This is a genomic window from Treponema sp. OMZ 790, from assembly GCF_024181285.1.
Classification (GTDB): domain Bacteria; phylum Spirochaetota; class Spirochaetia; order Treponematales; family Treponemataceae; genus Treponema_B.
Window position 1 is genome coordinate 2,420,831 of the sequence record NZ_CP051201.1, and the last position, 57,671, is coordinate 2,478,501.

The window sequence follows — 57,671 nt, forward strand, 5'->3', positions numbered from 1 at the left end:
ATATTCAATCCAAGGCTCCGAGTTTTCAGCCTTAGCTCTTTCTTCTTCTGCCTTCTCAATGTATAGGCCGTTAAAGAGCTCTTTTTTTCCTAAAAAATAGGCCTCAAGAGTAGAAAGAAAAAGACTTTTTCCGAAGCGGCGGGGACGGCTTAAAAAGTAGACCTTACTGAAATTTGCAAGCCGAAACACATATTCCGTTTTATCCGCATATAAAAAATTCTTTTTGCGTAAATCTTCAAAACTTTGAACACCTATAGGCAGTTTTCTGTAAAGATTCAATCTTAAACCTCCTCAACCTGGATTTCATAATTAGAAGTCTCTAAAAACATCAGTTTTTAGAAACTTACCTTAACCTTTGCGATGTTTTTAATAAGTGGACTTATTAAAAACTCGTCGGTTATATCTAAAAATCTAACAAGATTTTTAGATATAACTAATTATATAACAAAAACACCTTATGTACAAGCCGAGGCAAAATTGAAATTGGATATCCTAGTTTGAGAGGTAAGAGATTATTAGATGGGTGTTTTTTTATTGAAAAGTATGATATAATAGGAGTAATCAGGAGGTTTGTATGTCTGATATTGCTTATTCCTATTTTAATCAGTTGGATAATCTTGAATTGCCGGATTTAGAAATTCTCGCTGAAAAAATAAACACATTAATTTTTTATAAAAAAAAGACTAATGACTCATCAATTGAAAACGGTTTATCTTTTTTTAATAGTATAAAAGGCACTGTAAAACGAGAAATAGATATCGAAAAAGTGGGAGATATTTATGGAATATGAAGGTAGAATTTGCAGGCCTCCTATGGAAAGGTCTTCTTTTATGCTTCCGGTAATGGTCGGCTGCTCATATAATAAGTGTAAGTTTTGTAATTTATTCCGCAGTATAAAGTATAGGGAACTGCCTCTTTCGCAAATTGAAGAGGAGCTTATACGCGTAAAAAATTTAAACGGGAACCTTTCTAAAATTTTTTTAGGGGACGGAAGCGCTTTTAATTTAAAAACGGAACATCTTTTAAAAATATTAAATTTAATTCATAAATATTTTCCCGATTGTAATTGCATAAACATGGATGCAACAATCACAGGCATTTTGCAAAAAAACGATGCCGAATTGGCAAGATTATATACTCACGGAATTAGAACTCTTTATATCGGAATAGAAAGCGGCTTGGAAGATGTGCTTTTATTTATGAATAAGGATCACACAAGGGCCGAGGCCGAAAGGACAATCTCTAAAATACAAGAACACGGCTATTCTTTCGGGGCACACATTATGACGGGCATAGCAGGAAAAGACAGAAGCATAGAAAATGCCGAGGCGACGGCAGAGTTTTTAAATAGAACGAAGCCCATCCGTGTTGTAAATTTTTCGATGTTTCTCCACAAAGAAGTTCCGCTTTACAAAGATATAAGGGCGGGAAAATATCAGGCTGCAAGCGAGACGGAAAATCTTATAGAAGAAAAAAGATTAATCGAGCTTTTAGGCAATGAGGTCTGCCCTATTTTTTATGACGGCTTCCATGACTATCGGGAGTTTAGGGTAAGAGGCTCTCTTCCTAAGGATAGAGAAAAGATGCTTAAACACATCCAAGCCAAAATCGAAAGCTACAAGCCTATGCAAAACGATTACGCCTTTGTAAACGGGGAATGTACGCCCTCTCTCGAGAAATCGGACGGCACAGGCAAGGTATGGAAAACCGCCTAAACAGATCAATCCGTAACAGAGCGGAGCCATTTACCTGAACGGATTCTCCAAAGGCCTAAAAGAGCCTTAAAGGGTTCTTCACTAAAAAGGCAAATATAAATTCCCCATGCCGGAATAGAAGTGTAAACCGATAAGGAATAGGCCAAGGGAATAGAAACACACCACATAACTGCCGTGTCGCAGATTATTCCGAATCGTGTATCTCCGCCTGCTCTCAGAATACCGACAAGCATGCACATATTAAAGGCTTTTAAGGGATAACAGCAGGCTAAAATTATAAAGAGCTTCATTACGGTCTCTAAGACTATTTTTTCTACATTAAAGAAAATGGGAGTTAAATAAGAAATCGGAATTAACATAGCTCCGACAAAAATTGCAACAAAGGGAACAAAGATTGAAACCTTTACCGCATAAGTTTTTGCCTCATCATAATTTTTCTCTCCGATTTTTTTGCCTATCAAAACGCTGACTCCGTTTCCGAAGCCTATAAAGATAACCCATGTCAACATCGAAACGGTGTTTGTGATATTATAGGAGGCATAGGCAAAGGTTCCGATTCCTGCAAATATCTTATGGTGAAAGGTGATACCCAAAGACCATAAGGACTCGTTTATTAAAACAGGCATAACTATCGTAAAATATTGCCTTATAAATTTAAGGTCAAAGTCAAAATGATTTTTGAGCTTTCCGAGTATGGGATATTTCTTTTTCTTTGTTACCGAAAAAAGAATCAAAAGCTCTGCAGCCCGGGAGGCGACTGTTGCAACAGCGGCTCCCTTAACTCCGAGGGCAGGAAAACCGAACAAGCCGAAAATCAAAACGGCGTTTAAGATTAAGTTTACAAAAAGAGAAACGAGGGTTGCCGCAACTGCGACCCTTACCTTTTCGATAGAGCGCAGAGTAATCATAAAAATAAAGTTCACGGCAAAGGGCAAAAAACAAAAGGCAGAAATACTCAGGTAGTCCACGCCCTTTTCGATTACCGCTGCATCCTTTGAGTAGAGGGATAAAATTTCTTTCGGGAAAATAGTGCAGGCCAAGGTAAAGAGGGTACTGAAAAAAACTGCAACAATGAGGGAGATTGCAAATGTTTTTTGTAAGCCGTTAAAATCTTTTTTGCCCCAAAACTGTGCAGTAAAAACCATACCGCCCGAACCTATTCCGTATAAAATCAAATTCAATAAAAAGAATAATTGATTGCCGAGGCCTACCGCCGCAAGTTCGACAGTTCCGAGCCGGCCTATCATTATGGTGTCTAAAATATTTACAAAGGAGCTTATAAAGTTTTGCAATATTATGGGCACGGCAATTATAAATAAATTTTTTAAAAAAGATTTATCGGAAAATACCGATTTTAAATTTACAGCCGGTTTTAAATTCGTAGTCATAAGTGTTAAAACTCCCCCGTATTAAAAATCTAAAATTTCTTTTCGATGTCTTATTCCTAAAAGGGATAAGTTTTCTTCAAGGCCGATACTTTGATCATAATTATCTTTTAGGTCAATCAAAAACCTGTTCATCGAAAAGTGCTGGTAAAGATAGATTTGCGGATTTTTTGTATTCTTATATAGATTCTTTATTTCGTCTGCGTAAGATTGAAATAAGCCGCGGGGTTTAAGCTCGCTATAGCCTACAAGCCATATAGGACAGTCCAATTTTTTTTGAAGCTCAGCCGTTTTTTGAGCCGTAAAAATCTGAGTCTCTTCATAAAATTTTTTAAAAGAACCGACCCCGTCTTTTTTTAAAAGAAAATCTAGCTGTTTTGTCTTGGCAGTATGAATGGGCGTTTTGTTTAGGATAATAACATTCTTCCTAAAATCGATTCCGAACGAGAGATTTTTTTTAAAGAAATTATCCGCAATCTTTCCTGCAAGACCGACAAGGTACTTTTGGTTTTTATGCAGCTGCTCATTTTTCCCCGGATTATCGCCTATGACGATGAGCTTAATTTCATCATCTTGACCGATTAAATCCCAAGCGTGATTATACACTATCGGAGTTTCCACAGGATAGGGAGGAGTCTTAGCCGCTAATGCCGCCTCTTCTTGAAGCTTGGCCAAACCCTCCTTAAAAAATAAAGCATTTTCTTTTTTAAAAGATTGGGCGGCACAGTTTTCTAAAAAAGGTTCTTTATATTTATATCCCAAAATATCAAGGTAATGAATACATTCGGCTTTATACCCGCTTTTAAATTTACAAAAAGCATTCCACTTATCTTTTTCCATCGGTGGGATATTATATCAGATTATAGAGGGGTTTGAAAAGGGGAGCCTCACTCCTCCGCAACCGAAACCGTGACGCCCTCATGTTTAAACTTATCTAAAATTATTTTGCCGCCGAGGAGAAAGGCGGAAGGGGCGGAGACATTGTAAACTCCGACTGTCTTTTTTACAAAGTCTGACTTTTCAAAATTATCTTCGATTTTTTCTATTTGGCTTTCAGAAAAAAAGACCGGGCTTATGTTTAGTTCTTTTGCAAAATCAAGCAAGCCTTTTTCGTTTTGTTTTAATTCTATCGAGGCTATGGCCTTAACTGCCCTTAAATCCTTGTTTATTGAATCAAGAGTCCGCCTTACCGTCTCGGCAAGGGTTTCTTTATTCACTCCTTTTTTTAAGCCTATCCCAAGGTTTAAATTTTTCGGCACCAAGTGTACCATTGGCAAAGAATCGCTTAAAGCAGATACCGTTTCTCTTTTTTTATTTGAAACGATGATAAGGCCTTCAAGGCTTTTTTCTTCTTTTAAGGCTTTTAGATTTGAGTTAAAATCTTCCTCTTGCAAAATAAAAAGATTGGGGTAATTTATAGGAGGTGCCTTATCTTCGGAATAAAAACCGATATTTTTTCCGTCTACCATGAGGGCTGTGATTATTTTTGCATCTTCCATGGACAAGATGGCGTAGTTATTTTTTTGAGCAAACAAGTCTACGGCTTCTATGTTGCGGCCGTCGGAAGCTGTTGTAATCACACTCACAGCCCCTATCGTACTTGCAATTTTTTCGGTAAGCGCATTGGCTCCGCCCAAATGCCCCGACAACAATGAAATTACAAAGCGTCCCATATCATCGATTACAAGCACGGCAGGGTCTTGGCTTTTATCCTGAATATAATCCCTTATCATTCGGACGGCAATACCGGTAGAAGAAATAAAAATAAGGGCATCCCTGTTTTTAAAATCATCGGGAATAAGGGACCAGATTCCGCCGGCTGTTTTTGCATTATAAAAATGCTCGATTTCGGAATTCAAGCGGGATAATTTTTCTCCCAAGAGCTTTCCTTTTTCGGTAAACGAATAGACCGCTATTTTTTTCATTCTTCTGCTTTTCTGAATTCGTGAGAAAATTTGGGATTGTAAAGCCGGGACCTTTCATAAGACCCGGCAATAAAATTCCCCACCAAGATTTGAGCCGTTTTGTTTACTCCGACCTTCTTCACTTTTTGAGCGATATCGCCGAGGGTTCCGGTTATTATTTCTTGATCTTCCCAAGTGGCCTTGTAAATTACCGCAGCCGGGGTAGCCTCATCCTTATAGCCCTTGAGAAGTTCCGCAACTACATTTTCTATATTTTGCACCGATAAAAAAATCGCCATCGAAGCCTTGTGGGCAGCAAGGTCTGCCAGCTTTTCATCTTGAGGAACAGGGGTGCGGCCTTCCATGCGGGTAAGGATAATTGTCTGGCTTACATCGGGAAGGGTAAACTCTTTTTTGATTGCCGCCGCCGCTGCCGTACAAGAACTCACGCCCGGAATAACCTCATAATCTATTCCGAGCTTATCAAGTTCATCCATCTGCTCCCTGACGGCCCCGTAAATTGAGGGGTCTCCGGTGTGAAGCCTCACAATTTGAGCATTGCGGTTTTCTTCCATAACTTTGATAACTTCTTCAAGGGTCATTGAAGCCGAGTTATAGGTTTTGCAATTATGCTTTGCAAACATCAAATGAGCTTTTGAAACCAAAGAGCCTGCATAAATGATAACATCGGCCGTTTCAATCAGCCTGCGTCCTTTTATCGTAATTAAATCCGGATCCCCCGGACCCGCTCCTACAAAATAAACCATAAGTATTCCTTATAAAATAAACCTTCCTTTTATTGTTTTTAATCGAGAGTATTCTACTATTCTTTAAAGGTTTGTGTCAAGGCAAAATATATTATGGCATCTCTAAAAAGCTGAAGTTTTTAGAGGTTTCCATTAGAAGTTTACTGTATTGTCGGCAATTTCTTTGAGACGCTTATCATGTGAGGTAAAAATAACCGTTTTGGTTTTTAAAATTTTTATAAGTTCTTCTAGTGATTCGCTGTCCAAATTATTTGTAGGCTCATCTAAAATTAAAATACCTTTTGAGTTTAACAAGCTCCGTACAATATCCGTTTTTTTTATTTCTCCGCCTGAAAAATTAGTGTCATCTTTTTCGGCAAAAGTCCTTTCCGCAGGTTTTTCAAGTGAAAATGTTTTAAGCATTTTATTTATTTCGTTTTCAGGGATTTCATTACCCAATGTGATGTTTTCTTTTATACCTGTATTAAATAAAAGTGAGGTCTGCGGAACATAACCCAGGGCTTCTTTTACCGGATTTGAAAATATGATTTCTCCTGCCTGAGGTTTAAGTTCACCTGCAAGGATTTTTAAGAAAATACTTTTACCTGTTCCGTTTACTCCCTCAATTAAAAGTTTATTATCTTTTTTTATTTTAATATCAGGGAATGAAAATTTTCTGCCGTTGATTGTGTAAACAAGATTTTTAGTTTCAAGATTTTCATAACCTGTTTTAGGCATATTTGAATTATCAAAATTTAAAAAGAAATTTACACGCCCCTTTATAATCTTCATAAACGGAATTATCTGTACCCATTCAATAAGTAATTCTATTATTTGTCCGATAGGGTAAATTAAAAAAAGTGAAGCAGCCAGATTTTCAATGGTGACGGATTTAAACAAAAAAGAAAAACTTATAACAATTAACACTTGTATTGAATATTTACAAAGTCCTAAAATTGCTTTTGAAAGCGAGAGATTTATAATATTTTTTTCGGCATGTTTATTTATATAAGAGCTGTAATTCTTATTATATAATTCTAAAATATTTTCTTTAAGTGAAAATAAAATAAGGGGAATTTTATTGTTTACAATATTTTCTTCAAATGCAATACGGTCATTATTGTAAGCTGCAGAATGGGAGTAGTAAATTCCTTCCAAATGTGAATATAATTTATTAAATAAAATAGGGATTGCCGATACGCAAAACACTGTGAGTAAAAAAATTATATTGGTGCTTTGAATAAAAAGTATGGCAATTAATACGGTTACGACAATCGGTGTAACAATGAGAGTACGCAGTTTTAGCCTATATTCGATTAAATCCGATTCAAAAAGCTGTAAAATGCTTCCGCTTCCCGAATTATGTACCTGGCTTATGTCTTTTTGCAAAATCGATTTTAAATTAACACCATCGTGTAAAACGGACTTTTTTAAAAACACCTTTGCACTTAAAAAAGCTGCAAATGGGGAAATAAGAGAAAGCAATAAAATTATAAGCAGGGCTTGTAAAATAATGCCGTCGGCAGAAGTTTTATTATAAATATGAGATACGATAATTCCAACCTGTGCCGAAAAATAAACAGGTAAAAAAAGTGAAATAATTTGTGAGGCGCTTTCCAATAAAAAACTAGACCAAAATATTTTTACCGTTTTTAAATTCATTTATTTTCTCCTATATTTAATATTTTTGAAAAACAGAATTCAATATCTTTATCGTGTGAAATAACCATAAGGGTATTTTTATATTCCGTTAAATCTTTTTTTAATGCCGAAATTCCTTGCGCGTCCAAATCATTTGTAGGCTCATCCAGTATAACCATCTTGTTTAACATAAATGCCAAAGGAAGTAAAAGCTTTTTCTTTTCACCGCCTGAAAGGTCTTTAATTTTTGTGTGCTTATGTTTTTCAAATTCAAAATCGTAGACTTTAAATTTTTCTTTAAGAGCCTTAATATCGATATTATTTTTTTCGGCAACAGTATTTATAAAGTCTTCAGCCGTTAAAGAGAGTACAGGAAAGTCTTGAGGAAGGTAAATGCAGTTTTTTATAAAACAATTTTCGGAGACCTCTGCGCTGTTTTTAATTCCGGATTCTGTTTCAATTTCTATTATGCCTTCATATTCGATTCCGCAAAAAAGACATTTTATTAAAGATGTTTTACCGATTCCGTTTTCACCCTTGATTAAAACCTTATCATTTTTATTTATACAAAAAGAAACAGGTTTAAGTTTTTCTTTTAAATAAGAAGGAAGAACATCTTTATATTCTATTTTTGTAAATTCTGCATTTGATGATTTTATGTCTGTGTTTTTATTTACAAGATTTTGAAAACGTTTTAAGCTTACGGTAAAACTATTTTTTGCTCCTATGATTGAAAACATCATTACTGTCCGTGAAAAAAAGACGGGTAAAATTGCGGCCGTGCTTATTGCTTCTTGTACCGTTATGATTTCTTTTGTTTTAAAATATGCAATTAAAAGATAGCTTAAAAGCGTAATAATTACTTCCGAAAAGCTGTGTAAAAAATCTTCAAGTTTTGCAAAGAGTTCAGCCTTGTTTCCGAGTTTACAAAATTCGTCCGTTATTTTATAAAAGCGTTTAAAAAACCAAGAATGTACCCGGTATAAATTTATCATTGCATTAAGATTAAAGGCTTCGATAAAATAATTGCTTAATCTTTTTTCAACCTCTCTCGTATCCCAATAAGTTTGCATAAAATATTTACGCAGTACTAAATCAGGAACGATACATAAAAAAGAAATTACCAAAATACAAAAAGCCAAATAAAGATTGGAACTAAAAAGAAAAAATAAAACGGCCCCATATAATATAAGATTGGAAATAAAAATCGGCTTTTCTGTTCCGTAAAACGAAGCAATTATTCTGCTGTCTTTGTTTAAAACGGAATTTACATTTTCGTAAGTATTTTTATTGTTTAAAAATAAGCATGAATCAAGCACCTCATTGCGTAAGTCTTGCATTTTTTCTAAGGTTACCAGCATACGCAGTTTGCGTGCATAAAAGCTGCAAAGGAAGAAAAAAAACGCTGCAGCTAAAAACAAATAAATATAAGGAAGCGGTTTATGCAGCGAGGTAAGCAAAGCTGCAATTATTCTTAGTAAGGCATATTCTAAAATAACAGCAAGAGAGGTAAATATAAAATTAGCCGGAGAATGAAGTGCAGGGCTTTTCATTTTTGTAGAGTTATACATAAATTAATGCTTTGTCAACCCCATAGCCGATCTTCCCAAAAATAAAAATAGAACCAAAGCTGAAATGCTGTAAATGGAATTCCCCGTAAAAAGCATTTTCCAGCCCGTATTAAAAGGTATTAAAAAGACCGGTGCTATCCCGACTCCTATATATGAAATTAAACCTACAATCGAAAAGCCGATACTTCTCTCTTCTTCATTTTCAAAACTACCGATAGCGACATAAAACATCTTGAAGAGACTGCCGTAACCTAAACCGTATATAAAAGCAAAAAAATATAGCAAAAAGGTTCCGCCTAAAAGCACAAGAGAAATTTGACCTGCTATAATAAAAAACAATGCAAAAAGCACCATATTAAACTTGTAGTTTATTTGTTTAAAAAACTGAACCAAAATATATCCTGACCAAAAAAAGAGATAGTATATTCCGATTGATAAATTTACCGATTTAAAATATATAGGCAAATAAGATATTATTGAGCCGTATGATATTGATGAAAATAATAGAACAATAAACGAAATTTGAAATATTTTATTCGACAAAACCTTTTTCAAATTATAAAGCATTTTAGAAGCCGAATCTTCACCGCCGTTTACTTTTTGCCGATTTAAGGATAACGAAATTATTGTCATTATAGCGGCAAATACGGACCAAGATACAAAAAGAAAATAAGGATTAGTATTATAAACATTTTCACCTATGATGGGTGAAAACACGGAAGCTACGGCGACGATAGCATTATATATGCCCAAATTAGAAGTACGCTTATTTTCATTTTCGCTGAGCAATACTAAAATTGCGGGAGGAACTAAACCGATAGATATGCCGAATAAAACTGTTCCGATAAACATCCAAGTCATGCTGCCGCTTTCAATTACCAAAATAAGACAGCCTGCAGTGAACAGTATACCTCCCAATATAATTTCAGTCCTCGCCTTTAAAAAATTCCCGATTGAAAAAACACGCGTAAACAGGAGAGAGCTTATAAATGTCATCATAATAATATTTATATCCCCTGTTTTTTTGTTGATATTAAATACTATTAAAGATAACAAAGCCGTCAACATCGAAAAAATAAAATTTATAAAAAACGAAACAGTGAATAATTTTTTCTCGTTCATAAAAAAGATCATCCTTATTTGAGTATAGTAAATATAAGCCGTTCTGTCAATCAATTTATATCAGGGGGGAAGAGTACTTAAGTTCATTGATTTTGAAGGAGATTTTAGAATTTGCTTATATCGGAACATCAGGATAGACGGCACCAATCCTGTCACCAATGGCACCAATCCTGTCACCAATGGCACCAATCCTGTCACCAATGGCACCAATCATGAACCTAACGAAATTTTATACGAAAAAGTATTAGATTCGTTAAAAACAAACCCAAAAATTACTCAACAAGAAATAAGTAAACTGGTCAATACCTCGCTTCGTACCGTTAAGCGTATTTTAGCCCGTTTGCAAGAAGAAAATATTGTAAAACGAGAAGGGTCATCAAGATCGGGCTCTTGGCTTGTGATTGAATAAACGAGATAAATAGTTTCAGACACCTATTTTTAAAAATTTACATGCGGTTTAAAAATGCTTGACATAATTTTTATCACCGCTTATAATCTTTTTATAAATTTAACTACAGCAATTTTTATCTGTAAACTTATGAATGAAATTATAAAGAATTTAAAAAAACATTCACCCCGGTCAGTTTTGGAATTTGGATTCGGAAGCGGATATTTAACGAGGCTTATCCGAAAAGCCTATCCAAATACTTTTAATACTTTTTTTACAGGTATAGATAAAAATCCGAATTTTATTAAAGATAACATCATCACTTTGTTTGACGAATATTTTTGTGAAGATATTTTATCCTTAAATATTAAACATAAATTCGATTTGATTGTTCTAGGCAATCCTAGAATTCCATTTTGGTGGATTTATAATTGTTATACTATCAAATCTTATACGGAAATTATAAAAAGATTAGTATCATTACTGGAAGAAAATGGCAGTTTGTTTTTTATAGTTAAAACCTATAAAAACTGCACTCAAAAATCAGAAATACTTTTTAAAGAATATCAAGATTTTTTGTTAATCGATGCTTCCGAAAAAGAATATCCGCCAAATTTAAATGAATTCATAAACACCGATATTATTAACTTAACAAAAAAACTGTTGATCGAATTGGGAATTATTGATGTAGATGTAATTTCAATTAAAGATACCGAAAAATGTATTTACCCTGAAGAACCGTGTAAAAATGCTAAAATAAAAATAACACGCGAAAATTTAAAAAAAGCAGCTAATTTGGATTGTCAAATTAGTCGATTCGGTTTATCCTATGGGTATTACGATATTTTAACTGCCAAAAATTCATAAAGCTTAAAAACCCCTTACATAAATATTAAAAATCATGTATAATAAATTATTATGGGAAAAACATTTGTTTTTGTAAACCAAAAAGGCGGGGTCGGGAAGACGACTTCCGTTATTAATTTGGGTGCTTACATCGCACTGACAGGCAAAAAAACTCTTTTAATAGACTTTGATCCTCAGGGGAATATGTCTTCAGGTGTCGGTATTCAAAAAAAGCGGCCGACCGTTTATGATGCCCTTGCCCAAAAGACCTCAATAAAAAACACCATCTACCCTACTACTGTAAAAAACTTGTCGGCAATCCCGGCTTCAATAGACCTTTCGGGAGCAACGGTAGAGCTTGTAGAAGAAGCAGACAGAGAATTCTATCTTAAAAACATTATCGAAAGCGTAAAAAGCGAATACGATTATATCCTAATCGACTGTCCTCCGTCTTTGGGCATTTTAACCCTAAACGGACTTACGGCAGCCGACCAAGTGTATATACCGCTCCAATGCGAATACTTTGCCCTTGAAGGATTAACCCTCCTTTTACAAACCGTTCAAAGGGTACAGCAAAACCTTAATCCTTCCCTTGAAATAGGCGGAATATTTTTTACAATGTTCGATTCAAGAACGAATCTTGCCCAAGAAGTTGTACAACAGGTATCTTCATATTTTAAAGATAAGGTTTTTTCGACCATTGTTCCGCGGAATGTAAGACTATCCGAAGCGCCATCGCATGGGGTGCCTATTTGCAATTATGATGCGAAATGCACCGGAGCACGAAGTTACGAAAAACTTGCACATGAGGTACTGAACCGTGGCTAAAAAATCGGCATTAGGACGGGGGCTCGATGCCCTCTTGGAAGAGCAACCTTCAAATCATTCGGTACAGAAAACCCTAAATATTTCCGAAGGCTCGATTATCAATATTGACCCGAAATTACTCCAACCCAATCCGTATCAGCCTCGAAAAACTTTTGATGAAGAAAAAATAAACGAACTTGCAGAATCAATAAAAGAACACGGAATAATTCAGCCGATTGTAGCCGAAAAACATGAGGACAAGGGTTATTTTATAGTAGCAGGCGAAAGGCGCACAAGAGCCGCCGTCACTTTAGGCTTGGAAACCGTTCCTGTAATCCTGCGCAGCTTTGAAGAAAAAAAGAAGCTGGAAGTAGCTTTAATAGAAAACATTCAGAGAGAGGACCTAAACGCAGTAGATGAAGCCCTTGCCTACCAAGAGATCATGGAGCTCACCCGCATAAACCAAGAGGAGCTTGCAAAAAGGGTCGGGAAAAGCCGATCGGCAATTACAAACAGTTTAAGAATATTAAAACTGCCCGAGGAAATGAAAGACGCTTTGCGGGTAAATAAAATCTCGGCAGGTCATGCACGCTCTCTCTTATCCATAGTAAATCCTGCCGATCAAAAAATTCTTTTTACAAGAATTTTAGAATCGGAACTATCGGTGCGCGAAGCCGAATCTATGGCAGCCGATCTTAATTCGGGAATCGGACGCATAACAAAAAAACAAAAAAAAGAACAAACTTCTCTTTCTTCCGATGATTTTGAGTTAAGAGATATTGAGCAGCAATTTATAAATTCCTTGGGAACAAAGGTACAAATAAAAGGAAACTTAAAAAAAGGTGTCGTCGAAATATCATACTTTTCAAAAGATGATTTGGATATGTTGTATCAAAAATTAAACTCATAGGGGGAAAATGATATGGCAAAAAAAGCAAGTGAAACAAAAAAAACAGGGACTGCAAAAAAGGTTAAAACACCGGTAAAAGACCCTGTAAAAAAATCGGCTAAAACTAATGCAAAAAAAACGGCAAAGTCTCCGGCTAAAAAAACTATTTCAACCTACAAACAATCCGCAGCCGAAAAAAAACTTGTAACCGAACTAATGGAGCTTACGAAGCAGATGGATGCTGAAGGCCTCTTGTTTTTAATAGAACAGGCCCGCGTTCACTTATACAATATGCAGGTAGAAGCTCTTGAAGAAGACTTGCAGGCAATAGAAGAAAAAAGAGCAAAGACCGTCAGCGTCAAAAAAGCACAGCCTAAAAAAGATTTTAGAATTGAAAGAGCAAGTGACGGTTCCGTTTATCACATAATAAGCGGCGGAAAATGGAAGCTGATCAATGCTGATGAACTTTTCAGCATTTTGAAAATCGTAAATGCAAAACTGGATGACAATGAAATAAGGATCAACCTTATCCACTGGTTTTTTAAAGAAAGAGGCGATTTTGTTTCCGACCTTGGATTGGCCGACACCCACGATCCCCGCTGGCCGGAACTTATAAAACTTTTAAAAACAAATTTTAAGATAAAGATATAATGAGACCTCAATTTAAAGACCTAAAAAAAACTCTTGACAAGCTGGTAATAAAGTACGAAAAACCGGCCTTTATACCTGCCGATCCGATAAGTATTCCTCACCGTTTTTCTAAAAAAGAAGACATAGAAATTGCAGGTTTTTTTGTTTCTATTTTTGCATGGGGGAACAGAACGGCCATTTTAAAAAGTGCGGATAAATTGATGGCTTTCTTACAAAATCAACCTCATGCATTCTTAACTCAAAGCACACCTGCTCAGTTAAAAACGATAAGCACCTTTTATCACCGCACCTTAAATGGAGAAGACAGCCTTGCCATAGCAAAAGCTATAAGGCGCATTTATTTATCGGGCTCAAATTTTGAAGAATTATTTAAACCTAAAAATCGGGAAGAACCTTTGATAAGAAGAATGAGCCGATTTAGAAAAGAATTTATAAAAAACATGGAACCGCATAACATAAAACACATAGCCGACATGGAAGGCGGCTCTGCAGCAAAAAGATTAAATATGTTTTTACGCTGGATGGTAAGATCTAATGATAGGGGCGTTGACTTCGGTTTATGGAAAAGCATTAAACCGTCTGAGCTCTACCTCCCCTTGGACGTGCACTGCGCCCGAAGAGGAAGAGCCCTCGGCCTCTTAACTCGAAAACAAAACGACCGCAAGGCAGTCGAAGAAATTACGGAACGCCTCAGAGAATTTTGCCCTGAAGATCCTGCAAAATACGACTTTGCCCTTTTTGCTCCCGAAGTCGAAAAGGCCTTAGCAGAAAGATAAAAATTCTATCTCCACAGGAATTCGGGATAGTAGCCTTCTTTCACTTTAGTTTCAAGTTCGTTTTTAACGATTTCTCTGTCTTCGGGATAGGTCATTCCGAACCATCTTTCGGTGGTAGTATAAACCTTAACCTTTCCTAAGCCCTTTTTCATCATGGCCCCTACACCCTCAGGCAAGAGACATTCGGCCTTTTCGCTTTCTGCATATTTATGGATAAAGTCTTTAAAATACTCGTTCATAAAATCGAAAATTTTAGGAGAGAAGCCGAAGAGGTTCATCGAGACGGTTTCCTTGCCTGAAAACTCAACCTCTTTTCCCTCATGCTCGGAGATGATTTTTTCGACAGGGCCAACCTTTTTATATGCGATATCCTTATGCTCGGTGATTCCGATAAGATAGCCGTTTCCGACTTGACAAATTCCTCTTGAAACGGAACCGGAGCGGCTCAAGGTCTTATCCAAGATATAACCGACCATAGCATGCTCGGTAGAATCATTTGACAAGGTTGAAAGATGGGTCGCTATAGTTTTATAAGCCGAGCGGCCGTAATAGTCATCGGCATTTATAACCGCAAAGGGCTCATTTATTTTTAACTCCGCAGACAAAATGGCATGAGCCGTACCCCAAGGTTTTTTCCTGTTGACAGCTCTTTTTATTTGCTCATCAGTCAAAAAACCGTCCATAGATTGGAATACATAATCTGCATTACAGTTGCGCGCAATTCTATTAAAAAAACGTTCTCTAAAATCGTTTTCGATATCTTCTCTGATTATAAAGACAACCTTGCCGAAGCCGTTATTCATTGCATCGTAAACTGCATAATCCAACAAAGTTTCGTCATGCCTTCCGACGGCAGCTATCTGTTTGACGCCTCCATACCTGCTGCCCATTCCGGCAGCTAAGACTAAGAGAGTGGGTTTCATAAATAAACCTCCTAAGATTTTAATTTGGCTAAAATCTAACCTAAAGCATAATATCATATTATTGGAATAAATGAAAGGTACTGATATGTAAATCAATTTTTAAATTTCAATATTAAGTTTAGGTAAAAATCGATTTACATCTCTGTGAGGTTAAATAAAAAAGCATATACATTATCTTACAAATCTGCCGAAATTGTGCTATAATATACCCAATGAGAGGGCGTAGTTATGAGTAGTTCAAACCGCAAATACAAAGACTCGGTCTTTGTAGATTTGTTTAGTGAAGACGAAAAGGCAAAAGAAAATTTTTTATCGCTTTATAACGCTTTGCATGGAACTTCACTTACGGTTGTAGAACAGCTGAAAAACATCAGACTTGATCAAGTTCTCTATATGACTTTTTATAATGATGTGTCTTATCTTGTAGACAATAAAATCATAGTACTTGCAGAACACCAATCAACAATAAACCCTAACATGCCTTTGCGCTGCCTTGAATATATCAGCCGCCTTTATGAAAAGCTCTTTGAATCAAAAGAAAAATACAGCCGTAAACTCTTACATATTCCAATCCCTGAGTTCTATGTTTTTTACAATGGAGAGGTGTCTTACCCTTCCGATAAAACACTAAAACTTTCGGAAGCTTTTATAGAAAAAGCAGAAAAACCTAATCTTGAGTTGACCGTTAAGGTGATAAACATAAACCAACAAAATCGCCATCCGGTACTGGAAAACTGCAAAACGATGTATGAATACACTGTGTTTGTAGAAACGGTGCGGAGATGGAAAAAAGAAGATCCTCAAAACGGCTTTCAAAAAGCCGTTGAAGAATGTATACAAAATAATATTTTGCGTGAATATCTAAAGCGCAAGACTAAGGAGGTAATCAATATGTTACTGGCCGAATATGATTATGACACCGATATTGCGGTACAAAGAGCAGAAGAACGGGAAACCGCCTTTGCGGAAGGTATTGAACAAGGCATTGAACAAGGTATGGAGCGAGGCATTGAACAAGGCTCTTACCGGAACAAACTTGAAACGGCAAAGCTGATGAAAGAGGCACATTGTGAAACCGATTTTATTATGCAAATGACAAAACTTACTAAAGAAGAAATTGAGGCTTTATAAAAGTAATATGTTAGTAGCAGAATATGATATCGAAAATATTGCTTAAGCGGCAGGTTTAAGCATTGAAGAAGTGAAAGCATTAATAAGAAAGCCTTTGCCGCTGTTTACGCTGAAGGATACCTTGTACTTGGATATAGCGTAGACTGGGTACTACGACCGACGAAGGTTATGCTCTACGGCAGGCGTAGGTTATGCTCTACGGCGGCCGTAGGTTCCGTGTTTTGACCGGCGAAGGCTGTGCGGTTTGTCAAAGCTTATGTGCGGGTAAGCGGTTTATCGAATCTGCCCGTTTTAAGGCTTTTGCTTTTTTGCGACGAACCGATTATCTTTGTGCGCACTTCGATGTACCAATTGCCGGCTTTTAAGTCCGCAGGGATTATTGCCATAAGGCGGGCGGGCTTGTTTTCGGCGATGACGGCAGCCCTTACTTCGGCCCCCGCTTCGGGTACAAAGAAGATGCCTTGGGATGCGTCTTTGGGGTCGAACTTTAACCTTGCGCCTACCAGCTGCACAACGCCGCCTGCGCTCAGAAGCTCGTTCACCTTGCCCGATACGATGTCGGTAACTTCGGTAATGTAGGGGTTGGTGTCGGTACTTTGCGTCTTTTCGCATTTGATTTTTGTAAGCGCATTTTTAAGCAGGATGCCGGGCGTCAGGTTGAGTTTGATGCTGTGGCGCTTTTTGTCGAAGCTGTCCGCCGCCCCGATAAAGGTACCGGTAATGCTCAATGCCGTGTTCATAAGGGGCGTGTTTACCGCAGAGCCGTCTTCAATCAGGGCGGAAACCACTTCGCCGTACACTTGCAGCACCGCCTTTGTGTCCGCTTTGGTCAGGGTTGAACCTTTTTGCATCATAAGGTCAATGATTTCGTCTAAAGAAAACGAGCGCACATCGGCAGCCTGCGCCATGTAGTCGTTTTCGTCCGGTGTGAGTAAGTTTTCACGTAAACAGTATTTTAACATTTGTTCCTCCAAAACATTAGGGGGAGAGAGCACCCCGTTCAGGGCAGGGTTCTCTCTCCCCCTAGAACCCCCTCTCTCTCCCGCACTGCCAAAGGGCTCTGCCCTTTGGAATCCCGAACATACAGCTAAAATTGTATGTTCAATGCTACCTTTAAGTGTGAGCACATTTTCAAATGTGCGAACTTAAAGCCGGTTATCCGCGATGTTTTGACGGGCATAATGCCGCATATAAAACATCTTGTTTCAAGTCCCGAACAGGACGTTCGGCAAAGCCGTTAGTAATCGGTTTCGGGCTTGCCCGAAACCGGGATTCAAAACCGAGCAGGAGGCTCGGTTTTGAAACAATTAACTTTCCTCGTCTATTTTGCCTGCGTCTACGCCTGAGGCGGTGAGCAGGGCTTTTATCCTCGAGCCGGTTTTAACTTTAAACCTGCCGTCTGTATAGTTAAAGGCGTCGGTGCCGATTGCCGTAAGGGGCGGGTTGCTGCATAAACGGAAATCAAAGTTTTCTACTTCGAGGCAGGATTTAAACGCATCTTTCCCCAGCGAGGTAAGTTTTGCAGGAAATTTTATGCTTCCCGATATTTTATAGCAGCTTGTAAACACAAGGTCGCCTATTGTAAGCGGCTGTGTGCACTTGGAAAAATCGAGAGCAGTTAGTTTATCGCAGTCCTTAAAAGCCCCTTTATCAATTAGGCTAAGGTTTTCGGGGAATTCGAGCCTTCCTTCAAGGTTGTTACAGTTCCAAAAAACAAACTCTCCAATATGCGTAAGGCTTTCGGGAAGGTGTACTTCCGTTATGCCGGTACACTCCATAAAAGCGTAGTCGGCAATTTCGGTAATGTGCGCGGGTACGCGCAATATACCTCGGGGTTTTTCGCCCGTATAGCCTTTAAGTATGGTGCCTTCGATGTCCAATTTTGAAAGCGGTATGGAGTCTGCCGGCTTAAAGCTCACCTTTACCGTAAGGGGGGCGCTTACCGTTACGGTTGCAAGGGGATTTTCAGGGGTGCCGGTACCCGCTTCAAAGCTGCCGCCTTCGATTGTCCAGCTGCCGGTCATGAAGCCCGGAGCGGGCTCTGCGGTAAAGTAAACTTTTTTTCCTTTTGCTATTTCGGTACCCGTTGTAATCGGCTGTGCGTTAGGGCCTAATGCCGTAAGGGTACCGTTCCCGCCTTCTGTGCCGAAATTTACGGTGTAGTTGGGAACATCCAATTCAAAGGCAACCGTTACCGTTACATCGGAGGTAATTGGCTCCGAATAAGTGTTTCCTGCAATGGGCAGGTAGCTGCCGTTACGGCTCCAGCCTGTTATTCTGTAGCCTTCTGCGGGTGTTGCGGTAAAGGTTACGGTTTTGCCTTTTTCCACTTGGGCGCCGCTGTTTATTGCCGCGCCGTCTACCTTTGCCGTAAGGGTTCCGTTTGCACCGTCCACTCCGAAGGTTACGGCGTATTTGGGCAGGGGTACAGCGTTACTTTCAAAGCTCACCTTTACCGCTGCCGCCTTGCTGACGGTAAGCGAGTAGGTACTGTTGGTTCCGTTTACCGCCGTCCCGTCAAGCGTCCAGCCCTTTACTCTGTAGCCCGCTGCGGGTGTTGCGGTAAAGGTTACTGTTTTGCCTTTTTCCACTTGGGCGCCGCTGCTTATTGCCGTGCCGTCTACCTTTGCCGTAAGGGTTCCGTTTGCACCGTCCACTCCGAAGTTTACGGTGTATTTGGATTGCGAGGTGCTGCTACCCCCGCCCGTGTTACCGCCGGAACTTGTTCCGCCGCCTCCTGCGGCGTTGGGGCAGGCGGTAAAGAGCGCCATAATCACGAGCGATGCGGCAAGTGTGAGTACTGCCGCCCAATGTGTGAAGCGCTGTGCGCTTCCGATTTTGTTTGTGTTTGAGTTTTTCATATCAAACCTCCTTATAATTGTGTAATTTAACCGCTAAGGGAGCAAAGATATTTGAGGGAGATGTTGTAAGGTATTTTTTAATTATCCTTTGCGAAGTTGAGCGAAGCTCAACGCTTGGCGGTCTTTGCGGTTCTTTAAACGGTGTGAGAAGATTGTGCTGTGTGTGCGGTTTATTTAAAAGAGTGCTGAGTGCTGAGTGCTGAGTGCTGAGTGCTGAGTGCTGAGTGCTGAGTGCTGAGTGCTGAGTGCTGAGTGCTGAGTAATTATGGGGGCGCGTTCGGCTTTGTCAAGTAGTTTTGCCGACTTTTCCAAACTTTTTTGAGAACCCTTTATTATACTGTTTAAGCGGTTTATTTTGCCGTTCATACTATACATTATAACCCAAGTTTTTGAGAATAACAACTTTTTGGGAAAGTTTTTGTAACTGCTATCTCTGTTTTTACCTGTCATTATTATTCATCATATATCGCTTTCTCGCAGATTTCAAGCTTAACAGTTGACATTACTACCAAAAAAATACTAAAATACTTTTCATAAAACTATAAAGCGAGAAAACTATGGCTATTATAATAAAAACAACGGGGAAGGCTGTCCCCCAAAAAATAATGAACAACAACGATTTTCCCGCTTCTCTGGATACTTCGGATGAATGGATCAGAAGCCACACAGGGATAGGAAGCCGCTATATAGCTTCCGAACAAGACACAAGCGCATCCTTAGGAGCTGCGGCCTGTAAGCAGGTATTGGCAAATGCCGATTTAAATCCTCAGGATATAGACTTAATCGTCTGCGCGACCGCTACGGCGGAATATCAAGGCTTTCCCTCAAATGCCTGTCTTATTCAAAAAGATTTAGGCGCAAAAAATGCGGCCTGTTTTGACCTGTCGGCAGCCTGTTCGGGCTTTTTATATTCCATAGATACGGCGGCAGCCCTCATGGAACGCCATAGCCGGCGTTACGCCCTTGTATGCGGCACCGAAGTTTTAAGCAAAATAGTCGATTGGCAAGACCGTTCTACCTGCGTCCTATTCGGAGACGGAGCCGGAGCAGTTCTCCTCGAAAACACCTTCGATAACTCAAAAAGAGGCATAGGCTCGGTCATTTTAGGTTCAGACGGAACAGGATATGACGCTCTTTATATGGGAGACTATCTAAAAATGAACGGAAGAACAGTTTACAATTTTGCCGTCGGGGTTATCACCGAAACCGTAAAAAGCCTTCTTCAAAAAGAAAATATCAATATGGAAGATGTAGACTTGGTTGTATGCCACCAAGCCAATGAGCGTATTTTGGAAGCCGCCGCAAAAAGACTCCGCACCGACATGAGTAAATTCGTATGCAATATGGAAAACTACGGAAACACTTCTGCCGCTTCCATTCCGATAACCCTTGATGATTTAAGGCTTCAAGGAAAGTTAAAGGACGGAATGACAATTATTACGGCGGGCTTCGGTGCAGGGCTCACCTGGGGCGGTGCTGTTATCAGGTTTTAATTGATTTTATACATAAAGGAAGGATGATGATGAAAAACATATTTTTATTTTCAGGGCAGGGAGCCCAGTTTAAGGGAATGGCTCAGGATATCGTTGAAAAATACGGAGCAGCAAGGGACATAATCAAAAATATCGGCGATATAACCGGAGAAGATATCGACGCTCTTTTGCGAAACACCGAAAACGAGGTTTTATCAAGAAGCGACAAGAGCCAGCTTGCAATAATTGCAGTTGAAACGGCCATTCTTGCCGTTTTAAAAGAGAAGGGCATTACCCCCTCAGCCGTTGCAGGTTTCAGTCTGGGAGAGTTTTCGGCCCTCTATGCTTCAGGCATTTTGAGCTTTGAAGACATGATACGCATTGTCCAAAAACGAGGGGCTATTATGCAAGCCGCCTGCGACAAGATTGCAGCTAGAGCAAGCGAGGGTTCGGGCGCCCTCGGAATGTCGGCCATTTTAAAGCTTGATCCGGAAAAGGTAATAGAGCTTTTAAAACCTCATTCAGACCCCAAAACCGGAATAGTATTTGCCGCAAACATGAATAGTCCCGTCCAAACCGTAATTTCGGGAACGGCGGAAGGCCTCACCCTTGCAGAAGAACTTTGTAAAGAAGCCGGAGCAAAAAGATGTGTCCGCCTTGCAGTTGCAGGCCCCTTCCACTCCCCTCTTATGGAAGAAGCGGCAAAGGAATTTGAAGAGGTCTTAAAAGGATTTAACTTTAAGAACCCCGAAATCTCCGTCTTCTCAAACGTTACGGGTAAAAAAGTAAAATCGGGAGAAGAAGCAAAGGCAAATGCAGTCCTTCACCTTACCCACCCCGTCCTCTGGACAAGCGAAGAAAAAGAGATAGCTTCTTTATGTGAGGACTTAAAACCCTGCCGCCTCTTGGAAATAGGCCCCGGAAACACCTTGTGCAATCTTTGGAGAGACAGCGGCTTTGCCTCGGATGAACTAACCTGTTCTCCGACAGGAACTTTGGAACAGCTAAATAAAATTATAGAATAGGAAAGGTATAAATATGATGTTATTAAAAGGAAAAAAGGCATTGGTAACAGGCTCTTCGAGAGGAATCGGAAAAGAGGTTGTTAGAAGATTTATTGAAGAAGGCGCAGAAGTATGGGGCCTTTGTACAAAGCCCTCAGCAACAAAATCAGAAATGGAAGCCTTTGCAAAAGAAAAGGGCTCGGTATTTCACGAAATATATGCCGACTGCGGCAATGCGGAAGGCCTTACCGAAACGGTAAAAAAAGCTCTCAAAGAATCGGGAGGCTTTGATGTTCTTGTAAACAATGCAGGAATCACAAGGGACGGCCTTTCATTTAGAATGAAGCTTTCAGACTGGGAAGATGTTTTGCGCGTAAACTTAACAGGAGTTTTTATCGCCTCGCAAATTGTTTCCTCCGATATGATTAGAAAAAGAGCCGGCTCAATCATCAATATGACGAGCATAGTCGGTCTCCACGGTCAGGGCGGACAGGTCAACTATTCCGCAAGCAAGGCAGGTCTTATCGGCTTCACAAAGAGCCTTGCAAAGGAAACGGCAGGCAGGGGCGTACGCGTAAACGCCATAGCTCCCGGCTACATTGAAACCGACATGACCGCCGCCGTAAACGAAGAAATGCGCAAGGCTTGGGTCGAAGGCATCCCCTTAAAAAGAGCCGGGCAACCCATAGACATAGCAAACGCCGCAGTCTTTTTAGCTTCGGACTTATCGCTTTACATAACCGCCCAAGTCCTAGGCGTCGACGGCGGATTGGGCGCGTAAGCTGCAATAAAAAAACAAAACCGCCAAGAGCGCAAAGAGCGCAAAGAAATTTAAGGAAAGAGAAACGTCATCTCCCTTAAAAATTCTTTGCGTCCTTCGCGGCCTTTGCGGTTAAATTAAAAAGAATATTTGTAGAGAAGTTGAGAAATATGACTGAAGATGAAATTTCTAAAATAGTAATTGATTCAGCAATCGAAGTTCATAGGTTTTTAGGTCCGGGCCTTTTGGAAAGCAGCTATGAGCAATGTCTTTTTTACGAGTTGCTTAAGGCTGGATTAAAAGTTGAACGGCAAAAAAGTTTCCCAATTCAATACAAAGAAGTAATTGTCGATTCGGGATATAGAGTCGATCTGATTGTAGAGGATAAAGTAATAGTTGAACTAAAGGCTGTCGATAAGATAGCAGATGTTCATATTGCTCAAGTACTTACGTACTTAAAATTATCTAAATGCAAACTTGGTTTATTGCTTAATTTTAATACCAAACTTCTAAAAGATGGAATTAAACGAATAGCAAACGAACTATAAGTACGCATAGAGCAATTAAAACCACTAAGCAAGCCAAGAGCGCCAAGGAATTTAAAAGAATAGAGACAACATCTCCCTTAAAAATTCTTTGCGGCCTTCGCGATCTTTGCGGTTAAATTAAAATTTTTATGGAGGAAGGATATGATTGTAAAACCGATGGTTAGGAATAACATTTGTTTAAATGCTCATCCTAAAGGATGCAAAAAGGGTGTAGAGGATCAAATAGAATACACAAAGAAGAGGATTACCGCTGAGGTAAAATCGGGTGCTGCGTCACCGAAAAATGTACTCGTGCTCGGCTGCTCTAACGGCTACGGACTTGCAAGCCGAATCACGGCAGCCTTCGGCTACGGAGCCGCTACTATAGGCGTTTCCTTTGAAAAGGCCGGAAGCGAAACAAAGTACGGAACCCCCGGCTGGTACAACAACCTGGCCTTTGACGAGGCGGCAAAAAAAGAAGGTCTTTATTCCGTTACTATAGACGGCGATGCCTTTTCCGATGAAATCAAGGCTCAAGTTATTGAAGAAGCAAAAAAGAAGGGAATGAAATTCGACCTCATTGTTTACAGCTTGGCAAGCCCTGTAAGAACAGACCCCGACACAGGCATAATGCACAAGTCGGTCTTAAAACCCTTCGGCAAAACCTTTACAGGCAAGACTGTCGATCCCTTTACGGGAGAACTAAAAGAGATTTCCGCAGAGCCTGCAAGCGATGAAGAAGCTCAAGCCACCGTTAAGGTTATGGGCGGAGAAGATTGGGAGCGCTGGATAAACCGGCTTTCAAAAGAAGGCTTGCTGGAAGAAGGCTGCATCACTATGGCCTATTCCTATATAGGCCCCGAAGCCACCCAAGCCCTCTACCGCAAAGGCACCATAGGCAAGGCCAAAGAACACCTTGAAGCCACAGCTCACCGATTAAACAAGGAAAACCCGTCAATACGTGCCTTTGTTTCGGTAAACAAGGGTTTGGTAACAAGGGCAAGTGCCGTAATCCCCGTAATCCCCCTCTACCTCGCTTCCTTGTTCAAGGTTATGAAGGAAAAAGGAAACCACGAGGGCTGTATCGAGCAGATCACCCGCCTTTATGCAGAAAGGCTCTACCGCAAAGACGGCTCAATCCCCGTTGATGAAGAAAACAGAATCCGCATTGACGATTGGGAACTTGAAGAAGACGTACAGCGAGAAGTTTCTGCCTTGATGGAAAAGGTAACGAGCGAAAATGCCGAAAGCCTCACCGACCTTGCAGGCTACCGCCACGACTTTTTAGCCTCAAACGGCTTTGATGTCGCAGGCGTCAATTACGAAGCCGAAGTAGAAAGGTTTGACAGGATTTAAATGGCAAAAGATATTCAAATCAGGTGAATTGGAAGAGGCTTCAGTTACCGAGGATTCCTCGGCAACTGCCTCAGACGGTAAATCCTATCGAATGAAATTCTACAATCTTGATGCCGTTATTTCCGTAGGAAAACACAATCAGCGGGTAATTGGAAATTATGGAAGATTATAATAAAGAGTTTAAAATCGATATTCCTAAAAAACAGAGTGCACTTAAAGCCGAAATCGTTTCTTTTTTAAACAGCACCGACGGAGAAATTTATCTGGGTGTCGATGACAGCGGAACTGTACATTATGATCTCATAAACGAAAAAAAGAAAAAATGGGAAGAGGTTCTTTCAAATTGGATTGTAAATGCCTTTACGCCCGGTGTGACGAGCTTGATTTATATTTATCCAAACGAAACTCCCTTTAGAATCAAAATTTTTAAGGGAAAAGAGCGGCCTTACTTTTATAAAGACGGAGAAGGTTTTAATACAAAGGGTGTATATGTCAGAGTCGGCAGTACAAAAAGGCTTGCAAGTTTTGATGAAATACAAAGAATGATAAGGCAGAATAGTCAAAATGATTACGAACGTTTATTATGCCATCGAGATGATTTGACCTTTAATTATATAGAAAATAGATTTAAAGAAAAAAGCGTTCCTTTCGACAAATATGCTCTATCCCTCATGGATAAGAATGGTGAATACAATAATGCGGCCCTCTTATTAAGTGACCAAAATCCAACTATCAGTAAGTTTGCCGTTTTTCAGGGTACTACGGTTAATGTCTTTTTGGATAAAAAAGAATTTACAGGTTCTATCTTAAAGCAATTAGATGAGGTGCTGTATTTTGCAAATTTATCAAACCGCAAAAAAATAACCATTACAGGAAACCCTGAACGGGATGAGTATTCGGATATTCCGGAAAGAGCTCTCAGAGAAGCTATCGTAAACTGCTATTGCCATAGGGACTGGACCTTGAGCGGAGATATAAAAATCGAATTTTATGATGACCGAGTGCAAATTTTTTCTCCCGGCAGCTTACCGGACGGATTGACCCTGGAAAACATAAAAATGGGCATGGTTGCTAAAAGGAATAAAATTATAGTGGACACTCTGGATAAGGCGGATGTCATCGAAAATTATGCTTCAGGAGTACGCAGAATATTTGAAGATTATGCCGGTTTCAAAAAACAGCCCGAATATTATATTTCCGATAACGGAGTAATTGTTACCTTGTTCAACCGCAACTATGATGTTCAAGATGACGGTCAAAATGATGTTCAAGATGACGGTCAAAATGACGGTCAAGATGACGGTCAAAATGACGGTCAAAATGACGGTCAAAAAATAAACTCAAAAGATAGATTAGAAAAGATAATCAAATATATAGAAAGCGATAAAAATATGACAGCAGACAGGCTGAAAGATCTTTTAAATGTATCTAAACGCACTATAGAGCGCGATATTGAAAAACTAAGAAAGGATAACAAAATTGAATATGTAGGCAGTGCCAAGGAAGGATACTGGATTGTAAAAAGAACTAATTAGATATTTGTGATAGGAGATTTTTGGTAAACAGTGAGGCTTGACGCCCTCAAAAATTGATATTTTTCGGTTGTAAACAGAAAGGAGTAACCAATTATGAAAAAATTTTTAATGGTATTATTTTTAGCAGGTTTATTGCCTGCGGCCATCGCAGCGGCGGAAAGTGAAGCGTCTTTTTCAGGCTCGGGCAGGGCAATACTCGGTATAAGCCCCGATACAAAAGAGATAACCGTGATAGCACTAACTGCCGATGATTCCGCAATACAGGTTGAAGGCTGCACGGTTACGGAATTACCGAGCGGTGAAGTAACAAAACTTACGGCAACTGGAAATACGATTATCTTAAAAGGAGCAATTACCGAACTTGACTGTTCCGATAACCGGCTTACCTCGCTTGATGTGCAGGGTTTGAGTGCTTTAGATAAATTGTACTGTTATAACAATCGGCTTACCTCGCTTGACATGCACGGTTTAACTGCTTTACGGGAATTGTCCTGCTCTTTCAATCAGCTGGTCTCGCTTAATGTGCAAGACTCGGCAGGCTTAGAGAAGTTATTCTGCGCCGAAAATCAACTTACCGCTTTTGATATGAGAGGCTTAACTGTTTTACAAGAACTGAATTGTTCCGATAACCGGCTGACCTCGCTTGATGCACATGATTCAACTTTTTTACGCTTTCTTCTGTGTAAGTCCAATCAACTTACCTCGCTTAATGTACAAGGTTTGACCGCCTTAGTGTATCTGAATTGTAGGTCTAATCGGCTGACCTCGCTTAATGTACAGGGGCTGACTTCTTTGCGGGCACTGAGCTGCTCGGAAAACCGGCTTACCGCACTGAATATACAAGAGACTCCTGCTTTACAAAAACTGTCCTGCTATGGGAATCAATTAAAAGTAAAAGCCCTTATTCGGATATTCAACAGTTTGCGCGGGACGGATCTTAAAAAAGAAAATGCAGGCGAAGTTTTAGTACAAAGTGAAATGGACAATTCACATGAAGGCAACATCACGGACTTTTCTTCTTCCGCCGAATTGAAAACCGCCTTTGAAGCTGCAAAAGCAAAAAACTGGATATTTTATAAGCGGGATACAAACGGAAACGATAAAAAGATTTAACGGGTATTTTTAATTGGGAATTAAACAAAAGGAGTAAACATTATGAAAAAATTTTTAATGGTATTATTTTTAGCAGGTTTATTGCCTGCGACCATCGCAGTGGCGGAAGGTGCAGCAGTTTCCGCAGGCACAGGACAAGCGATACTCGGTATAAGTCCCGATACAAAAACGATAACGATAAAGGCGGTAACTGCCGACAGTTCCTTAATAGATGTTGAAGGCTGCACCGTTGAGGAATTACCGAGCGGTGAATCGGTTCGGCTTACGGCAACGGGAAATAGGATTGTCTTAAAAGGGGCAATTACCGAGCTTTATTGCTCCGGCAATCGGCTTACCTCGCTTGATGTGCGGGGATTGCAGGCTTTGACGGTGCTGGAGTGTGCCGGCAATGATCTTACCTCACTCGATGTACATGGCTTAACGGCTTTGGCTGTGCTTGACTGTTCCGAAAATCAGCTCACATCACTCAATGTGCAAGGTTTGACCGCTTTACAGAAGCTGAACTGTTCTAAAAATCTGCTAACTTCGCTTAATACACAAGATTTTAACGCTTTGAAGGGCTTTGACTGTTCCAATAATCTGCTTATCTCGCTTAATGTACAAGGCTTGACTGCTTTGAAAAAACTGGCTTGTTCCGGTAATAAGCTGACTTCATTAAATGTACAGGGATTAACCGCTTTACGGTATTTGTCTTGCCGTCATAATCAGCTTAAAACACTTAACCTAAAAGGCTTGAGCGCTTTACGCGAACTGTGGTGTTCCGGCAATGAACTTGCTGCCCTCGATATGCGCGGCATAAACACTGTACAAATACTGGGCTGCTCCGGCAATAAACTTACAGCCCTCGAATTACCGGCGGTAAACGTTTTACAGGAACTGTACTGTTACGGCAACCGCTTAAACGAAAAAGCTTTTATCCGTATACTAACCGCCCTGCCCGAAAGAAACCGAAACGAAGCAGGCAGAGCCTTTATATATGGTGAAAAGAATAATCCGCAGGAAAAAAACATCACGGACTTTACTTCTTCCGCCGAATTGAAAACCGCTTTTGAAGCCGCAAAAGCAAAAAACTGGATATTTTATAAGCGGGATACAAACGGAAACGATAAAAAGATTTAACGGGTGTTTTTAATTGGGAATTAAACAAAAGGAGTAAACATTATGAAAAAATTTTTAATGGTATTATTTTTAGCAGGTTTATTGCCTGCGACCATCGCAGCGGCGGAAGGTGCAGCAGTTTCCGCAGGCACAGGACAAGCGATACTCGGTATAAGTCCCGATACAAAAACGATAACGATAAAGGCGGTAACTGCCGACGGTTCCGAGGTACAGGTTGAAGGCTGCACGGTTACGGAATTACCGAGCGGTGAATCGGTACGGCTTACGGCAACGGGAAATAGGATTGTCTTAAAAGGGGCAATTACCGAACTGCGGTGTTCCGGCAATCAACTTACCTCACTGGATGTGCAGGGATTGCAGGCTTTGACGGTGCTGGAGTGTGCCGGCAATGATCTTACCTCACTCGATGTACATGGCTTAACGGCTTTGGCTGTGCTTGACTGTTCCGAAAATCAGCTCACATCACTCAATGTGCAAGGTTTGACCGCTTTACAGAAGCTGAACTGTTCTAAAAATCTGCTAACTTCGCTTAATACACAAGATTTTAACGCTTTGAAGGGCTTTGACTGTTCCGATAATCTGCTGACCTCTCTTAATGTACAAGACTTGACGGCTTTAGAGGAATTAAACTGTTCCGGTAATAAGCTGAGCTCACTCAATGTGCAAGGCTTGTCCGCTTTGAAGGTGCTGTATTGTTCCGATAACGGGCTGACCTTGCTTAATGTACAAGGCTTGACGGCTTTGGAAAAACTGGCTTGTTCCGGTAATAAGCTGACTTCATTAAATGTACAGGGATTGACCGCTTTACGGTATTTGTCTTGCCGTTATAATCAACTTAAAACACTTGATCTAAAAGGCTTGACCGGTTTACGCGAACTGTGGTGTTCCGGCAATGAACTTGCTGCCCTCGATATGCGCGGCATAAACACTTTACAAATACTGGGCTGCTCAAACAATAAACTTACAGCCCTCGAATTACCGGCGGTAAACGTTTTACAGGAACTGTACTGTTACGGCAACCGCTTAAACGAAAAAGCTTTTATCAGGATATTCAACAATCTACCCGAGCGCGACGGCAATGAAGCGGGCAGAGCCTTTATATATGGTGAAAAGAATAATCCGCAGGAAAAAAACATCACGAACTTTTCTTCTTCCGCAAAACTGAGAACTGCCTTTGAAGCTGCAAAAGCAAAAAACTGGGAGTTTTATAAGCGGGATACAAATGGAAACGATGAAAAGATTTAGAGGGTGTTTTAAGTGGGGATTGAACTAAAGGAGTGAATATGAAAAAACTTTTTACGGTGCTGTTTGCCGCAGGATTGCTGATAGGCACGATGAATGCGGCGGCGGCTGATAAGACAGGCATGGGACGGGCACTACTCGGTATAAGCCCCGGCAAAAAAGAGATAACTGTGACGGCGATAACAGCAGACGGTTCGCCCGTACAGGTAGAAGGCTGCACGGTGACGGAATTACCGAGCGATGAAGAAACAATCCTCACAGCAACGGGAACAAAGGTTGTACTCAAAGGAAACATTACCGAGCTGGACTGCAGCTCCAATGAACTTACCGCGCTCGATGTTCGCGGCTTAACTGCATTACAGACACTGTACTGTGACAATAATCTGCTTACCTCGATTGATCTTCACGGATTGACCGCTTTACAGACACTGTACTGTGACAATAACCGGCTTTCCTCCCTTGATGTACGGCACCTTACCGCTTTACAGTGGCTGAAGTGCTACAATAATCAACTCTCCGTACTCCATGTGCAGGACTTGACTTCTTTACGGTTGCTATACTGCAATGACAATCGGCTCACTTCACTGAATCTGCACGGTTTATCCGGCTTATGGTTTCTACATTGCGATAATAATCAGCTTACCTCACTCGATCTAAAGGGGCTTACCGCTTTACGGTGGCTGAAGTGCCGCGATAATCAGCTCACCACGCTCAATGTGCAGGGTTTGACTTCTTTACAGGTGCTGGAGTGCGACAGCAATCGGCTTATTTCACTGAATCTGCACGGTTTATCCGGTTTACAGGTGCTGAACTGCGATAATAATCAGCTCACCTCGCTCGATCTAAAGGGGGTAACTGCATTACAGACACTGTACTGTTACAATAACCGGCTTACTGTTCTTGATATACACGGCTTGAGCGGGTTAGCAGGCCTGTATTGCTCCCGTAACCGCTTAAAAGAACACGCGCTGATACAGATTATCAACAGTTTGCCCGAGCGCAGAACGGATGAAGAAACCGAAGCAGTCTTTTACACGGAAGAGGATAATCGGAGTGAAGGAAACTATACGGATTGGAAGTCTTCTATCGGTCTCCAAGCAGCAATAAAAACTGCAAGAGCAAAAAACTGGACGCTTTATAAACAGGTTGGCGGAGAAGATTTTGAAGAGCTTGAGGTGACGGAGGAATCGGAGCGCGGTACAGGCTTCGGTGGCGCCGCCGTTCCAATCGATAAGACCTACACGGTAAAAGGCGTGAGCTTTACGATGAAAGGGATTACCGCCGTAACGGACGCCGTACTGGGTGATAATAGCATGGAGGATAACCAAGAACACTCGGTAAACCTGTCAGCGTATTATATAGGAGAGACGGAAGTAACGCAGGAGCTGTGGAAAGCGGTGATGGGGAATAATCCGACTCTTCGTACCGATTCGCTCAAAAATCCGGTAGAGCAGGTAAGCTGGTTTGATTGTATTGCCTTTTGCAACGAACTGACGAAGAAAGTATCGAAGTTAGGTGAAAGTCAGTGCGTATATTACAGCGATGACACTTATACTGCCGTATATACTGTAACGGATGCCGGTAACAGTATGGTTCCCCATATGAAGCAGGAGGCAAAAGGCTTTCGGCTGCCGACGGAGGCTGAATGGGAATGGGCAGCGAAGGGAGGTAAAGAGTACCGATGGGCGGGAACGGACAGCGAGGACGAACTTGAAAACTATGCATGGTACGCTGATAACAGCGATTATAAGGCGCATGAAGTAAAACGAAAAGAGGCGAACGGGTACGGTTTATACGACATGAGCGGGAACGTAGTGGAGTGGTGCTGGGACTGGTATGACGATAGTATCCCTGCCGATGGGCATACTGATCCGAAAGGAGTATCGTCCGGTTCTCTCCGCGTTATTCGCGGCGGCGGTTGGCTCACCGGTACTGTGTACGCCGCTCGTGCGGTTCGAGGTTCTAATCTCCCCGGTGATCGCTACGCCTCTCTCGGTTTGCGTGTGGCGTACAGCGTTGGGAGATAATGGGGTAATGAGTAATTGGTAATGGATTATTTGTAATTGGGAATTATGATGAAGGAAAATACAAAGATGAAAAAACTGTTAATCACATTGCTGTTTGCAGCGGGACTGTTGACAGCCTGCACTACGGCGACGCATACGGCAAAGAAACGCGAAAATACAGGAAAGGCAATACTCGGTATAAGCCCCGGCAAAAAAGAGATAACCGTACAGGCGGTAACGGCAGACGGCTCGCCCGTACAGGTAGAAGGCTGCACGGTGACGGAATTACCGAGCGATGAAGAAACAATCCTCACAGCAACGGGAACAAAGGTTGTACTCAAAGGAAACATTACCGAGCTGGACTGCAGCTCCAATGAACTTACCGCGCTCGATGTTCGCGGCTTAACTGCCTTACAGACACTGTACTGTGACAATAATCTGCTTACCTCGATTGATCTTCACGGATTGACCGCTTTACAGACACTGTACTGTGACAATAACCGGCTTTCCTCCCTTGATGTACGGCACCTTACCGCTTTACAGTGGCTGAAGTGCTACAATAATCAACTCTCCGTACTCCATGTGCAGGACTTGACTTCTTTACGGTTGCTATACTGCGATGACAATCGGCTCACTTCACTGAATCTGCACGGTTTATCCGGTTTATGGTTTCTACATTGCGATAATAATCAGCTCACCGCACTCAATGTGCAGGGCTTGACTTCTTTACAGGTGCTGAACTGCGATAATAATCAGCTCACCACGCTCAATGTGCAGGGCTTGGCTTCTTTATGGTTCCTGCGCTGCCATGATAATCAGCTTACCTCACTCAATGTACATGGCTTAACGGCTTTGGCTGTGCTTGACTGTTCCGAAAATCAGCTCACATCACTCAATGTGCAAGGTTTGACCGCTTTACGGGAGCTGAACTGTTCCGATAATCAGCTTACTTCAGTTAACGTGCAGAGTTTGAGTGCTTTAGATGAATTGTACTGTTATAACAATCAGCTTACTTCGCTTGACATGCACGGTTTGACTGCTTTACGGGAATTGTTCTGCTCTTTCAATCAGCTGACCTCTCTTAATGTACATGGCTTAACGGCTTTGGAGTGGCTGGATTGTTCCGAAAATCAGCTTACCTCACTCAATGTGCAAGGTTTGACCGCTTTACGGTATTTGTCTTGCCGTCATAATCAACTTAAAACACTTAACCTAAAAGGCTTGACCGCTTTACGCGAACTGTGGTGTTCCGGCAATCAACTTGCCGCCCTCGATATGCGCGGCATAAACACTTTGCAAATACTGGGCTGCTCAAACAATAAACTTACAGCCATCGAATTACCGGCGGTAAACGTTTTACAGGAACTGGAGTGTTACGATAACCGCTTAAACGAAAAAGCCTTTATACGGATATTCACCGCTTTGCCTGACAGAAAACAAAACGAAGCGGGCAAAGCCTGTATATATCGTGAAAGAAACGATGTTCCGGAAAAAAATGTAACGGACTTTACTTCTTCCGCCGAATTGAAAACCGCTTTTGAAGCCGCACAAGCAAAAAACTGGATATTTTATAAGCGGTATACAAACAGAATGTATGAAAAGATCTAGAACGGTAAAGACGGAGTATCGGTAATTTTCATAAGGGATAGACATTTTGCCTATATAAATGATAAAATGTCTATCTACATAAGTATAGACGAAATTAACGGAGGACAAAAATGAAAAAAATTACCGTAATTATGGGTATTTTTTGTATACTCACTTTAGCAAACTGTGTTTCGGCTAAAACCGTTTCGGGGAATACAAGGGTTGAAACCCGTACCTTTGATCTAAAAGATTTTGATTCCATAGCCTTTTACCTTCCTTCTTCGGAAGCCGATATCATTCAAGGAGATGAATATAAGGTCGAAATATCGCTTGATTCAAATTTATTCGAATTTGTCGATATATCCGTTCAACAACTTGAAAAAAAACTTACACTTATACAAAAACGCAATACCCAATTAAAGCCGAGTCTTTTTAAAATATCCGTTACCATGCCTATCCTTAAAAGCTTATCGATAGCGGGTATTACAAAGACTGCCGTGTCAGGCTTTCACAATGAAAACCAACCCCTATCCTTAAACATAAGCGGTATAAGTTCTATAACGGCAGATGTAAGTGCAAGTACTATAAAGGCAGATATTTCGGGCATAGGAAATATTAACTTAAAAGCCAAGTCTAAAAAATGCCTTTTTACTATTTCGGGTTCCGGTGAAATGACAGCCGATATAAATTCCACCGATACAGACAGTACGATATCCGGCAGAGGTGATTTGTATTTAAAGGGTAAAACGGAAAAATGCAGCTTTACCGTTTCGGGTTCGGCTAAAATAAAGGCTTTTGATTTGGAAACGGAAGAAGCCGTTTGCACGATTTCAGGTCTGGGTAAGGTTGAAATAAATGCCAAAAACCGGCTTGAAGCAGATGTGTCCGGTTCAGGCACTGTCCGCTATGCCGGAAATCCTCAACATATTAATCTACATTCTTCCGGTATGGGAAGCATAAAGAAAATTGAATAAATCTCAACGCTTTGCGGTTAAATAAACATAAATAAAACTTTAAGGAGCTTTCATGAAAGAAGATTTTATTTTAAAGGTGATAGAAAAGTTTGAAAAAGGCGATACAGTGTTCTTGCAGATAAAGCAGGACGACTGCGAGCTTGTATTAAAAAAGGAAGGAGCCTTTCCTAAAAAGGAAGTTGCAGCTCAGGCAGGAGCACAGACTGCCTATCCCATGCCTTTGGCTATGCCGGCAGCTTTCCAAGCAGGTTTTCAGGGCGTGCCTCAGACCGCTGCTGCCGGAGTTCAAGTACCGGTACCTCAGCCGGCAAGCCCCGTTGCAGAGGCTCCGGCCCAAGCCGCCCCTGCATCTTCATCGGCCGGCCTAATCGAGGTAAAAAGCCCCATAGTCGGAACCTTTTACAGGGCTCCGTCTCCCGATTCTCCGCCCTATGTCGAAAAAGGCGGCTCGGTAAAAAAAGGTCAACCCCTTTGCGTGCTTGAGGCAATGAAGATGATGAACACCCTCGAATGCGAACATGACGGAATTATCGAAGAAATCTTGGTTTCAAACGGAGAGCTTGTCGAATTCGATCAGGTCTTGTTCAAGATAAAGGCTAAGTAGGCAGGTTCCTATGATAAAAAAAATACTTATCGCCAACAGGGGCGAGATTGCCGTAAGGGTAATCCGCTCCTGCCGCGAAATGGGAATAAAAACCGTCGCAGTTTACTCCACGGCGGACAAGGACTGCCTCCATGTTCTTTTGGCTGATGAGGCTGTCTGCATAGGCCCGCCCCCGTCGGCTAAAAGCTACCTCAACAAGGAAGCCCTTATCACGGCAGCCCTCTGTACTTCCTGCGAGGCCGTTCATCCGGGAGTAGGCTTTTTATCGGAAAACGCAAGTTTCGCCCGCGAGGTAGAAAACTCAGGGCTTTTTTGGATAGGCCCTAAACCCGACACAATCGAAATGCTGGGCGACAAGGTAAGGGCCCGCGAAACTGCCGTAAAAAGCGGCCTTCCCGTAACCCCCGGCTCGGATGGAGCCGTAAAAGAACTCGCCGAAGCCAAAAAAACTGCCGAAAAATGCGGTTACCCCGTCATCATCAAGGCAGCCTCAGGCGGCGGCGGAAAGGGAATGCGTATCGTTTATAAGGAATCGGAGCTGGCAGAAAACCTAAAAATCGCTTCCGCAGAAGCCGAGGCCAACTTTGCAGACGGCACGGTTTATATCGAAAAATACCTCGTAGATCCGCGCCATGTCGAGCTTCAAATCCTAGGCAACGGAAAGGGAGCCGTTTCCATCCTGGGCGAAAGGGACTGCTCCGTTCAAAAAAATCATCAAAAGCTGATAGAAGAAAGCCCCTCCCCCGCCGTAAGCGAGGAAATGCGCGAAGCCATGTGTAAGGGAGCCGTCAGCCTCTTTTCTTCTCTTAAATACCGCGGGGCAGGCACAATCGAGTTTCTTGTATCGGGCAACAATTTCTACTTTATGGAGGTAAACGCCCGAATTCAGGTCGAGCACCCCGTTTCGGAGATGATTACAGGCACCGATATAATTGCAGAGCAAATCCGCGTTTGTACAGGCGAGAACATGAAATTTGCCCAAGGCATCCTGCCTGCCAAGGGCTGGGCCATCGAAGCCAGAATAAACGCCCGCTCTCCCGGCCTTATCAAAAACTTGACGGTTCCCGGCGGAAACGGTGTACGCTTTGACAGCTTTTTATATCAGGGCTACTCGGTTGTTCCCTTTTACGATTCGATGACGGCTAAGCTCATCGTTCACGGGGCAGACAGGGCTAACGCCATTCAAAAATTGCTTTGTGCCCTGGACGAGCTTAAAATTGAAGGCATCACCTGCAATATCGAAGAGCAAAAGATTATACTTAACTCAAAAAAGTTCAAATCCGGTGTTTTCGGTACCGGGCTCTATGAAGAGCTTTTTGGAAGTAAATAAGGAGTTTTGACAAATTATGGATTGTCCTAGTTGTAAAGTATCATATGATGAAGAGGTTTTTACAGATAACCTGATGGTCTGCCCTCATTGTAATTGCCATTTACGCATAGAGCCTAGGCAGAGGATTCCTTATCTGACGGATGAGAATTCCTTTCAGGAGCTGTATGCAAACTTGAAAACCTGTAACCCCATCGAAATGGAAGGCTATGAAGAAAAAATATCGGCCGCCGAAGAAAAGGCAGCCTTAAACGAGGCCGTAATTACGGGTTCCTGCAAGATTAAGGGGAGGGAGGCCCTTTTGGCCCTTATGTCCTTTCACTTTATGGGAGGCTCGATGGGCTCGGTTGTAGGGGAGAAGATTTCACGGCTTATGTTAAAGGGTGCGGCCGAAAGAATCCCCGTAATTATCTATGCAACCTCAGGCGGAGCCCGAATGCAGGAAGGGCTTTTTTCGCTTATGCAGATGGCCAAGACCTCAAGTGCAGCCGCCGAGTTGGATGAAAAGGGTGTTCCTCTTTTTATAATGCTCTGCGATCCGACCACGGGAGGCGTTACGGCAAGTTTTGCCATGCTCGGCGACATAACGGCAGCAGAACCGGGAGCCCTCATCGGCTTTGCAGGCCCCAGAGTTATCGAAGGCACCATCCGCCAGCAGCTCCCCGAAGGTTTTCAGCGTGCCGAATTTCAGATGGAAAAGGGCTTTGTAGACTGTATAGTACCGCGTCAAGAACAAAGGCAGTTTTTTGCCCGCATGATTGATGCTCACAGCCTCGGCCTAAAAGAAGCCTCTAAAAAGAAAAAGGCCTAAGGTTTTTATGGGAAATGGAGAAAATGTATGAGCAATACGGATCAAACTAATTTATTAAATAATTTAAAAGATATAGCCCAAAAGGCGGGGCTTGATATAAGCGAAGAGCTTGCAAAGATAAACGCTAAACTTGAAAGTTCAACGGCTCTTTCAAAAACATGGGAAAGGGTTGAGCTTGCCCGCCATAGCGACAGGCCCAGAACCTTGGACTACATCAATTTGATTTTCGATAATTTTACCGAGCTCCACGGAGACCGCTTTTTCGGCGATGACCCTGCCATGATAGGCGGAATAAGCTTTATCGACGGAATGCCGGTTACGGTAATCGGCACCCAGAAGGGAAGAAACTTGCGCGAAACCATCGACAGGAACGGAGGTATGGCAAACCCGGAAGGCTACCGCAAAGCAATGCGCCTTGCAAAACAGGCCGAAAAGTTCAAAAGACCGATTATAACCTTTATCGATACCCAAGGGGCCTATCCCGGCCTTGGAGCCGAAGAAAGAGGAATCGGAGAAGCCATCGCCTTTAACTTGCGGGAATTCAGCCGCCTAAAGACTCCCATAATCTGCATAATCATAGGCGAAGGAGGTTCCGGCGGAGCCCTCGGCATAGGAGTCGGAGACAAGATTTACATGCTTGAAAACGCCATCTTCTCGGTTATATCCCCTGAAGGCTGCGCTTCAATTCTATTGAGGGATTCAAGCAGGGCAAAGGATGCAGCCGCCATGCTTAAAATTACCAGCCAAGAAGTTCTTGATCTAAAGGTAATTAACGGCATCATCCCCGAACCCGAAAAAGGAGCTCACACCGATCCCAAAAAAACAGCCGATGCTATAAAGGAGCAAATCCTAAAGGATTTAGCCGACCTTACAAAACGCGACCCCGCCGTCTTGGTAAAATACCGAAGCAAAAAGATAAGAAGCATAGGAAAGTATTCGGAATAAACCCTATAGTTCATTTTTTTAATTTTATTAAAAAACCCGTATCGGATCTTAGTTTCCAATACGGGTTTTATTGCAAGTAAGCCTGTTTATAAATTCAGCATATTTACTTATTAAAATAACTTACTTAATCGCCTTTTCAATCATTTCGATGTTTTCATCATTTGAAATAATCTCAAGAGCCTTCATGATATCGTTATAAAGAATGCGGTCTTCGGTAACCTTGGAGATATGCTTTCGAATAAGCTTCATCATCTCTCCTGTTCCCTTGCCGTATTTTTTGATGCCGCGTAAATCGCAGGCTTGAGCAGCCGTAAGCCACTCAATAGCAAGAACATGGCGTACGTTTTTAACGATTTCGGTTATTTTTCGGGCAGCGGTTGTTCCCATACTTACGTGGTCTTCCTTATTTCCTGATGAGGTAATGGAGTCAACACTGGCAGGATGAGCCAATACCTTGTTTTCCGAAACAAGGGAGGCCGCCGTATATTGAGGGATCATAAAGCCTGAATTTACTCCGCCGTTTTCTATTAAGAAGGCAGGAAGGCCTCCGTTTAACTGCGGGTTTACAAGGCGTTCGATTCGGCGCTCGCTTATGTTTGCAAGTTCGCTTACGGCGATTCCTAAGAAGTCCATGGTAATAGCGATGGGCTGACCGTGGAAGTTTCCGCCTGAGATAACGTCGTTGTTATCGGGGAATACGAGCGGATTGTCTGTTACGGCATTTATTTCAACCTCTAAAACCTTGCGCACATAGGCAATCGCATCGGCGCTTGCTCCGTGTACCTGAGGAACGCAGCGCAAAGTGTACGGGTCTTGAACGTCATTTTCTCTTGTATTGATAGAAGAGCTGCCTTTCAACATTTTAAGGATAAAGGCGGCCGTATCAATTTGGCCCTTGTGAGGGCGGGATTTATGGATTCTGGGGTCGAGGGCGGCTGTAATACCTCTAAAGGCTTCAAATACCAGCGAAGCACCCATGTTTGCAGCCTTTAAAAGCTGCTCTGCATCATGCAAGGCTAAGGCACCGATACCGGACATTACAGGAGTTCCGTTAATAATACCGAGACCGTCTTTTCCCGAAAGGACGACGGGCTTTAAACCGGCCTTTGCAAGAGCCGCCTTTCCTTCCATAAGCTTGCCTTCATAATAGGCCTTTCCCTCTCCTATCATTACGAGAGCGATGTGGGCAAGGTTTGCCAAGTCGCCGCTTGCACCTAACGACCCCTTTTCGGGCACATGAGGTGTTACACCCTTATTGAGCATATCGACAAGGATATCCGGCACGGAAGGAGTTACTCCCGAAAAACCGCTTGCATGTGTGTTTAATCTTAAAAGCATGATAGCACGTACTATGTCTTCGGGGAAGGGATTACCTACACCACAGGCATGACTTAAAATTAAGTTCCTCTGCAAGGCTCCGTTTTGATCCTTGGTAATTGTTACCGTGGATAGCTCGCCAAAACCGGTCGAAATGCCGTAAGTAGGCTTACCGCTTTTTACGATATCGTCTACAATTTTCTTTGAATCTTTGATTCTTTTTTTTGCATCTGCGGAAAGTTTTACTTCCGCTCCATGGCGGGCAACAGCTACAACGTCTTCGATTGTTAAACTGCTGCCGGTTACTGTTACAGGTTTTACCTTCATTTTTTGCTCCTTAATATTTTTATTTTTTTATAAGTTATTTTATAAGTTTAAATTCTGCAATTACAGGGTGATGATCCGAAATTTCAAAATCCAAATTTAGAGTAGAAACTCCTATAATTTCAACATTGGGAGAACATATAAAACCGTCAATGATAGTTGTATAGTTTTCTCCTTTAACATAAGGCTTTTCCAAAAGGCGGACAGTCGGGATAGAACTGTCAAAACCCCATTTCCATTCTTTACCGATAAAGTCTTTAGGTGAATATTCTATCCACTCAAGAAACTCTTCCGGCGTATCATACGGCATAAAAAGAGTTTTTTCTACACCGGGAAAAAGGGAATTCCAATCCCCTCCAGCAATTACCCAATGACCTTCATCATAGAATTTTAAAGCGAGATTTTTTAAATATTCCATTTCCTGTTTACGCAAAACGCCCTCTGCATCGTATGCTGAAAGATGTAAATTGATTAGATAAAGATTCTTACCGGGAACATCGGTTTTGATTTCAGAAACCAAAAGACAGCGCTTTAGGTTGACCGTTTTTAAGGGCCACGAAAAAGTACCGGGCAGCTGATGCCGTTCAGCCTTTGTTATTCCGTATCGGCTTAAAGTAAAAACTCCGCTTTTTACCCTTCCTAAAGGATTTGAAACAGGAGCAGGAACAATTAAGGCATCATAGTTTAAAGCAAGAGCTGAATCATAATCGGCAAAAAAATCTGATAAAGTTTTCTCCTGATTTACATAAAAGCTGCGCTTTGATTTTACATCAATTTCTTGAATAAGATTAAAACTGCAATCTTCTTCGTTTATTATGTTCTTTACTTTTTCAAGATTTTGCAAAACCGTATCCTTGCTTCGGGCTGTAACATTTTTTCCTCCATCGTAGAAAAAATCGTTTTGCGCATCAAGACCGCAATAACCTATATTCCAGTCCAAGATTTTAAAACCTGTATCGGTCTGCAAACTGTCTTTTTTTGCGCCTTTTCTTATATCGGCTTTTTCAAGCGGTTTAGGACGGTATTCTGCTATTGTAACAAAAATAAAAAAAGATGCCGTAAAAAAAAGGAGAATTCCTAGAACTGCTAATGGAACAAAAACAAATAATTTTCGTGAGCTCATATTAATTTCACCTCACTGATAATTTATGAACAGTAAAATTATATATTAAAAATAAGTTTTATGCAATGGCAGCCTCAATAAAGAAAAAACTCGTTTTTTCGGAACAAGAACCTTGAATTATTGAAAAATATTGTGTATAATACTATGATGATTATTTTTACGGATTTACTGCACCTGTTGAGGATGTTTTCCCTACGAAGAAACAGTCCGCAGGTGACTCTAATACCTTTTCAAGATTATCTCCATCGCTATGCGCGCCATTTTTTGCAGCAAAAACCCGAATTGGCTGTTCACCTTGAAATTTCACTCGAAACACTCTTAAGCGAGCTAAAAAAAATTCAGGATGAAGGGAATATTGAAATCACTACGGATAAGTCCAATACTACGATTATATTTGTTCCATACTATCACGTAGATAATATAGCCAGGCAATATGCAAGCCTTGAGCAGCATCCCGATATACCTTTTCCGCTTTTAACCGATCTTCCCCGAAATTTTCCGGGAAAACTTTTAAAGGCCATAACTATTTCCGATGATATAGCGGTTTTAAACCCTGAATCGAAAGAAAATTCTTTCCTTTACGCCCTAAACTATAATGGAGACATTCCGCCTTTAATATTCCCCGGTTCTTATAAAACGGATAAACTTTTGAATTTAGCTTTAGATAAGATTAAACTTTTTTTATCAAAAGATGAAAGCCGGGATTATATGCAAAAAAGGCTGATAATAGCCAACCCCGGCAAAGAATTTACGGTAAAAACCTTTATATCGAAAACAATGGCTCACAGCGTCAATAGCTTTCAAAATGTTAAAGAATCGGGTGATAATTATATATTATGGGGCCAGTTATGTGCCTTCATAAAACAAGAATTTGCCAAAAAGAATGAAAAGCTGCCTGACGAGATAGCCCTATTACAAGCAGCGGGAATCTTGGAATATTTAAATAATTACTACAGAAACAGGGCTCAAAAAGATATTCAAACCGATACGGCTTTAAAGAATCTCCTTCTCGCTCTCCAAAAACCGCCGTACTATTTTACAATGAAGCAAATTACGAAATTTACGGATTCCAGAGGAGTACCTTTACTCGGTCAATATTCTGAAGAAACCTTACAGAATTTTATGAAAGAAAAAACAAGCACTTCAGAAAAATACATAATTCCCGACATTTTAACCTTTGCCAATTCTTCAAACGACAGATTTTATCTGCTGACCGAAAAAGTTGTACCTCTTTTGATATCTCTCATAAATGAAGCAAGAAAACCGGTCAGAGAGATATGTATAAAAAAATGGCATGAAATGCTCATTAATTTTGAACAAGACAGCTCAATGAAAAATGATGCAGCATTTAACGAATTATTAAAAGAAATAACGGCTCACTCTGCACCGAATCTATACGGCCTGTTAAATGCCTCTTTCATTTTGTCGATTATTGCGGATCCCCGCTTAAATGAAATTCAAGCTATGGAAATAAATAGGATTTTTCCGGCAGGTAAGCCTGCAGCCTATCATGAAATCTTAATGCTTAACAGATATGAGATTTTAAGCGATACCAAAATTCTCCTTCCATTCTGGTACACCATTCCGATAATATCTTCGATAATTGCATTTTTCAAAAAGAAGAGAAAGAAACCTGAACCTGTACAACAAGAGAAAAAAGAAGTTGTATATAAGAAGCCTAAGCAAAAACTAAGAGATGTTGCAGAAAAAGTAAGTATCTCATTTATCCCTGAAGGAATGACATTAGATCAGGCTCTTGAAAAGACTCTGGATGAATGGAATCATACACTGGGGCATCCTATGAGGGAAAATTTAACGGAAGACGTAAATGCTTTAATTCGGGATTATCTGAGAGGAATCAATAGAACGATTTCGGTTGCAGGCTTTACGGCAGACAGAGTCAGAGGGCTGGCCAAAACATTAGCGGAATCTCCGGGCCTTTTAAAAATAAAAGACAGAAAAGCTTTGCAAAACTATATCGAATTATACATCTTAAAATTGGTCTCGCAATATTCTTAATATATGTCTAGTTTTATAATTACAACCAATACAGTTTTTTTAAGTATCCTGCTCCAAGCCCTTCCATTCATGCTTTTGGGAATACTTATATCGTCGATTCTCCATATTTTTATTTCGGATAATTTTATCGTTAAAATTTTTCCGAATAAGCACGGACTTGGATTTTTGACGGCAATTTTCGGCGGTTTATTTTTTCCGGTATGCGAATGCGCAACTGTTCCAATACTTTCAGGTCTTGTAAAAAAAGGAGTTGCTATGCCTATAGCAATAACCTTTATGCTCGCAGCCCCTATTTTAAACCCTATTTCAATAATGGCAACTCTTTATGCCTTCCCTGAAAATCCCATGGTTGCAGTGTATAGAATACTCTTCGGCATAATAACGGCTGCATCGATAGGCTGTTTACTTTTATTCTATCCTAAAAACGAATACTTAAAAGAAGAAATTGAAACTCATACTCATCATTGCTCATGCGGCTGTTCTCATGATGTACAAAAAAATTCTTTTTTTGAAAATTTAAAGAATATGTTTTTACATACCGGAACGGAATTTTTTAATGTAGGTCCCTATCTGATATTGGGAGCTCTAATAACGGCTTTAATACGAGCAGGCATACCGTCCGATTTTTTTACCGGTGTTAATGAGCCGCATTCTTTGGGAGGCATCTTAATTATGATGCTTTTTGCATTTATTTTTTCTGCATGTTCCACTTCAGATGCATTTATTGCCAGAAGTTTCTACGGCAGTTTTTCCCTCTTTTCAATTATGGGATTTCTTGTATACGGCCCCATGATGGATTTAAAAAATATTTTTATGCTTTTATCGATTTTTAAAAAACGTTTTGTGATAGAATTAACCGTCATCATAACAATTATGAATGTTATTTTTATAAGCGCAATGGGCTTTGTATTTTTATAGGCAGGATATGAAAAAAATCTTTTTAAATCTTTTTTTTGAAAAAATTATACAATCTTTATTATTATTGCTGATCGCATTTATTTTTATGTATGCAGTAATTTCGAAAAAGGCCTTATTATATGTTCATATACGTCACACGGGTATAATTATTTTTTCAAGCATAGTATTTTTTATTATAGGTATTCTTACTATGAAGGAGGCTTTTTATTTTACTCATCATACTCATGTAAAAAGAAGTAAACCCTTATATTTAATAAGCATCATTCCGATTTTGCTTGCTTTTATTATTCCGCACAAAGCTTTAACATCCGACTCGCTTGCATTTAACGGAGACATTCTTTCATTTCAAAAACAAAAAACTGAAACCTCACCTAGTTTGAATTTTAGGCCCACCCGACTCTTAGAATTGGAAAATGATTTTGTAATTATGGATGATGAAAGTTTCGGGCGCTGGCTTCCCGAGTTATATTTGAATTTGGATTCTTGGGTAGATAAAAAAATAAAAATTGAAGGTGCCGTTTGGAAAAACCCTGAAGTTCTAAGCGAAAAAGAATTTGCAATAGGAAGAATGCTTATGGTTTGCTGTGCCGCCGACATGCAGCCTGCAGGACTGATAGCCCAATGGACAAGAACAGATGAATTAAAAGAAGATGATTGGGTGCGTGTTACAGGCCGGATTTCAAAAACCGAGTACGAAGGCAATTTTGAACCTTTAATTATTGTCGACAATATAGAATTTATTCCGCGCCCGGCTCTTGAATATGTTTATCCCTTTTAAAAGGGAGCAAATCTAATCATAAATTTTGTTTAGATATCTTTAGACCAATCCGTTTCTTTATCCATTTTTGCCAATACCGATTTTGTAATTTCGGCTATAGATTCTTTCGGATCAATTTTCTTGTTTTTAAAAATACATCTATGTGCAAGAACATAAGGAGCTAGCATTTCTATATCTTTATCTTCAACCCAATTTCTTCCATTGGAAAGGGCTATAGTTTTTGTCAGATGCAAAAATTGTAAGGAGGCTCTTGGTGAAGCACCTAAATACATATCCGGATTATGTCTTGTTGCATTGCAGATATCTATTATGGCCTTTTGTAAAGCTTTATGACAATAAACGGCATTTTGCTCTTCGCGGGAAGCAATTATATCTCCGGCAGCCGCAATGGGGAATAATTTTGAAATTCCGATTACGCCGGGATTTCCTTGGAGTATTTCAAGAGCCGCTTCATCATCGGGATATCCTATAGATATGGAAACCATAAAACGATCAAGCTGAGCAGGAGGCAGAGGATAAGTTCCCAGAGACTCCACAGGATTTTGAGTGGCAGCCGTAAAAAATATATCAGATAAGCCGTAGGTTTGCCGCCCGACTGTAACCTGCCTTTCTTCCATAACTTCAAGAAGAGCTGATTGAACTTTTGGAGGCGTTCTATTTAATTCGTCAGCCAAGAATATATCGCAAAACACGGGGCCTTTCACAAACTCAAAACTTTGAGTTTGTGCGTTAAAAACATCAACGCCCGTAATATCATAAGGAAGCAAATCCGGAGTACATTGTATTCTTTTAAACTGTGCAGCATCTCCATAGTCTTTCTTTATTAGTTTAGCCAAAGCTTTTACCATGGTTGTTTTTCCAACTCCGGGGATATCATCAATAAGAACATGGCCTCCGGTTAAAAATGCCGAAACAAAAAGGCGGATAACTTCATCCTTTCCTTTCATTACTAAACCTATATGGTTGGTAAGCGCATCTATTATCTCTTTTGTTTTCATATCAAACAGTATAATCGAAAATATATTTTTGTCTATATCGCAAGACCTTATAACTTAAAAGTAAAAATATCTTTGACTAAAAGATTAACTGCCGTCTTAAAATTTTTCTTATCCAATTTATCTACCTGAATATTTTTGCTATAGGATGTATACCCGTTTTTATCCAGCAATTTAAAATAAAGAGTTTTATCGTGATACTTTACATGAATGGAAAATTTTGAATTATTATCTTCTTTAAAACGGGATGAGGCTATTATCTTTTTCATCTTTTTTTTAGAAATTTTTATCTTTTCGGTTTTATCTATTTCCATATTTATTTTTACGGGAAATTCTATATCATACTCTAGAAAACCTGCAGGGTTTAAATCAAAAAGAGATTCCAAATAAAGATAATAAAAAGATTGAGAAGATTTTTTTGCAATTTTAATTCCTTCAGCATATAATTCCTTGAGTGCCGTTTTTTCCCATTCAGGATTCATTTTTGAAATACCTTCATTGAGCATTTTTAAATCGGATTCGATAACTCCCCTGTCTGCAATATATGCTCCGGCACTTTCCGGAATAAACATCGTTTCTATTAACTCCGATTTTTTAAGGTATTTCAAAGATTTATTTCCTTTACCTTTAAAAGCATGATAATAAGAAGTATTTGTATAAAGTGTGTTTGTGGTGTCAGTTATATGCCCTGCATCATTTTTCTTATATTCGCTTGCAACTTTTATGGAATATATTCTGTAAACCGCATCATAATATTTATATTTTAATTTATAGTTTATCTTATCTTTTAAATTCTTAATCCAATCTAACAAACCTAATGTTAATCTTCTCTTTTCAAAATTATATTTACGGATGTATAATTCTTTTTTTATTTCATAAAGATTACTTTTAAATTCATTTACGCTCAAACCATAATTTGCAATCCATTCTTCACTCACATTTTGAAGTTCATTCAAAATATAGTGTTCAGCCTTTTCAATATGTCCTGTTTCTAAAAATACATTTATAATACTTAATACCGAAAGCGGAGTATCATCATTAGCGGCTGCCGATACATAAGCTGAAAGAGCCTGCACAAAATTATTTCTTCTTTGTTCAAGTTCACCTATCATCATATAGCTGGAACTGCGCTCTTCCATATCCAAAGCCGCTTTTGCATCTTCTATTGCATTATCAAATTGATGAAATTGACTTTCCAAAATAGCTTTATTATAATAATAAATTGATGCAGAATAAGTCCTATCCAATTTTTTAGCTTCATTAATGGCTTTTATATAAAATTCTTTTGATTTTTTATAATCAAAAACCTCATTGTACAAGGTGCCCAAAGAATTGTAAACCGACAAATTCTCTCCATAGCGAGCTATGTTGCTCAACAAAAAATCTATTCCGTCAGCAGGTCTGCGGCACTTAAAACACAGCCAACCGTAATTTGAAGCAGCAAACCTGTCATCTGGAACAAGCTTTAAATATCTTTTAATGTAATCCAATGCTTCTTCATATTTATTTAATAAAGAAGCACAATTTGAAAGATAATATAAAATACTGCTGTTCTCAGGATTTATATCTAAACCTTTTTTTAATATCTTATACGCAGGTTTATATAATTGTTTGTTGTGGTAAATTTCTCCCAGTTTAAAAAAGAGTTTATCGTTTTGAGGATACCGTTTTATTCCATCTTGCAAAAGAGCCAAAGCTCTCTCCCAATTTTCAGCTTCTACAGCTTTATCGGCTTCAAAAATAATATTATCTATATTCTCCGCAAATAAAATACAGGACATAAGAGAAAAAGCCAAAAGCACAATAAGCTTTTTTGTGCTTTTTTTTAAAATATCTTTTGCGGATTTTGCATCGTCTTTTGTACATTCGGGTGCAAATTTTGCTTTTTGTATAAGGGCATCCATTTGTTTTACCGTCTCACTGTTTTGCTTTTTCTTTTTAAATAATTTTCCTGCTGTAAGCACAATTTTTCTATTGTTCTTAGAAAATTTTAATATAAGATAGGGCGTAGTTTTATAAATAGAAAATATTACAAGCAAACTCAAAATCACAATCAATCTAAATATCGAAATATTATTTTTAAAAAATTGTTTGATATAAGAACCGATAGTTAATGTATCATTTTGATCTTCGGTAATTTCATTAATTTTGATTTCATCTCGTTTTTCTAAAATTTCACTTAGAAGAGAATTAAATTCTTCTCCTCCTGCATTCATCCCAATATTAATATTTTCTCCTTCGGCAAGTTGAGAAGTCGTAGGATCAAAACTAATCCAGCCTGCAAAAGGAAAAAAAACTTCAACCCATGCATGAGCCATATTTGCTCTTACAGGATAATAATTCATAATTTCCGAATCGGGTTGAACAAAAAAACCTACAGCAACACGGGATGGGATTCCAACACTTCTAAGCATAAGTGCATAAGAAAAAGCGAAATAAGTACAATAACCTTTTTTTGCCTCGGTTAAAAAATATTTTAACTGATTACCGTCAGGAGCTTTTCCCGGTTTTAACGAGTAACGGAAATCACCTTCGGTAAAGTAAAGCTGCAAGGCCAAAATTTTATCCAAATAGTCGGGAATATCCCCGGTTATCTCTTCGGCTTTTTGATGTACAAGTTTAAAACTTTCATCATCAATTTTGGTATAAAATTCCAAATCTTCTTTCGACAAGCCTTCTTCATCATTTCCCGAAGGAAATGCATCTCCGTAAATGTCCGGTGCAAAATCAAATATCGCATCGCTAGAAACTTTATATCCGCCATTAAACTTGGAACTATCCCAAATTTCATAAGGAATTATTTGAGTCGGATAATCCATGGCTATAAATGATGAAGGAGATAAGTTAACAAAAAAATATTCTTGTTCAACTTTTTCCCGCATTGAAAAAACTTTATGCAGAATATTTTTTTTACCTTTAGGTAAATAAGTTATTTGCGTATTTTCGGATGGCGCCTTTTTTTCATAGAACCCCTTCAAAGGGTCCCAAGCTGAAAGGTACATCCGCCTCAACATATTATGCGAAAAGTTTTTATCAAAATGAGTTACTAAAACAAGATCATCGCTCATTTTAATTTCGCTTTGGAGTTTTAAATAATCCGAAAAATCGAATCTAAAAAGAGTAGGCTGCAATAAACCTCCATGATTTATTGAGGCAGATTCATTATAATTTTTCAATACAAAAAACATTACAAAAGCAAAAAAAGGTAAAAAAAGAGCAAAAAAACCGGCTTGTTTTTTTTCAAAATTAAAAGATAAAAAAAGACGTATAATTTCAAAAAGTGAAAATGTCAATGAAAACAACACTGCATATATCGGATGTTCAAAAACCGACATCGAGAAGTTTCCCTGCCCCCAAAAAAAAATACTAAAAATAATAAAAAAAACTATTGGCTCATATCTGCGGTATTGTTCTTTTTTGAAAAACAAAAAAGTGGCCACTGAAATAAAAATGGTTTGAAGTATCAAAAAAGGAATTATTATACCGAATCTTAAATACAAAATATCAAAAGGTTCAGCTGAAATATTTTTCAAAAAAAATAAAATCAATGCAAAAAAAATACTGACACTCAAACATATCAATATGATTGCCGCCGACAATTTTACTTTTCTCTCCTGAATCTGATGACACAAAAAAAATAGAACAACACTCCATACCGGAAGAACAAATGCAGGCAATATCTCAAATAAATACAGCGCAGGAATAACACTTAAAATTGTAATCGAAAATATACGCAAAAGAAAATTAAGCTTATATCGAGAAAGCACAAAATCCTCCTTCTTTTAATTCATCCTTTAATGCTTCTATGTTTGCATTCATTCCGGCAGCTAACCGGTGTTCTTTCTTTTCGGCAAATGTATAAAATAAAAATGAATTCAAAATATTTTTAGGTTTGTTGATTATATTTTCAAGACCGATATAAAATGCGCATTTATTTTTATACTCGGTAAAGGCAGCAAAAAACTCTTCGAAAATTTCCTGACTTGGGTAAACAGGCATAAAAAAATATAACAAACAAGTTTTTTTATTTTCTGTATCAATCAAAAAGTTTTTTTTAATTTTATATTTAAGCTGATCTGTTTTTTTTATAATTTTGATTTGGGGAATAGAAAAGATATTTTTTATTGACTCTTCTGCATCGGATTTATCTGCATATACAGGAAAAATTTCATAAGAATTTTTTTCGCAATCAAAAAGGCAAATATTAAAACTTATTCCGTTCCGATGTAAATAAAAAGCTGCAGAGGCACTTAAATTAATAAACTCATCAAATTTATTTTTATAAAATTCAATATTTTTATTTACAATAGGACTTTCAACATAGATTGTTAAAAAAGTTCTCGGAGGAGGAATAAAATCGCCCTGCCGTATATTCAGTTCTTCAGTGTGTGCATACAGTTTCCAATTAATTTTTCTTGTATCATCTCCGGGGAAATAAGGGCGGGTATCATAAAGTTCATCAGTACGTCTTGTATTTATCATGTGCTCCGATATTTCATTTAAAATTTCCGGAAGAGAAAAATCTTTTACTTCAGTCAAAACAGGGTCGATAAAAATTTTAGTCAATGATTTTTCTTTTTTCAAAAGTTTAATCGAAAAAAACCCGGCAAGATCCGAAATCTCAATATATTCTTTTTTGCAAAAAAACCGGCCGCGTTCTCTTTTAGGAAAAACAAAACGGTTTATATCCCGCTTCAGTTTAATATTAAATTTTAATTTTCGGCTTTTTTTATCGGTTAAGTCCGATAAAAATTCAAAAATATAAAATACGATTACTCCCGGCAAAATAACAGGAAACAGTTTTTTTTCTTTTCGCACACCCAAAGGAAAAACATAAATACTATTATTTCTTAATTCTATCAAAGAATCTGTTTTTTTCCATAGAAAAAAAGAAATAATAATCAAAATCAGCGAAAGTAAAAAATAAAGGCATAAACTAACTCCGCAAACAATCGCAAATAATTCCCCACGGATAACGGCTCCAATCAACAATAAAATTGAAAAAACTATATAAATAATTCCGGAAACCGTCAGACTAAAAGTTTTCATTCGGAGCATACTATCATTTTTTTAAAAATAATGCAAGGATGGATTAAAGAGGGATAGATAAAAAAAAGCCAGGCAGCATCCTACTTTCCCACTTGATCAGCAGTATCATCGGCGTAAGAGAGCTTGACTTCCGTGTTCGGGATGGGAACGGGTATTACCTCTCCACTATGGCCACCTGGCAATAATAAACAAAATAAAGGACTTAAAACTTTAATTGTTTTAAGCGTACTAAAGATGAGAACGAAGAAGAAAATCATATCTCATTAATGAAAAAAGAAACAATAATATGGTCAAGCCTCACGACTTATTAGTATTGGTCGGCTTAACACATTACTGTGCTTAGACCTCCAACCTATCAACCTTGTAGTGTGCAAGGAGTCTTTAGGAGGGTTAAACCCTCAGGGATACGTAGTCTTGAGGCGGGCTTCCCACTTAGATGCCTTCAGCGGTTATCCCTTCCGAACTTAGCTACCCGGCAATTACCCTTGGCAGGATAACCGGTACACCAGAGGTTCGTCCATTTCGGTCCTCTCGTACTAAAAACAGCTCCTCTCACGTATCCAACGCCCATAGCAGATAGGGACCGAACTGTCTCGCGACGTTCTGAACCCAGCTCACGTACCGCTTTAATTGGCGAACAGCCAAACCCTTGGGACCTGCTTCAGCCCCAGGATGCGATGAGCCGACATCGAGGTGCCAAACATTCCCGTCGATGTGAACTCTTGGGGAATATCAGCCTGTTATCCCCGGAGTACCTTTTATCCGTTAAGTGACGGCGCTTCCACTCGCTACCGCCAGATCATTAAGACCTACTTTCGTATCTGCTTGAGCTGTCACTCTCGCAGTTAAGCCTCCTTGTGCCTTTACACTCGCTGCGCCGATTTCCAACCGGCGTGAGGAGACCTTCGCGCACCTCCGTTACTCTTTAGGAGGCGACCGCCCCAGTCAAACCGCCTGCCTATCACTGTCCCCATCCCGGTTTCACGGGAAGGGTTAGAAACCTGATTTATCAAGGGTGGTATTTCACATTTCGGCTCCACCCAACCTAACGGTCAAGCTTCACAGCCTCCCACCTATTCTACACATGATAAACCAAGTCCCAATAATAAGTTGCGGTGAAGGTTCACGGGGTCTTTCCGTCTAACTATGGGTAACCGGCTTCTTTACCGGTATATAAATTTCACCGAGTCTCGCGTTGAGACAGTGCCCAGAATCGTTACACCATTCGTGCGGGTCGGAACTTACCCGACAAGGAATTTCGCTACCTTAGGACCGTTATAGTTACGGCCGCCGTTTACCGGGGCTTCAATTCAAAGCTTCACATTGCTGTTAACCTCTCCTCTTAACCTTCCGGCACCGGGCAGGTGTCACCACCTATACGTCCCATTGCTGGTTCGCAGATGGCTGTGTTTTTGATAAACAGTCGCCTGGGCCTGCTTTCTGCCACCTCCACATTTTAAAAAAAGGAGGTCACACTTTTTCCGAAGTTACGTGTGCATTTTGCCGAATTCCTTAACGCGAGTTCTCTCGAGCGCCTTAGATTTCTCATCCCATCTACCTGTGTCGGTTTACGGTACGGTCTTTTATAACCTAGCCTTAGACAGTATTTCCCGGCACCTTGATTACGCCCGCTTCGTTCCACCGTAGTGTCCCTCGCTGTCGCAGCTTACCTTGGACGACGGATTTGCCTATCATCCTTTTAACGGCTCGCTTACTTTGACCGGCATCCGTTAGCCGGCCGGGTTTCACCTCATGCGTCCTGCCATCGAAATTATAAAGGTATCGGAATATGAACCGATTTCCCATCGACTACGACCTTCGTCCTCGCCTTAGGGGCCGACTTACCCTGGGCAGATTACCTTTACCCAGGAAACCTTAGATTTTCGGCGGGGAGGGATCTCACCTCCCTTTTCGTTACTTATACCTGCATTCTCTCTTCCATCTCCTCCAGAACCCCTCGCGGGTATTCCTTCTTCAGTTAATGGAATGCTCCCCTACCGCCTTACGCATTAATCGCGTAAGACCCGTAGCTTCGGTATACTGCTTAGCCCCGTTACATTATCTGCGCATGGACACTCGACCAGTGAGCTGTTACGCACTCTTTAAAGGAATTGCTGCTTCTAAGCCAACCTCCTGGCTGTCTTTGTATCCACACTTCATTTCACACTCAAGCAGTATTTGGGGACCTTAGCTGACGGTCTGGGCTGTTTCCCTTTTGACTACGAACCTTAGCGCACGCAGTCTCACTCCCATACGTTGATTATCGGCATTCAGAGTTTAACTGGGTTTGGTAGGCTTTGACGCCCCCTAGTCCAACTAGTGCTTTACCTCCGATAATTTTATATGAGGCTGTCCCTAAAGGCATTTCGGGGAGAACCAGCTATTTCCGGGTTTGATTAGCCTTTCACTCCTAGTCACAAGTCATCCATACCTTTTTTAACAGATTATAGTTCGGTCCTCCACAGCGTTTTACCGCTGCTTCAACCTGCTCATGACTAGATCACTCCGGCTTCGGGTCTACGACATGCAACTATTCGCCCTATTAAGACTCGGTTTCCCTTAGGCTCCGGAACTTCTATTCCTTAACCTCGCTGCATATCGTAACTCGCAGGCTCATTCTACAAAAGGCACGCTACCACCCTTAAAGGGCTGTAACATCTTGTTGGTTTACGGTTTCAGGTTCTATTTCACTCCCCTTACAGGGGTTCTTTTCACCTTTCCCTCACGGTACTTGTTCACTATCGGTAGCTAAGTAGTATTTAGCCTTGGATCGTGGTCGACCCGGCTTCCGACAGGGTTTCTCGTGCCCCGCCGTACTTAAGAAACTGCATCAACAAGTCCAATTTATTTCGCTTACGGGGGTTTCACCCTCTCCGCCAGGCTTTCCCAAAACCTTTCTGCTATAAATCGGATTTCTTACTTGTCGGTCCTACGCCGATGCATTCTTACAACACCCTTAAAGGGTTTAGGCTCCTCCAATTTCGCTCGCCGCTACTTTCGGAATCTCACTTGATTTCTTTTCCTTGAGTTACTTAGATGGTTCAGTTCACTCAGTATCGCTTTACCTCTCTATTTTATTCAAGAGCGTAATGTCAGTATCACTACTGACGGGTTACCCCATTCGGCTATTTCCGTATCACAGGATGTGTGCTCCTACACGGAACTTTTCGCAGCTTACCACGGCCTTCTTCGCCTCTTAGCTCCATAGGCATCCGCCATAAACCTATTCTTCGCTTGACCATATTATTGTCCCTTCTTTCTTACTCTTTTCAAAAAGAAGTTTTGTATTTTTTTAGTTTTCTTTTACGCCTAAAAGTCTTAAAACTTTTAAACGCCTTCGTTCCCTTCCCTAGCTATGTCAAATATCTGTTCGCATAATCCTAAAAGGATTTGCTAAGCCGATTTTCAATCGGTATGGGCCTGATTAGAGTTGAACTAATGACCCCTTCCTTATCAGAGAAGTGCTCTAACCGACTGAGCTACAGGCCCTATAAAAAAGAGTTTCAGGAAAGAACGAAAAGGAAGCATCAAATTGTCTTGTGTACTTCAAGACTTGTTATACAAGTATTGTATAACTAGAAGGTTAAAAACAACCTTCAAATACCCTTTCTCATAGAAAGGAGGTGATCCAGCCGCACCTTCCGGTACGGCTACCTTGTTACGACTTCACCCTCCTTACCAAACGTACCTTCGGCACCGTCCTCCCTTACGGGTTAGACTAGCGACTTCGGGTACCCTCGACTCGGATGGTGTGACGGGCGGTGTGTACAAGGCCCAGGAACGTATTCACCGCACCGTGCTGATGTGCGATTACTAGCGATTCCAACTTCATGAAGTCGAGTTTCAGACTTCAATCCGGACTACGATTGCTTTTTTGCGTTTTGCTTGACCTCGCGGTGTCGCTTCGATTTGTAGCAACCATTGTAGCACGTGTGTAGCCCTGGACGTAAGGGCCATGATGACTTGACGTCATCCCCACCTTCCTCCGATTTGTCATCGGCAGTTCCGCCAGAGTCCTCAGCTTTACCTGTTAGTAACTGGCAGTAGGGGTTGCGCTCGTTGCGGGACTTAACCCAACACCTCACGGCACGAGCTGACGACAGCCATGCAGCACCTGTCAAGAGCCGTATTGCTACGCTGCCATATCTCTATGTCATTGCTCTTGATGTCAAACCCAGGTAAGGTTTCTCGCGTATCATCGAATTAAACCACATGCTCCACCGCTTGTGTGGGCCCCCGTCAATTCCTTTGAGTTTCACCCTTGCGGGCATACTTCCCAGGCGGTACACTTAATGCGTTTGCGTCGGCACCGAAGCTCTTGCCCCGACACCTAGTGTACATCGTTTACTGTGCGGACTACCAGGGTATCTAATCCTGTTTGCTCCCCGCACCTTCGTATATCAGCGTCAATCATCGGCCAGAAACCCGCCTTCGCCACCGGTGTTCTTCCAAATATCTACAGATTCCACCCCTACACTTGGAATTCCGGTTTCCCCTCCGTGATTCAAGTCAAGCAGTACCCAATGCAGTTTACGAGTTGAGCTCGTAGATTTCACACCAGGCTTACCTAACCGCCTACATACCCTTTACGCCCAATAATTCCGAACAACGCTCGCCCCTTACGTGTTACCGCGGCTGCTGGCACGTAATTAGCCGGGGCTTATTCGCATGACTACCGTCATCTCACAGGCATTCCCTCCTGTGTTTATTCTTCATCTGCAAAAGAATTTTACAACCTTTCGGCCTTCTTCATTCACACGGCGTCGCTCCGTCAGACTTTCGTCCATTGCGGAAGATTCTTAGCTGCTGCCTCCCGTAGGAGTTTGGGCCGTATCTCAGTCCCAATGTGTCCGTTCACCCTCTCAGGCCGGATACCCATCGTTGCCTTGGTGAGCCTTTACCTCACCAACCAGCTAATGGGACGCGGGCCCATCCTGAAGCGGAGCCGTAGCTCCTTTCCTCATTTACCTTTATGTAAATGAGCACATTCGGTATTATCTAATATTTCTACTAGCTATCCCCATCTTCAGGGCAGGTCACCCACGCGTTACTCACCAGTCCGCCACTCTAGGGGAGAGCAAGCTCTCCCTTACCGTTCGACTTGCATGCTTAAGACGCGCCGCCAGCGTTCGTTCTGAGCCAGGATCAAACTCTCCATCATTATTATTTCAAGCCGCCCTTAAAGAGCGGTTGATTTCTTAACGTAAGTTTGTCCTTAACATGTTAAGGAATTTGGTAAAAGCTAATCAGCCAGCCTCTACCGGTTTTTGATACTTTCCTTACCAAAAGCTTTACGCTTTGGCTATTTTTGTTCTTTCCCTTCCCTCTTAATTTCAAATATCATTCGCTTGCAACTTGAAAAAGTTGTTTAGCGAGCAAAAGTGAGTATACATCATTTCCTCATCTTTTGTCAAGAGCTTTTTTCAAAAAAGTTTTAATTTTCTTTGGTCTTTTTTGCAAGTTTTCACCTTGCAAAACTTAAGGAGCTCTCCCTTCATTTAAAGGGTAAAACTTTCAAAACTTTTCAAGCATTTGCTGCCATTTTCAACGCTTCCGTCTCGCCGACGGTGAGAGGGAATATATCCCATTCCGTAACTTTTGTCAAGTACTTTTTGTAAGGTTTTTATGGATTTTCTGCAGGCAAATTTGTTACCTGAAAGCCCATTTTTCTCCCGATTATAGATATGCCGGACATTTGGCCCTACTTAACATCATTTTCTATTTGTGATATTATGGCCGTCACTTATGGAAAAAAATAGCAATAAAATATCAAAAGAAGTCTTTTCGACTCTTTTGTATCTTTCCCGCCTTTCTTTAGGGAAAGAAGAAGAAACCCGCTTAGCCGGACAGGTAAATAGCTTGGTAGGTTATTTCGAAATCTTGGATAAATTTGCCGACAGCAATTTGGATTCATCAATGTATGCAACCCACGATGAATCAGCCTTACGCTCCGATGAAGTAAAAGAAGGTCTTGCTCAAAAAGACTTAAAAAAGATGACCTCGGAATATATGGATAATTATTTTAGAGTTCCCAAGGTTTTGGGTTCAGGAGCTTAGGAGTTGTTTATGATAACGAATTTGACATTTACTCAGCTGCGTGACAAACTAAAAAATAAAGAGCTTTCTTCCCTCGAAATTCTTAGAGCATTTAAAGCCGAATATGAAAAAGATTTAAAACAACCTCTTCCTTTAAACGGGTTTGTCGAATTTTTTGAAGACGCAGAAGAACATGCAAAGAAGGCGGATGAGCTTATTGCTAAAGGCGTTTCCTTTGACGAAAAACCACTTTTAGGCCTGCCCATTGCGGTAAAAGATAATATCTCAATGGCAGGAAAACTATGCACCTGCTGCAGCCGCTCATTACAAGGATATTATGCTCCATATAATGCAACGGTAATCGACCGATTGGTAGAGGCAGGCGCCGTTTTAATGGGAAGGATAAATATGGATGAACTCGCCATGGGTTCTTCAACCGAATTTTCATGCTACGGCCCGTCAAGAAATCCCGTTGACAGGGAAAGAACGCCGGGCGGAAGCTCTGGAGGCTCGGCTGCCGTAGTTGCAGGAAATCAGGCACCTTTTTCTCTCGGAACGGAAACGGGAGGCTCGGTTCGGCTTCCGGCTTCATATTGCGGAATTTACGGCCTTAAACCGACATACGGACTTTTCAGCCGATACGGGGTAGCAGCCTTCAGTTCTTCCTTAGACCAAGTAGGCCTTTTCGGAAAAGAAGCCGCCGATATAGCCCTCGGCATAGCCATCATGGCAGGCAAGGACGAAAATGACGAAACTTCGGAAGAAGCCGATTTTTCTTCATTATTAAATCTTTCTGCCTATTCAAAAAAAGAAATCGCCTCATTAAAATTTGCAATCCCCAAGGAATTTTTAAATACGGAAGGCTTGGATAAGGAAGTCAAACAAGTCTTTGATGAAGTATGTGCATGGCTTACCAAGAATGGGGCAAAACTTGAAGAAGTTTCCATTCCTGTTTTGGAAGCCTCAATTCCTACTTATTATACTCTTGCAATCTCGGAGGGAGCGAGCAATCTCTCGCGCATAGACGGCATAAGGTTCGGCCTCCGCAAAGATGCCGGTAAGGGAAATGACGAGCTTTATATTCAAACAAGAAGCGAAGGTTTCGGCCCTGAGGTTAAAAGACGCATTATAACCGGCAACTATGTTCTTTCAAAAGAATTTTCAGGCGACTGTTACGAAAAAAGCTTAAACGTAAGGGCAAAAATAGCTCAAGGCGTAAATGAAGTTTTACAAAAATATGACTTTATAATCTGTCCGACAGCTCCGGCTCCGGCCTTTAAACTTAACGAAAAAGTAGATGATCCTATCGCTATGTACCTTTCGGACCTTTTTACAACCTTTGTAAACCTTGCCCGCATTCCGTCCCTTTCGGTT

The 57,671-nt window shown here is 40.5% G+C and carries 47 protein-coding genes, 1 tRNA gene and 3 rRNA genes (2 of these 51 running past the window's edge); 31 read left to right on the forward strand and 20 right to left on the reverse strand.

Annotation, left to right across the window (positions count from 1 at the left end):
- A protein-coding gene (locus tag E4O01_RS11470) for an ATP-binding protein (RefSeq protein WP_253692320.1) crosses the window boundary here: on the reverse strand, positions 1 to 279 show its beginning. 1,344 nt of this gene lie to the left of the window's left edge; only the first 279 of its 1,623 coding nucleotides appear in the window; its start codon is at positions 277 to 279; the stop codon falls past the left edge of the window.
- A gap of 295 nt (positions 280 to 574) precedes the next feature.
- Between E4O01_RS11470 and E4O01_RS11475 the strand changes: the two genes are divergently transcribed.
- The gene (locus tag E4O01_RS11475) at positions 575 to 790 is read left to right on the forward strand and encodes a hypothetical protein (protein ID WP_253692321.1); all 216 of its coding nucleotides are present in this window, start codon (positions 575 to 577) and stop codon (positions 788 to 790) included.
- Positions 780 to 1,715, forward strand: coding sequence for a radical SAM protein (locus E4O01_RS11480; protein ID WP_253692322.1), 936 nt, complete (start codon positions 780 to 782; stop codon positions 1,713 to 1,715). The genes E4O01_RS11475 and E4O01_RS11480 overlap by 11 nt, the downstream gene beginning before the upstream one ends.
- 5 nt (positions 1,716 to 1,720) lie before the next feature.
- On the opposite strand, the gene E4O01_RS11485 is transcribed toward E4O01_RS11480, so the two are convergent.
- The 7 genes from E4O01_RS11485 to E4O01_RS11515 all read right to left on the reverse strand — a co-directional run bounded on the left by E4O01_RS11485 (position 1,721) and on the right by E4O01_RS11515 (position 10,084).
- The gene (locus E4O01_RS11485; protein WP_253692323.1) at positions 1,721 to 3,103 is read right to left on the reverse strand and encodes an MATE family efflux transporter; all 1,383 of its coding nucleotides are present in this window, start codon (positions 3,101 to 3,103) and stop codon (positions 1,721 to 1,723) included.
- Between the two features lie 21 nt (positions 3,104 to 3,124).
- The gene (locus tag E4O01_RS11490; RefSeq protein WP_253692324.1) at positions 3,125 to 3,940 is read right to left on the reverse strand and encodes a hypothetical protein; all 816 of its coding nucleotides are present in this window, start codon (positions 3,938 to 3,940) and stop codon (positions 3,125 to 3,127) included.
- 47 nt (positions 3,941 to 3,987) lie between these two features.
- Positions 3,988 to 5,025 (reverse strand): cobalt-precorrin 5A hydrolase, encoded by a 1,038-nt coding sequence (gene cbiG, locus E4O01_RS11495; RefSeq protein WP_253692325.1) that lies wholly within the window; start codon positions 5,023 to 5,025, stop codon positions 3,988 to 3,990.
- A complete protein-coding gene (gene cobM / locus E4O01_RS11500; RefSeq protein WP_253692326.1) occupies positions 5,022 to 5,771 on the reverse strand; it encodes a precorrin-4 C(11)-methyltransferase in 750 nt (249 codons plus the stop codon). The genes cbiG and cobM overlap by 4 nt, the downstream gene beginning before the upstream one ends.
- 132 nt (positions 5,772 to 5,903) lie before the next feature.
- Positions 5,904 to 7,412 (reverse strand): ATP-binding cassette domain-containing protein, encoded by a 1,509-nt coding sequence (locus E4O01_RS11505; RefSeq protein ID WP_253692327.1) that lies wholly within the window; start codon positions 7,410 to 7,412, stop codon positions 5,904 to 5,906.
- On the reverse strand, positions 7,409 to 8,962 hold the full coding sequence (locus tag E4O01_RS11510; protein WP_253692328.1) for an ABC transporter ATP-binding protein: 1,554 nt from the start codon (positions 8,960 to 8,962) through the stop codon (positions 7,409 to 7,411). Before E4O01_RS11510 ends, E4O01_RS11505 begins: the two co-directional genes overlap by 4 nt.
- A 3-nt stretch (positions 8,963 to 8,965) precedes the next feature.
- On the reverse strand, positions 8,966 to 10,084 hold the full coding sequence (locus E4O01_RS11515; protein ID WP_253692329.1) for an MFS transporter: 1,119 nt from the start codon (positions 10,082 to 10,084) through the stop codon (positions 8,966 to 8,968).
- 226 nt (positions 10,085 to 10,310) lie between these two features.
- Here E4O01_RS11515 and E4O01_RS14895 point away from each other — a divergent pair, with 226 nt between their 5' ends.
- The 6 genes from E4O01_RS14895 to E4O01_RS11540 are packed head-to-tail and all read left to right on the forward strand — an operon-like array spanning position 10,311 to position 14,441.
- The gene (locus tag E4O01_RS14895; RefSeq protein WP_371819655.1) at positions 10,311 to 10,493 is read left to right on the forward strand and encodes a winged helix-turn-helix transcriptional regulator; all 183 of its coding nucleotides are present in this window, start codon (positions 10,311 to 10,313) and stop codon (positions 10,491 to 10,493) included.
- 54 nt (positions 10,494 to 10,547) lie between these two features.
- Complete coding sequence (locus E4O01_RS11520) at positions 10,548 to 11,339, forward strand: methyltransferase (RefSeq protein WP_253692330.1); 792 nt, start codon at positions 10,548 to 10,550, stop codon at positions 11,337 to 11,339.
- 51 nt (positions 11,340 to 11,390) lie between these two features.
- The gene (locus tag E4O01_RS11525; protein WP_253692331.1) at positions 11,391 to 12,146 is read left to right on the forward strand and encodes a ParA family protein; all 756 of its coding nucleotides are present in this window, start codon (positions 11,391 to 11,393) and stop codon (positions 12,144 to 12,146) included.
- Positions 12,139 to 13,035 carry a ParB/RepB/Spo0J family partition protein gene (locus E4O01_RS11530; RefSeq protein WP_253692332.1) on the forward strand — a complete coding sequence of 299 codons (897 nt, stop codon included), beginning with the start codon at positions 12,139 to 12,141 and terminating at the stop codon, positions 13,033 to 13,035. The genes E4O01_RS11525 and E4O01_RS11530 overlap by 8 nt, the downstream gene beginning before the upstream one ends.
- Before the next feature lie 12 nt (positions 13,036 to 13,047).
- Positions 13,048 to 13,665 (forward strand): hypothetical protein, encoded by a 618-nt coding sequence (locus tag E4O01_RS11535; RefSeq protein ID WP_253692333.1) that lies wholly within the window; start codon positions 13,048 to 13,050, stop codon positions 13,663 to 13,665.
- Positions 13,665 to 14,441, forward strand: a complete 777-nt coding sequence (locus tag E4O01_RS11540; protein ID WP_253692334.1) for a TIGR02757 family protein — start codon at positions 13,665 to 13,667, stop codon at positions 14,439 to 14,441. The genes E4O01_RS11535 and E4O01_RS11540 overlap by 1 nt, the downstream gene beginning before the upstream one ends.
- 5 nt (positions 14,442 to 14,446) lie before the next feature.
- Here the strand turns inward: E4O01_RS11540 and E4O01_RS11545 are convergent, their stop codons facing one another.
- Positions 14,447 to 15,364 (reverse strand): nucleotidyltransferase family protein, encoded by a 918-nt coding sequence (locus E4O01_RS11545; protein ID WP_253692335.1) that lies wholly within the window; start codon positions 15,362 to 15,364, stop codon positions 14,447 to 14,449.
- Between the two features lie 228 nt (positions 15,365 to 15,592).
- On the opposite strand from E4O01_RS11545, the gene E4O01_RS11550 reads away from it, so the two are divergent.
- On the forward strand, positions 15,593 to 16,495 hold the full coding sequence (locus E4O01_RS11550; protein WP_253692336.1) for an Rpn family recombination-promoting nuclease/putative transposase: 903 nt from the start codon (positions 15,593 to 15,595) through the stop codon (positions 16,493 to 16,495).
- Between the two features lie 254 nt (positions 16,496 to 16,749).
- On the opposite strand, the gene E4O01_RS11555 is transcribed toward E4O01_RS11550, so the two are convergent.
- Together E4O01_RS11555 and E4O01_RS11560 are read right to left on the reverse strand one after the other, a co-directional pair.
- Positions 16,750 to 17,457: a DNA-binding domain-containing protein gene (locus E4O01_RS11555; RefSeq protein WP_253692337.1), complete on the reverse strand. Its 708-nt coding sequence runs from the start codon at positions 17,455 to 17,457 to the stop codon at positions 16,750 to 16,752.
- Positions 17,458 to 17,802: 345 nt separating this feature from the next.
- Positions 17,803 to 19,356, reverse strand: a complete 1,554-nt coding sequence (locus tag E4O01_RS11560; protein WP_253692338.1) for a leucine-rich repeat protein — start codon at positions 19,354 to 19,356, stop codon at positions 17,803 to 17,805.
- 557 nt (positions 19,357 to 19,913) lie between these two features.
- Between E4O01_RS11560 and E4O01_RS11565 the strand changes: the two genes are divergently transcribed.
- From E4O01_RS11565 to E4O01_RS11645, 17 genes are all read left to right on the forward strand, one after another.
- Positions 19,914 to 20,849, forward strand: a complete 936-nt coding sequence (locus E4O01_RS11565) for a beta-ketoacyl-ACP synthase III (RefSeq protein WP_253692340.1) — start codon at positions 19,914 to 19,916, stop codon at positions 20,847 to 20,849.
- A 29-nt stretch (positions 20,850 to 20,878) separates the two neighbouring features.
- On the forward strand, positions 20,879 to 21,853 hold the full coding sequence (locus E4O01_RS11570; protein ID WP_253692341.1) for an ACP S-malonyltransferase: 975 nt from the start codon (positions 20,879 to 20,881) through the stop codon (positions 21,851 to 21,853).
- Positions 21,854 to 21,869: 16 nt separating this feature from the next.
- Positions 21,870 to 22,613, forward strand: a complete 744-nt coding sequence (gene fabG, locus E4O01_RS11575; RefSeq protein ID WP_253695216.1) for a 3-oxoacyl-[acyl-carrier-protein] reductase — start codon at positions 21,870 to 21,872, stop codon at positions 22,611 to 22,613.
- A 149-nt stretch (positions 22,614 to 22,762) separates the two neighbouring features.
- The gene (locus E4O01_RS11580; RefSeq protein WP_253692342.1) at positions 22,763 to 23,140 is read left to right on the forward strand and encodes a GxxExxY protein; all 378 of its coding nucleotides are present in this window, start codon (positions 22,763 to 22,765) and stop codon (positions 23,138 to 23,140) included.
- A 141-nt stretch (positions 23,141 to 23,281) separates the two neighbouring features.
- A complete protein-coding gene (gene fabV / locus E4O01_RS11585) occupies positions 23,282 to 24,475 on the forward strand; it encodes an enoyl-ACP reductase FabV (protein WP_253692343.1) in 1,194 nt (397 codons plus the stop codon).
- Entirely contained in the window at positions 24,462 to 24,647 is a 186-nt protein-coding gene (locus E4O01_RS11590; RefSeq protein WP_253692344.1) for a virulence RhuM family protein, read from the forward strand. The genes fabV and E4O01_RS11590 overlap by 14 nt, the downstream gene beginning before the upstream one ends.
- On the forward strand, positions 24,634 to 26,010 hold the full coding sequence (locus E4O01_RS11595) for an ATP-binding protein (RefSeq protein ID WP_253692345.1): 1,377 nt from the start codon (positions 24,634 to 24,636) through the stop codon (positions 26,008 to 26,010). Before E4O01_RS11590 ends, E4O01_RS11595 begins: the two co-directional genes overlap by 14 nt.
- Before the next feature lie 93 nt (positions 26,011 to 26,103).
- Positions 26,104 to 27,123 carry a leucine-rich repeat domain-containing protein gene (locus E4O01_RS11600; RefSeq protein ID WP_253692346.1) on the forward strand — a complete coding sequence of 340 codons (1,020 nt, stop codon included), beginning with the start codon at positions 26,104 to 26,106 and terminating at the stop codon, positions 27,121 to 27,123.
- Between the two features lie 42 nt (positions 27,124 to 27,165).
- On the forward strand, positions 27,166 to 28,242 hold the full coding sequence (locus tag E4O01_RS11605) for a leucine-rich repeat domain-containing protein (protein WP_253692347.1): 1,077 nt from the start codon (positions 27,166 to 27,168) through the stop codon (positions 28,240 to 28,242).
- Between the two features lie 42 nt (positions 28,243 to 28,284).
- The gene (locus E4O01_RS11610; RefSeq protein ID WP_253692348.1) at positions 28,285 to 29,487 is read left to right on the forward strand and encodes a leucine-rich repeat domain-containing protein; all 1,203 of its coding nucleotides are present in this window, start codon (positions 28,285 to 28,287) and stop codon (positions 29,485 to 29,487) included.
- Positions 29,488 to 29,525: 38 nt separating this feature from the next.
- Positions 29,526 to 31,511, forward strand: a complete 1,986-nt coding sequence (locus E4O01_RS11615) for an SUMF1/EgtB/PvdO family nonheme iron enzyme (protein WP_253692349.1) — start codon at positions 29,526 to 29,528, stop codon at positions 31,509 to 31,511.
- Between the two features lie 66 nt (positions 31,512 to 31,577).
- Positions 31,578 to 33,098, forward strand: coding sequence for a leucine-rich repeat domain-containing protein (locus E4O01_RS11620; protein ID WP_253692350.1), 1,521 nt, complete (start codon positions 31,578 to 31,580; stop codon positions 33,096 to 33,098).
- Positions 33,099 to 33,208: 110 nt separating this feature from the next.
- Positions 33,209 to 34,051 (forward strand): head GIN domain-containing protein, encoded by an 843-nt coding sequence (locus tag E4O01_RS11625; RefSeq protein WP_253692351.1) that lies wholly within the window; start codon positions 33,209 to 33,211, stop codon positions 34,049 to 34,051.
- A 52-nt stretch (positions 34,052 to 34,103) separates the two neighbouring features.
- A complete protein-coding gene (accB, locus tag E4O01_RS11630; RefSeq protein WP_253692352.1) occupies positions 34,104 to 34,655 on the forward strand; it encodes an acetyl-CoA carboxylase biotin carboxyl carrier protein in 552 nt (183 codons plus the stop codon).
- 10 nt (positions 34,656 to 34,665) lie between these two features.
- Positions 34,666 to 35,985, forward strand: a complete 1,320-nt coding sequence (locus E4O01_RS11635; protein WP_253692353.1) for an acetyl-CoA carboxylase biotin carboxylase subunit — start codon at positions 34,666 to 34,668, stop codon at positions 35,983 to 35,985.
- 16 nt (positions 35,986 to 36,001) lie between these two features.
- The gene (gene accD / locus E4O01_RS11640) at positions 36,002 to 36,793 is read left to right on the forward strand and encodes an acetyl-CoA carboxylase, carboxyltransferase subunit beta (RefSeq protein ID WP_253719271.1); all 792 of its coding nucleotides are present in this window, start codon (positions 36,002 to 36,004) and stop codon (positions 36,791 to 36,793) included.
- A 27-nt stretch (positions 36,794 to 36,820) separates the two neighbouring features.
- A complete protein-coding gene (locus tag E4O01_RS11645; protein WP_253692355.1) occupies positions 36,821 to 37,738 on the forward strand; it encodes an acetyl-CoA carboxylase carboxyltransferase subunit alpha in 918 nt (305 codons plus the stop codon).
- A gap of 120 nt (positions 37,739 to 37,858) precedes the next feature.
- Here the strand turns inward: E4O01_RS11645 and hutH are convergent, their stop codons facing one another.
- Together hutH and E4O01_RS11655 are read right to left on the reverse strand one after the other, a co-directional pair.
- Positions 37,859 to 39,382: a histidine ammonia-lyase gene (gene hutH / locus E4O01_RS11650; RefSeq protein WP_253692356.1), complete on the reverse strand. Its 1,524-nt coding sequence runs from the start codon at positions 39,380 to 39,382 to the stop codon at positions 37,859 to 37,861.
- 34 nt (positions 39,383 to 39,416) lie between these two features.
- Positions 39,417 to 40,502, reverse strand: coding sequence for an endonuclease/exonuclease/phosphatase family protein (locus E4O01_RS11655; protein ID WP_253692357.1), 1,086 nt, complete (start codon positions 40,500 to 40,502; stop codon positions 39,417 to 39,419).
- A 144-nt stretch (positions 40,503 to 40,646) separates the two neighbouring features.
- On the opposite strand from E4O01_RS11655, the gene E4O01_RS11660 reads away from it, so the two are divergent.
- The 3 genes from E4O01_RS11660 to E4O01_RS11670 are packed head-to-tail and all read left to right on the forward strand — an operon-like array spanning position 40,647 to position 44,217.
- The gene (locus E4O01_RS11660; protein WP_253719272.1) at positions 40,647 to 42,521 is read left to right on the forward strand and encodes a hypothetical protein; all 1,875 of its coding nucleotides are present in this window, start codon (positions 40,647 to 40,649) and stop codon (positions 42,519 to 42,521) included.
- Between the two features lie 3 nt (positions 42,522 to 42,524).
- Complete coding sequence (locus tag E4O01_RS11665; RefSeq protein WP_253692359.1) at positions 42,525 to 43,439, forward strand: permease; 915 nt, start codon at positions 42,525 to 42,527, stop codon at positions 43,437 to 43,439.
- 7 nt (positions 43,440 to 43,446) lie between these two features.
- Positions 43,447 to 44,217 carry a TIGR03943 family putative permease subunit gene (locus tag E4O01_RS11670; protein WP_253692360.1) on the forward strand — a complete coding sequence of 257 codons (771 nt, stop codon included), beginning with the start codon at positions 43,447 to 43,449 and terminating at the stop codon, positions 44,215 to 44,217.
- Positions 44,218 to 44,246: 29 nt separating this feature from the next.
- Here E4O01_RS11670 and E4O01_RS11675 read toward each other — a convergent pair whose 3' ends face one another.
- From E4O01_RS11675 to E4O01_RS11705, 7 genes are all read right to left on the reverse strand, one after another.
- A complete protein-coding gene (locus tag E4O01_RS11675) occupies positions 44,247 to 45,215 on the reverse strand; it encodes an AAA family ATPase (protein WP_253692361.1) in 969 nt (322 codons plus the stop codon).
- A 47-nt stretch (positions 45,216 to 45,262) separates the two neighbouring features.
- Positions 45,263 to 48,979: a transglutaminase domain-containing protein gene (locus tag E4O01_RS11680; protein ID WP_253692362.1), complete on the reverse strand. Its 3,717-nt coding sequence runs from the start codon at positions 48,977 to 48,979 to the stop codon at positions 45,263 to 45,265.
- Positions 48,963 to 50,261, reverse strand: coding sequence for a DUF58 domain-containing protein (locus E4O01_RS11685; RefSeq protein ID WP_253692363.1), 1,299 nt, complete (start codon positions 50,259 to 50,261; stop codon positions 48,963 to 48,965). The genes E4O01_RS11680 and E4O01_RS11685 overlap by 17 nt, the downstream gene beginning before the upstream one ends.
- 67 nt (positions 50,262 to 50,328) lie before the next feature.
- Positions 50,329 to 50,440 (reverse strand): 5S ribosomal RNA (gene rrf / locus E4O01_RS11690).
- A gap of 107 nt (positions 50,441 to 50,547) precedes the next feature.
- A 23S ribosomal RNA gene (locus tag E4O01_RS11695) occupies positions 50,548 to 53,501 on the reverse strand.
- A gap of 175 nt (positions 53,502 to 53,676) precedes the next feature.
- A tRNA-Ile gene (locus E4O01_RS11700) sits at positions 53,677 to 53,750 on the reverse strand.
- 127 nt (positions 53,751 to 53,877) lie between these two features.
- Positions 53,878 to 55,422, reverse strand: a 16S ribosomal RNA gene (locus E4O01_RS11705).
- The 16S, 23S and 5S rRNA genes sit together here with 1 tRNA gene alongside, the layout of an rRNA operon.
- Before the next feature lie 584 nt (positions 55,423 to 56,006).
- Here E4O01_RS11705 and gatC point away from each other — a divergent pair.
- The gene (gene gatC, locus E4O01_RS11710) at positions 56,007 to 56,318 is read left to right on the forward strand and encodes an Asp-tRNA(Asn)/Glu-tRNA(Gln) amidotransferase subunit GatC (RefSeq protein ID WP_253692364.1); all 312 of its coding nucleotides are present in this window, start codon (positions 56,007 to 56,009) and stop codon (positions 56,316 to 56,318) included.
- Positions 56,319 to 56,327: 9 nt separating this feature from the next.
- Positions 56,328 to 57,671: the 5' portion of an Asp-tRNA(Asn)/Glu-tRNA(Gln) amidotransferase subunit GatA gene (gene gatA, locus E4O01_RS11715; protein ID WP_253692365.1), read on the forward strand. 114 nt of this gene lie beyond the right edge of the window; only the first 1,344 of its 1,458 coding nucleotides appear in the window; the start codon lies at positions 56,328 to 56,330; the stop codon falls past the right edge of the window.

Coding starts and splice junctions, on each gene's coding strand:
- E4O01_RS11475 (WP_253692321.1), top strand. CDS start 575: ATGTCTGATATTGCTTATTCCTATTTTAATCAGTTGGATAATCTTGAA.
- E4O01_RS11480 (WP_253692322.1), top strand. CDS start 780: ATGGAATATGAAGGTAGAATTTGCAGGCCTCCTATGGAAAGGTCTTCT.
- E4O01_RS11485 (WP_253692323.1), bottom strand. CDS start 3,103: ATGACTACGAATTTAAAACCGGCTGTAAATTTAAAATCGGTATTTTCC.
- E4O01_RS11490 (WP_253692324.1), bottom strand. CDS start 3,940: ATGGAAAAAGATAAGTGGAATGCTTTTTGTAAATTTAAAAGCGGGTAT.
- cbiG (WP_253692325.1), bottom strand. CDS start 5,025: ATGAAAAAAATAGCGGTCTATTCGTTTACCGAAAAAGGAAAGCTCTTG.
- cobM (WP_253692326.1), bottom strand. CDS start 5,771: ATGGTTTATTTTGTAGGAGCGGGTCCGGGGGATCCGGATTTAATTACG.
- E4O01_RS11505 (WP_253692327.1), bottom strand. CDS start 7,412: ATGAATTTAAAAACGGTAAAAATATTTTGGTCTAGTTTTTTATTGGAA.
- E4O01_RS11510 (WP_253692328.1), bottom strand. CDS start 8,962: ATGTATAACTCTACAAAAATGAAAAGCCCTGCACTTCATTCTCCGGCT.
- E4O01_RS11515 (WP_253692329.1), bottom strand. CDS start 10,084: ATGAACGAGAAAAAATTATTCACTGTTTCGTTTTTTATAAATTTTATT.
- E4O01_RS11520 (WP_253692330.1), top strand. CDS start 10,548: ATGCTTGACATAATTTTTATCACCGCTTATAATCTTTTTATAAATTTA.
- E4O01_RS11525 (WP_253692331.1), top strand. CDS start 11,391: ATGGGAAAAACATTTGTTTTTGTAAACCAAAAAGGCGGGGTCGGGAAG.
- E4O01_RS11535 (WP_253692333.1), top strand. CDS start 13,048: ATGGCAAAAAAAGCAAGTGAAACAAAAAAAACAGGGACTGCAAAAAAG.
- E4O01_RS11540 (WP_253692334.1), top strand. CDS start 13,665: ATGAGACCTCAATTTAAAGACCTAAAAAAAACTCTTGACAAGCTGGTA.
- E4O01_RS11545 (WP_253692335.1), bottom strand. CDS start 15,364: ATGAAACCCACTCTCTTAGTCTTAGCTGCCGGAATGGGCAGCAGGTAT.
- E4O01_RS11550 (WP_253692336.1), top strand. CDS start 15,593: ATGAGTAGTTCAAACCGCAAATACAAAGACTCGGTCTTTGTAGATTTG.
- E4O01_RS11555 (WP_253692337.1), bottom strand. CDS start 17,457: ATGTTAAAATACTGTTTACGTGAAAACTTACTCACACCGGACGAAAAC.
- E4O01_RS11560 (WP_253692338.1), bottom strand. CDS start 19,356: ATGAAAAACTCAAACACAAACAAAATCGGAAGCGCACAGCGCTTCACA.
- E4O01_RS11565 (WP_253692340.1), top strand. CDS start 19,914: ATGGCTATTATAATAAAAACAACGGGGAAGGCTGTCCCCCAAAAAATA.
- E4O01_RS11570 (WP_253692341.1), top strand. CDS start 20,879: ATGAAAAACATATTTTTATTTTCAGGGCAGGGAGCCCAGTTTAAGGGA.
- fabG (WP_253695216.1), top strand. CDS start 21,870: ATGTTATTAAAAGGAAAAAAGGCATTGGTAACAGGCTCTTCGAGAGGA.
- E4O01_RS11580 (WP_253692342.1), top strand. CDS start 22,763: ATGACTGAAGATGAAATTTCTAAAATAGTAATTGATTCAGCAATCGAA.
- fabV (WP_253692343.1), top strand. CDS start 23,282: ATGATTGTAAAACCGATGGTTAGGAATAACATTTGTTTAAATGCTCAT.
- E4O01_RS11595 (WP_253692345.1), top strand. CDS start 24,634: ATGGAAGATTATAATAAAGAGTTTAAAATCGATATTCCTAAAAAACAG.
- E4O01_RS11600 (WP_253692346.1), top strand. CDS start 26,104: ATGAAAAAATTTTTAATGGTATTATTTTTAGCAGGTTTATTGCCTGCG.
- E4O01_RS11605 (WP_253692347.1), top strand. CDS start 27,166: ATGAAAAAATTTTTAATGGTATTATTTTTAGCAGGTTTATTGCCTGCG.
- E4O01_RS11610 (WP_253692348.1), top strand. CDS start 28,285: ATGAAAAAATTTTTAATGGTATTATTTTTAGCAGGTTTATTGCCTGCG.
- E4O01_RS11615 (WP_253692349.1), top strand. CDS start 29,526: ATGAAAAAACTTTTTACGGTGCTGTTTGCCGCAGGATTGCTGATAGGC.
- E4O01_RS11620 (WP_253692350.1), top strand. CDS start 31,578: ATGAAAAAACTGTTAATCACATTGCTGTTTGCAGCGGGACTGTTGACA.
- E4O01_RS11625 (WP_253692351.1), top strand. CDS start 33,209: ATGAAAAAAATTACCGTAATTATGGGTATTTTTTGTATACTCACTTTA.
- accB (WP_253692352.1), top strand. CDS start 34,104: ATGAAAGAAGATTTTATTTTAAAGGTGATAGAAAAGTTTGAAAAAGGC.
- E4O01_RS11635 (WP_253692353.1), top strand. CDS start 34,666: ATGATAAAAAAAATACTTATCGCCAACAGGGGCGAGATTGCCGTAAGG.
- accD (WP_253719271.1), top strand. CDS start 36,002: ATGGATTGTCCTAGTTGTAAAGTATCATATGATGAAGAGGTTTTTACA.
- E4O01_RS11645 (WP_253692355.1), top strand. CDS start 36,821: ATGAGCAATACGGATCAAACTAATTTATTAAATAATTTAAAAGATATA.
- hutH (WP_253692356.1), bottom strand. CDS start 39,382: ATGAAGGTAAAACCTGTAACAGTAACCGGCAGCAGTTTAACAATCGAA.
- E4O01_RS11655 (WP_253692357.1), bottom strand. CDS start 40,502: ATGAGCTCACGAAAATTATTTGTTTTTGTTCCATTAGCAGTTCTAGGA.
- E4O01_RS11660 (WP_253719272.1), top strand. CDS start 40,647: ATGATGATTATTTTTACGGATTTACTGCACCTGTTGAGGATGTTTTCC.
- E4O01_RS11665 (WP_253692359.1), top strand. CDS start 42,525: ATGTCTAGTTTTATAATTACAACCAATACAGTTTTTTTAAGTATCCTG.
- E4O01_RS11670 (WP_253692360.1), top strand. CDS start 43,447: ATGAAAAAAATCTTTTTAAATCTTTTTTTTGAAAAAATTATACAATCT.
- E4O01_RS11675 (WP_253692361.1), bottom strand. CDS start 45,215: ATGAAAACAAAAGAGATAATAGATGCGCTTACCAACCATATAGGTTTA.
- E4O01_RS11685 (WP_253692363.1), bottom strand. CDS start 50,261: ATGAAAACTTTTAGTCTGACGGTTTCCGGAATTATTTATATAGTTTTT.
- gatC (WP_253692364.1), top strand. CDS start 56,007: ATGGAAAAAAATAGCAATAAAATATCAAAAGAAGTCTTTTCGACTCTT.